The sequence below is a fragment of the Priestia sp. 3CA3 genome, from assembly GCF_056836725.1.
This window is the reverse complement of the sequence record NZ_JBXENJ010000018.1, coordinates 1-45,107: the sequence shown is the minus strand read 5'-3', so window position 1 is coordinate 45,107 and position 45,107 is coordinate 1. Positions and strand designations below refer to the sequence as shown.

Here is a 45,107-nt window from a genome sequence, read left to right as displayed (position 1 = left end):
TCAGCTTCGCGATGGCACGCTGACTAAGGAACAAGCTGAAGCCAAATTAAAAGAACTTGGCGTAGATCTTCCTGCTAAAAAGAAAGATTTTCTAAATGGTTTAGATGCTGAAACAAAAGCTAAGGCCGAAACCATTTTAGAAAATGCAAAAAAAGAAATTCAAAAACTCGGTGTCACAATGCCGTTTGAAAAGAACGAGCACAAAGCTCAATAACTAAAAAAAGCTACTTGGCTGTTGAGAGCCAAGTAGCTTTTTTATGATGCAGTTTTCCGTTTCACTAATGCCATGTATACACCTAATGCTAATAAATCACAGACCATAATCACAATGCCCATCGGCAGAGCATTTTGCCCTCCTCCAAGTCCCACAAGAGGAGCTACGGCTGCTCCGAGCAAGAACGGCAGCAATCCTAGAAGCGCTGAAGCACTCCCTGCATTAGAAGCTTGATTTTGCATAGCAAGTGAAAAAACGGTTGTGTTCACAATTCCTACGCTTGATACAACAAAGAAAAGCAAGATGCAGACCAAAATAACGGATGTGTGAGTAGCAATTACAGCCACTAAAAGCACGCTTCCAACGGCTGCTTGAAGCAATCCATACATGAGAAGAGTAGCTTCTTTTACTTTACCAGCTAAACGTCCTGTCACTTGAGTAGCTATAATGAGACCAAAACCGTTAATAGCAAAAACAAAACTGAACATCTGCGGAGACAGTCCATAAATGTCTTGAAGAACAAATGTAGAGCCTGAAATATAAGCAAACATAGCGCTCATAATAAAACCTTGCGCCAGCGCATATCCCACGAAGACACTATCTTTTAGCAATACGCTAAATGTACGCAGTACTTCTGTTAATCCACCTTCTTTACGGCGTTCAGCCGGCAGCGTTTCTTTCAAGCCAAATAAAACGGCAAAAAACATTAGTGCACCAATTACGGCTAACACACCAAATACTCCGCGCCACGACATAACCGTCAGCAGCTGTCCACCGGCAACCGGAGCCAAAATGGGAGCTAAACCATTTACGAGCATGAGCATGGAGAAAAACTTTGTTAAATCCGAACCTGAAAACAAGTCTCGCACGCTTGCTCTTGAAATAACCATTCCTGCTGCTCCCGCCATACCTTGAATAAATCGTAAAACGATAAAAATCCAAATAGAAGGCGCAAACACGCAGAACACAGAGGCAACTGCATAGGTGATTAATGCTGCTACAAGCGGCTTTTTCCTTCCCCGGATATCACTGAATGGCCCCATTACCACTTGCCCAAATGCCAAGCCTAATAAGCAAGCTGTCAGACTGACCTGGGCTAAAGAAGCTGACGTATGCAGTTCTTTAGCAAGCGTCGGCAGCGCTGGCAAATACATATCGATTGATAACGGTCCAAATGCGCTTAGTGAACCCAAAATTAAAATAAATAAAATGCGATTTCCTCGGCTTAAAGACATTCCTTGGGAAATACTTTGCTGATTCATCTATTGTTGTCTCTCCCTTCAGCAGTTTTACAATAGTCTCATCTTAAACCCTCCAGCAACTGGATAGTCAAGACGTAATTCGAATTTGAATTTCCGTCAGCCGCTCTTCTTCATGATGAGAAATAAATGAATCTACAATTCGCCGAATTAAAAAAGGCCCTTCTGCTTTGTATCCTTCGGCTTTAATAAAGTTCAGTAACGTATCGTAATAGACTCCTGTGGTATCTCTCTTTTCTCTCATATAAATAGATGCGTAATCGCCTTCAGGTATTAACGTAACGAGTTCATGCTTAAAAGAAACATCGCTTTCGACCAATAAAAAAATGCCATCGTAATCTGTAAATTGTTGTTTTTTTGTGTTTTCTACAGATAGTATAAACCCTACTTTCCCAATCATAATCGGGGTAATATGACTGATTTTCTTTTTTAAATCACGCAGAACACTTTCAGTTCCGTCTAACGTACCTACCTCTGCTTTTACTTGCACAACTTCACGAGAAGGAAGGTGTTTGATGAACGGGGCTCCTATTTGGTTAATATGTCTCGTCTGTTCTAATTCCTTCATTCGAGTTGTTAACTGCGCATTCACTCTTTGAAGGTGACGAATTTTTTCTTTTGTTACCTTCTGATATTCCGCTAAGGTTTCAATAAATTCGTCCAAGCTGCTGTGCTCCATTTTTCTTTTAATTTCTTTTAACGGAACCCCCATCAGCTTTAAATAGACAATGATATCTAATTTCTTAAATTGTTCTAACGTATAATAACGATATCCAGTTTGCGGATCAACTTCATAAGGCTCAAACAGGCCAATTTCATCATAATAGCGAAGTGTTTTAATTGGAATATCGTGCAGTCTGGCCATTTGCCCAATCGTAAATTTGTTTTGCACTATAAGTTCACCTTCTTTATGTAAAGCTGCTTGCACTTAAAGCAAGCAACACCGTAATTCTCATCATTCATTTAGTTCTTGTACAAGCTCTTCCACAATAAGATGTGCAGGCAGTTCTTTTGCCAGCGTAAATCCAGTTCCTGCCCACAAAGAAGTGTACTCTGGATTATTCATTTGTGTAGCTTTTGTTCGAATAGGCTTTGTCATGTAATGAATATGAGGGTAAGCGGATGGTGCTGATTTATCATAGGAAATAAAAAAAGCATTCACAAATCCTCTAGCACGTTTCCCTGTAAAAGCTCTTGTAACACCTGTTTCATTAAAACGCTTTTGAAGAATGCTTTCTTTATGAAGAGCACTCGCTCCGCTTTCTGGACAACAAATAAAAGCCGTACCTAACTGCGCAGCAGAAGCACCTTCCTGTAACACGCGTTTAATGTCAGACCCCGTCATCAAGCCTCCCGCAGCAATTAATGGCTTTTTAGTGATTAGACGGATTTCTTTTAGCAAATTTATAAGCGAAAAGTCCACCCAACTCTCTAAAAAAGTAGACCGATGGCCGCCGGCTTCAATTCCTTGCAAGCACAGCGCATCTGCTCCTGCTCTCAAAGCCACTTCGGCTTCTTGAGGTGTTGTAATCGTAACGAAAATATGACTTCCAATTCCCTTTAAGCTTGCTACAATCTCTCGATCCGGGCACCCAAATGTAAAGCTCACAGCAGGTACTCGATGTTTTTGAATGATGTCGAGCTTGGCACTCCATTCATCATCATCATTCTTTGGTATGCCAACTTGACACTCCAAATATCCAGCGGCTTTTGACAATTCTTTTTGATAACAATCAAGTGCATCAACTGCTACTTTTTCATTTGTCGGAACAAACAGATTTACTCCAAAAGGTTTTTTCGTAAGTGAGTGCATCTCTATAATTTCCTGCTCCAATTCACGCGCACTTTTATATCCCGCGGCTAAAAACCCTAGCCCTCCGCTATTAGATACAGCTGCAGCTAGTTTAGGCGTCGAAACTCCTCCTGCCATAGGAGCTTGTACAATTGGATACTCACATATATTTTCCACACTTATCACCTCAGCCCTTCATGCGTTCTCTCTTCATTCTACTACAACACCAGAAAAAAAAGCCCTCCAAAAGGGCTTTTCTTCCATATATAGATTATGCTCATTTCAAAAATTGGGATCATAAATGACGCTCAGGAATGCGCACTACCTGACTATTCCCTCAAAGGTTCACCTATGCGGATGGCACTAACCCCGAAAGGGGAGTGACAGCCGCTTAGGTCTAGAAGGCCAGACCTGATTGTTTTTGGATCAGGTCTGGCTTTCTACATCGATTACTTATAGTGGAGGAACTTTACGCATACAGCTTCTGGAACCGTAACGTTAGATTGAAGAAGCGTTAGCTTTCCATTTTCTTGGTCTCTTTCAAACAGCACCAAGTTTCCTGTCTCTTGATTAGACGCCACAATAAATTGTTCCGTTGGATCTAAAACAAAATCGCGCGGCCAGTCGCCTTCAGTGCCTGTCCATTCTACGAATGTTAACTGTCCAGAATCCTGGTCTACTTTGAATGTTGCAATCGAGTTATGTCCGCGATTTCCTGCATAGACAAAGCGGCCGTCTGAAGAAATGTGGATCGCACTCCCTTGATTATTTTCTGTAAAATCAGCCGGAATTGCTAAAGTAGCTTGTTGTTGAGTAAAGCTTCCTGTGCTTTCGTCATACGTTAAAAATAAAACTTCGGAGCTGAATTCTGTCATTGCATACGCATAGCGGCCATTTGGATGGAACGTTAAATGTCTAGGGCCCGAACCAACAGATGTAGAAAGGCTGTTGACTTCCTTCAATTTATTCTCTTCCACTTCATATGTCACAATTTCATCAATACCTAGGTCTACAACCGCCACGTGTTTTTCTCCAGGAGTAAAATCGGCATAGTGTACGTGTGGTTTTCCTTGTTGTCCTTTTTTAAGGTCTGAATGAGGATGTTCCACTACGGATGCTACATATTCAATTTCTCCTGTTTCTTCATTAACAGAATACGTCTCAACGCTCCCTTTATGAAAGTTAGCAGATAAAACAAGCGTATTATCTTCATTCACTGAAACGTAGCAAGGAGGCGCGCCGTCTAGCAGCTGTTTGTTTACAAACTTCAATTGCCCTGTGTTTGGATCAACCTTAAAAGCAGCTACTCCGCCTTTTTCTCCTTCTTTAATAACTGTATAAAGATGTTCGTTGTCTTTGCTTGCATTTAAGTATGTAGGATTTTCAATTTTAGCCACGGCTTTTACTTCTACAATTTTTTTAGCCTTCGTATCTAACGTAAATGTATAGACACCTTCACTGCCTGCTTTTGTATATGTACCTGCAAATCCAATAAATTTTCCATGTTCACTCATTTTCCTATACCCCTCCTAAAGAATTGTTTTGTTTCATTTATTTTACTATATCATACCGCATTTGTTATAGAGAATGCTCCAATTCAACGTTCATTTATCAGTTTTCCCTACATGCCTAGCGTCAAACCCTTCCTTTTTAAGCCTGCATCTTGCATTTTCCTACCATTGGGCGTTATGATTAAGGATGATTTTATATCGCCCAATAGCAGACGGTTCCTGTATTTCTTAGATTTTCAAGCAAAGAAGAATGGGCTGATGAATAGTCGACTTCCATCGCTATAACCGCTGCTCAACTTTTTTCGTAAAGTTACATCAAAAAAGGAGTGAACAACAATGATCACATTAAAAAGTGAACGCGAAATTAATTTAATGCACGAAGCAGGTAAATTATTAGCTTCTTGTCATAAAGAAATCGCTAAAATGATCAAACCAGGCATAACAACAATGCAAATTGATAAATTTGTTGAAGAGTACTTAGCAAAGCACGGAGCAACGCCGGAACAAAAAGGATACAAAGGATATCAATATGCAACGTGCGCTTCTTTAAATGATGAAATTTGCCACGGTTTTCCAACAACTAAACCGTTAAAAGACGGGGATATCGTAACCATTGATATGGTTGTAAATTTAAACGGAGGCTTAGCAGATTCTGCATGGACTCACACTGTTGGAGACATTTCAGACGAAGCACAGCGTCTAGTAGATGTTACATACGAAGCGCTTTTAAAAGGAATCGAGCAAGCACAGCCAGGAAACCGTACAGGTGACATCGGCCACGCTATTCAAAGCTATGTAGAAGGCGAAAAATTCTCTGTCGTACGCGACTTCACAGGACATGGAATTGGAAATACCATGCACGAAGCGCCTACAATTCTTCACTACGGAAAAGCTGGCAAAGGTACACGTTTAAAAGAAGGTATGGTTATTACAATTGAGCCAATGGTAAACGCTGGTACATGGCATTCTAAAATGGATAAAAACGGTTGGACTGCTCGTACAACCGACGGTAAATTATCCGCTCAATTTGAACATACGCTTGCGATTACGAAAAACGGTCCTCTTATTTTAACAGCACATTAAAAAACAGCCCTTTTGAGGCTGTTTTCTTAATGTAGAGGAAATTTAATAACAAAAACTGTGCCGCGGGAAGAAGTAGATAATAATTTAATCTGTCCTCCGTGGCTTTCTAGAATACGCTGAGCAATGGGCAGACCAAGACCTGTGCCACTATCTTTTGACGTGGAAAACGGCTGGTACAGCGACTGCTGCATATGAACTGGAATACCTTTTCCAGTATCTTCAATGTATAGACAGTAGCTATCTTCATGAACCTGCGAGTAGATTGTAATAACTCCCTCTCCATCCATGGCTTCCATACTGTTTCGAATTAAATTATGAAGAACTTGTTTGATTTGTTTTTCATCTACCTTTAATACATGCGGCTGCAATTTCACATCGAAAATAAGCTTATCTTTTTCTGTAAATTTGCTTGAGTGAGTAATCAAAGGCAATAACTCATTAATAATATCCTGCATGCTGACTTTTTTCATCACCGGAGTCCCAGGCTTTGATAACAACAGCATTTCTTCAATGATGTAATTAATCCTCTCTAGTTCTTTCATAAGCAGAGGCAGGTAAAAACGCTTTTTCTCCTCATCAGAAAGAGACTGATTCATAAGAGATATAAATCCATGAATCACGGCAAGAGGATTACGAATCTCATGAGCAGCTCCGGCTGCCACTTCTCCAACCAAGGCAAGTTTCTCAGACTGATGCATTCGCTTTTCTAATTCTTCGGTATCCGATATATCAATGAAATAAAAAATCCTTCCAATGCTTTCGTTCTTCTCATTAAACAGCTGCGTTTGAGAGGCTAAAAAGCAATAGCACGTCTCTTTCGTTCCAAATAATACTTTTTTATTTTCGTGAATTTCTCCCGAATTCAACATGCTCCAAAATTCAGTATTATATTCAGGACATTCCTTCATATACCGGCAAATATCCTTTTCATCGAGATCTAAAAACTGTTTTGCTGAGGTATTAGCAAATATACTATTTGTCTCATCTTCTATTGTGATAATTCCAACAGGCAGTGAATTTAAGATCTGCTGGCGATATGCTTTATCTTTAATGATTTTCCAAAATGAATCTTCTAAACTAACCGACATTTGATTGATAGAAGCCGAAAGCTGCTTCAGCTCGATTTGCTTTGTGTCTTGAAGAACAAGACCGTATTCTCCGTCTGCAATGTCATTCACTTTTTCAATCATTTGTTCAATTGGTTTCGTAAGGCTTGCACTCATACGATAAGAAACATAAAGAGAAGCCACAATAGCACTTACTGTTAAAATTAATAGTAAAATTAATGAATCTTTAATAATAACAGACAGTGTATCTGATAGTGTATCAAGTGAATCAACCGTCTCTTCTTTTGAACTATTAATATCTTTTTTTATCTGATGCAGATCCGGCAAATAATTTCTCTTAAGATACTCTTTTGCTCCCTCTATATCTCCGTACTTCAGCAGTCCCTGCACGTTATTAGAAATCTTGAAATCAAGCAGCTCAATTTTTTCCTTCAGTGGAATCAACGATTTTGGCACAGGCTGCTTATACTTTTCATTGTCTTCAATAACTCGTGTATCATATGATTGATATTCTTCTATCAAAGAGACAGTGGGGTTCTTTAGATTATTTTTCACAATGTATTCTTTTATGTTCAGCTGCTCTTCCCAATAAGAAAGCCACACCATTTGAGGAACATCTTCATCTTTAATTTCGTTGCTTACATGATTCATTTTATCAATGGCATGCACTAAAACTAAAGAGAACCCGCTTAACATGAATGTAATCAAAAGAAGAATCGTTAATATTTGGCTACGGAATGACATGTTGCGAAATAATTGATTCATAATCATCTCTTTCTTTTTCATAGTTACTTCGGCTGTGTAGACATTCTAACTTTCGAATATAATATTTGTTTTTCTTGTTTACTGTACATTGGTCCAAAAGGCGCAAGCTTATAAACACCATCCCGGGCATCAAGTTTGACTTCTCCAGATCGAAGGCCCTTTTTACTAAAATAGTCTTTCGTAATCGCGTTGTAAGCTTGAGGAACATCATTTATCACACTTGTTAAAATAACAGACCTCCCCATATACGCCTGATCATCTAAATATCCTATTACGTACATTTTTTGTTTTTTCGCTTCTTGAATCACTTCTTGATTATATGAATTTCCTTTAGCATAGACGATATCGACGCCTTCATCTTTTAACTCACGGAGCAGCTTTACTGCTTTTGCTCCATCGTCTCGGCTGTTTACCACTCGATAATAAAAAGCAATTGAGGAATCAGACGCTTTTAGGCCTTTTTCAAACCCTGGATTTTTTTCGCGTGCTTCAAATGCATCAATTAATCCAATTTTTTTCGTTCGTGTCTTCATGGCAGCTGCCGTGCCTGCCAGATACTCTATTTTTGTTTGATCAAATGTATATACAGTTTGGTTTTTATAACGTGAAGTACCGTGAATGGTGACGAAATGAACATGAGGATACTTAGGAGCGAGTTCTGTAAAAACGGTAGAAAATTCTCTTCCATGTCCAATTACGACTTTTGTTCCATTTTGAATAACTTTTTCAGCAGCTTCCTTCATTTTTTGGTTCGTATTTACTTCGCTAATAACTTGAGCCGAAACGGGGTACTTCTGCTCGATGTTGATTTTTCCTTTATAAGCTAGACTGCCCCAGCTTTGATCTGTCAGTACATCAGAGGTGAGAATTGCAACGCTTGTGTTTTCTACTTTTTTTGTCGTTTGCTGACTTATAATCCCTTGTGTTTTCGAAACAATAATAATTAAAAACGAAGCGACAACAATCAGGGCAAGCAATAAAATCAGCCTTAACTGTCTTGATCGTTGCATAGACCTTCTCCTTTTTGTTTAGCATACTTTCATTATATAAAAAAAGCATCTAAAAAGACTACATCTTTAACGAAATTCCAACTTTTTTCGACATTTCTTTCATATCTTACCTTTTTTAACACTTTCACTCCAAAAGAAAAAGCAGAAAACATCTGTTTTCTGCTTCGGCCTTCAATCTTCATCTTTTACGTCCATATCTTCAGGGATTGGCTCATTTAGGTATTCTTCAATTTGTTTTTTATACTTTTCCATTTGCTCTAAATGAGTGTTAAACTGCTCTTTATTTAATAAGTAGTTTTCACCATCAAATATAGCCCTTACTTTTCCTTCTTGAATCAATTTCTGTACATATTCTTCAGGAAAAGATAGATACTCTGCTGCTTCTTTTATCGTTAAATACATCCTGCTCCACCTTTTAGACGTTATAGTGTACTTCTTCTGTAGCTTTAACCATTAACTCATACTGACGCAAGCGAAGCTGGAATAATGTTAACGGATCATAGTAAGCTTCAGGATTGGCTTTCATATGACTTAATACGTCTTGATTTTCATTAATATGCGCCTGTGTTTCTTCAATCGTTTCTTTTAGAACCTCTTTTGGCTTTTCAAAGAATAGTTCAATATCAACTTCTAAATTTTTCTCAAATAAATTAAATTGCATAAAAAACTTTGCCAGCATAGATTCTGTGATATCTTGATAGTCTTGACTTTCAATGTACTTTTTATATTGATTATAAAGCAGCGTTTGATTTTGAAGAATGGAAGAAAACAGTTTCCCTGCTCCTTTTAACAAAAGCTGCGTTGGATTAACGCGAAGTAAAATATTTTCTTCATCCAGCTGAACCCGATTAGCCATACGATTAACGTCGCGGCGCCAGTCGTCCAGCACTTTAAAATCGCAGGCTAACGTTAATTTTTGCTCATTGTACATCTTATTTAATGACTCTGCTACTTCTTCAATATCTACTTGACTCGCAATCAGCTCTTCATTTGATGTAGCAATCCAGTCCTTTAAAGAAATACGGAACTTAGGTAGGACATCTTGCTGCAAGTGCTCTTCCACGCGCATATTCATTTGTTTATTCAGCTCAATATGAACCGTACTAAAATCACTGTCTTCCTTCACTAATTCTGAAGACTTTTTGAGTAAACGAGGAATTTTATTTTTTAGCTTTTTGCTGATATCCTCTTTGATGCCGTGATAAGCCGAAACAATACTACTTGCTTTTTCTTGTTCTAAGTCATCCACTCGATGCAAGAAGCCATTTAATCGCACAAGCATATCTTCGTTCCATTTAATACTTTCAATCAAATGATTTTCTGTGTGATTTCTCTTCTCCACTAAGCCCTTTAGCATGCTTTGAATAAAGAACAGCAGTCTGCGCGCACGCTCTTCTACTCCAACGTCGTTTGGATCGTAATAGAAATTAGCTTTAATAAACTGAGCCAAGTCTCCGTGGTGCTGACTCGATACGTAGTGAGGCGTATAGGCTAATACATGCGCCTGCGGGAAATCAGCGCCAATGCTTGCCTCAAATTCTTTTGTAATTCGCTCAATCGTTGCTTGATTATAAAGACTGTCCATATTGTTGATGACAAAATGAACTGGCGTATTTGGCGCATATTCTTTAATCTCCAGCAATAATTCTCTTTCTTCATCAAGCAGCGATTCTTTTGCATCAAGCACAAACAGTAAACCATCTGCTAAAGGAGCATATTTAAATGCATCCTGCTCACGCGCCTCTTGTTCTGTAAAGCTTGGCGTAACAATGCATGAACAATTATGCTTATCAAGGAACGCAAAAGGTTTTTTCACTTCTACAAGCGCCTGGTGAGAAGATTGCTCCGCTCCGTCAATCGTTTCCATCGGAATGATTTCTTGATCAGCGATTTGCTGGATAGATTCTTCTTCATCATGAATGAACACAAAGGTTGTTTCATGATTTTGCGGTACCTTTTCTTCTGTAATCGATCCCACAAATGAAGACGTTGCAGCATTTGTTCCTGTAATTAATAAGTGTGTCGTATGAGCATCTAATAAAAAGTCTACCCACCATTTAAAGGTGTGCCCCACTTCTAAACCATTTTCATTAGCCCATTTAATAATGCCATGGCAAAGTTTGTAGTGATATTCAAGACCATCAATGTCGTTACGCGCCTCAAAAATTAATCTGCCTGCATTTTCGATTGTAATGGTATCAATAGTTGACGGAAACTTTTCATTCCATGAAAGCACGGCCGCAGACGGAAATAACGCACGTGACTTATTAGTAATTTTAAGCCAGTTTGTTAATACGTTCGGAATGACTTCATGCAATTCCTTTACAGAATGATCACTTTCCATTAAGTCAGTGTACGTCTCTTGATAAAGAGTTGAAATCTCTTGCCAATAATCATAGAGACCCACTTCAATATTCAAGAAAATATCATTGATGGTTTTAATCCAAGCAAGATAAGGAGGCTGACTCTTATATTGTTTCCATAAAGCTGAGACAAGCTGTTTGAAATATACTTGGTCCACTTTGTAAAATGAAATCATCACTTGATAAAAATAGTTAGGGATAAAGTTTGCTGTATATCCTTTATCTACGTAAGTCTTTAATACCGCAAACCAATTCAGCGATTCTGTTCGAATACACTCATCTACTGCAAGCTCCACTGCGCTATTAAAATCTTCTTGCTCTTCATAAAATCTTCGCGCAATCGCCGTGACGTTTGGATAATCCGGCTGAGAAGCAACCAGCTCGTTAATAACTTCATAAGCTCGTTCAATATTGTTATGGTCCGTATAAAGCGAAAACAGCTTTAGCGCTATTTCAGCTTTTAATACTTTTGAATCCGTTTCGATGGATAGGTAAAGCTCTTCAGCGAGCGTAGACAACCCCAATTCATAATGTGCGTCGGCTGTATTTTTCTTCGCCCACAGCTTAAACTCGCCATTTACATTCTCCCACTTAAAAATCGCGGATTCAAAATCTTGATTGTGGAAGTACACTTCTCCCTGAGCTAAGCGAATGAGCGATAAGTCGTACCACTCTTTTTGCTGCTCTTCGTAATAAGCTTGTCCAAGGACTTTTACAGGCGGCTGATTTTCATTTTCTTGCATAAACGTTTCGTAATATTTCTTTTTCGTTAACTGATATTCTACCGTCATATAGTCTCTCCTTTTTGATGTCAATATTTTATGTACTCTATCAAATTCCCTTTTTTATACTTTTCATACACGATATTTTCTTACTCATATTTTACGCAAAAAAAGCCTCAAGAACTACTCTTAAGGCTTTTTTTATAACTTTTATACTATAAAAATGGCTATTTATCATAAATCGGCGCTGAAATAACAAATATATTAATAGGCATCCCGTCGAAACAGCCCCATTACTTCTACCGTTTCCGTAATATTTACGAAAGCTTCAGGATCCACAGATTGAATTAACTGCTTGAGGTTTGCAAGCTCATAGCGTGAAATCACCGTCATTAATATTTTACGGTCTTCTCTTGAATAAGCTCCTTCACCGTTCATTAACGTCACACCGCGCACCAAATTCGTAAGAAGCTGCTGCTTCATTTCTTCGCCTTTTCTCGTAATAATGGTTAACGTGAGCTTAATGTGGCGAGTATGAATCGCATCCACTACTTTTCCTGTGACGAAAATCGAAAGCATCGTATATAAAGCCGCGTCCCAATTCACAAAGAAACCTGAAACAAATACGACCACGGCATTCATCGCTGATAATATAGCGCCAAGCGGAAATTCTTTTTTATGCGTAAGAAGCATCGCAATAATATCAAATCCACCTGTTGAGGCTGACTGACGAAAAACAAACCCTACGCCAATTCCAGTTAAAACTCCTCCAAAAACAGCTGACAGAATAGGATCTGTACTAACAGCTCTCAAGGGAATCACGTATAAAGCAATTGATAAAGCCACAACGGACAGCAGCGTATGTAAAACAAACCGCTTTCCTAACTTCATAAAACCAATAATTAAAAGGGGTAAATTCAACAAAAAATTCATTGTTCCCGTGCTTGCAGGCGTTAAAATTCCTATAATCATAGCAATACCGCTAATGCCGCTGCTTAGCACTTTATGGGGGATTAAAAACCAATTGTATGCAAATCCAATTAACACAGAACCCGCTATAATAGCAATTGCTCTATACATGATGTCCCTTCACCTCTTACCACAAATATAATGTTTTCATTTATTGCTTCTTTATTATAATTCCTAAAATATTAAAAACCTTAAAAAAAGTATATTCAGAAATTTGCTGTGTTGGTGGGGTGGACAAACGGCAAAATAAAACGGACATACAAGCGGATAATGCTTTTATATCAAGCTTTTGCTGCTTTTGTTATAGAAATGCTACCTTTACCTTTTCCGTACTTATTTAACCTAAAAGAGGTTGAGACATCATAATGAAATGAATGTATTTTAAAGGCGAACAACTAGTATAGATGAGCTTGTATGGAACCGCAGTTGATTTCCGTGCAAGACTTCGCTTTCCGCGGGCGGCCGCTGAGCCTCCTCGTCGCTTGCGCTCCTGCGGGGTCTCACCTATTCCGCTTTTCCCGCAGGAGTCTTCGTCTTGCCCTCCAATCAACTGCTAAAAGGAACGAAACAGACGACACTTATTTGCCTTAACAAAAAAATAAACCACGAATCAAACATGTTAATTAATGGTTCGTTTTTTACTTGGGTTAAAATACTTTTGTCCCAGCCTCTTGGTGGAAAGTTATTTTAATTTTATTCTTCTTCATATAGACCATTAATAAATTCTTCAAATGAATGGGCGACGAAAAAAATACTGCTTTCAGGATTCTCATATGCTAGTTCATGATTTATAAAAACGATAATAGGCCGCTGAGAGTTAGAACGGTAGTCAAAACATACATGATTATCCGCTATGTCATCTCCAAATGGGTAAATACCATCAACTAGCTGGCATTTAAGATCATGGTACACGTTTAAAATGTAATCCTTTTTCTCCTGATTAAAACTTAGTAATTGATAAAAAGAACATTCTCTCTTTCCAACATTAAATCCATCAGCTGAAGGTTCTCCACCATGATACTTTGTTACACATTCCATAAAGTAAATTGGAAATAATACATCCCATGCTTTTTCTACATCTAAAATGGTTTCTAAACTTACCTCTTTTTCATCCGTTTCCCACGTAATCAATTTGCTTCATCCATTTTGCCTTATGTATATTTAGGAATCTTTTTACTCCCATTTATAATTGCTTTTATTTGTTTCTCTATAAATCTTTTAGTATATTCCGTACTGTATTAAAAATAAAAGCCAATATAAAATACCACTACCATTCCTAATGATAGTGGTGTTTTAAACAATTTTCTTATTTTAATGTAAGCACCGCCACATTCTCCACATGGGTCGTATGCGGGAACATATCAACAGGCTGAACTTCAACCGTCTCATAGCCGCCTTTTTCTAGAATAGCTAGATCACGCGCAAGAGTTGCTGGTCCGCATGAAACATAGACAACTTTTTTCGGCTTCATCTCGATGATGGTATTTAAAAGGGCTTCGTCGCATCCTTTTCGCGGCGGATCTACGACGATGACGTCCGCTTTGATGCCTTGTTTGTACCAGTTTGGAATAACAACCTCTGCTTCGCCTACTTCAAATTCTGCATTGTGAATACCGTTTAGCTCAGCGTTGCGCTTTGCATCTTCAATCGCTTCAGGCACGATTTCAACGCCATATACTTTTTTCGCTTTTTGAGCGAGAAATAACGAGATCGTTCCGATTCCGCAGTAAGCGTCAATGACCGTTTCTTCTCCTGTTAAATCTGCATACTCGAGCGCTTTGTCGTAAAGCACTTTCGTTTGCTCAGGGTTTACTTGGTAGAATGATTTTGCTGAAATGGCAAATTTAACGTCGCCGATATAGTCGTAAATATATTCTTCTCCCCAAAGTACGTTCGTTTGGTTCCCTAAAATGACGTTCGTGCGCTTGCTGTTGACGTTTTGAACAATTGATTTCACGTTCGGCACGGCTTCGATAATGTCTTCTATAATACGCTTTTTGTTTGGCAACTCAGCTGTACGAGTCACAATTACAACCATAATTTCACCCGTTACAAGTCCGTAGCGCGCCATGATATGACGAAGCGAGCCTTTATGCTTTTGTTCTTGGTAAGCAGAAACCCCATGCTTTTCACAGATTGATTTGACAGCTTGAACAACATCATCATTTGCCTGCTGCTGAATCAAACAGGCATCCATGTTAATGATATCGTGGCTTCGCTGCTGATAAAACCCAGCGACCAAACCGCCTTCTCGCTCTGCTACGGGAACTTGAGCTTTGTTTCGATAGCGCCAAGGATCGTTCATTCCTAGCGTCGAATGTACCGGAACGTCAGGTAAATGGCCAATTCGCGCCATGACGTCTTTTACTTGCTTTTGTTTAAATTGCAGCTGTCCTTCATAGCTTACATGCTGCAGCTGACAGCCTCCGCACTGCTTGTATACCGGACAGGGTGCTTCAACACGCTGCTCACTAATTCTATGGTGCTTGATAAGCTTGCCAAACGCATAGCCTTTTTTTACTTTAATGACTTTTACTTGGCCGCTTTCGCCGGGCAGCGCATTTTGAACGAAAATAGGAAATCCGTTCACTTTCGCTACACCCGCTCCGTCATGCGTTAAATCTTCAAACGCAACATCTATATATTCATTTTTTTCTACAGGTGGTTTTAATTTTTCCATTTATCGTTACATCCTTTTAGTCATTTGAAAATGCTGAACTGATTGTACCATAAGAGCGAAAGCCAAACAAAGGAAAGCATGAAAAAAGATCGCAATTAGGCGATCTCATTTTTTTCCATCAATTCAGCTGTTGCTTTTGGAACAAAGATTTCTACATGGCGATATAAGTTTACAAATTCCCCAGGCAATAACCCACCGTACTCGCCATCTAGATTTAGCTGCATTTTATCATTCGTATGAATTTTAACACGGTTCGCTTTTGTATAAATAATATGAGGATCATTGATATGTTCTCCTCGCAGCGCAAGTGTCGCAATTCGAATAAACTCAGCTAAATTTGCTTTCTTTAAAATAATTAAATCAAACATGCCGTCATCTAAAGAAGAGTCTGGTGCCAGCTTTTCAAAACCGCCGACTGAGTTCGTTAAGGAAACGAGGAAGAACATAATCTCGCCGCCAAAGAATTTTCCGTCATACTCAATTTCAACGGATGTTGGTTTAATAGAAGGAAGCATTTCCATGCCTTTTAAATAGTAAGCTAGCTGTCCAAGCATTGTTTTTAACTTGCTTGGCACTTCATACGTTAATTCAGTTAAACGGCCGCCTCCGGCGATATTTACAAAGTAATGCGTTTCTCCGTCGTTTGTTACACAGCCTAAATCAATTGGCTTCGTTACACCTTCTACAATAACATCAACAGCGCCTTCAATTGTACGCGGGACATTAATGGCACGAGCAAAGTCATTGGTTGTTCCAACAGGAATAATACCTAGCTGCGGACGATAGTCTTGTCCGGCAATACCGTTTACGACTTCATTGATGGTACCGTCTCCACCGGCTGCAATTACAACATCAAAGCGGCGCTCTACTGCTACTTTGGCAGCTTCTGTTGCATCGCCAGCGCAAGTTGTAGCATGACAAGATGTTTCATAGCCTGCTTGCTCTAGCTTTTGCAAAACTTCCGGTAAGTTTTTCTTAAAAATTTCACGGCCCGATGTCGGGTTATAAATAATTCTCGCTCTTTTCATATTCATCATCCTAATAATGATAATTTGTCACAAATCTTTGCCTACTTTTATCAGTGAAAGAATGCCCCCTCACATTACATCATCAACAAGAGGGGGCATGAACAAACATATTATAAAGAAATTAACCTTGATATACAATATTCACGTTTCGGTTTTTATTCATACCTTCAGCGCGATCGCCCTTACTCATAATAAATGTGAGATGGATACCCACCTCACATTTAGTTATCAAATTTAGCGTTTATTAATTTCTTCTAAAAGAATTTTATTAACCATCGGTGGGTTCGCTTGACCTTTTGAAGCTTTCATAATTTGACCAACTAAGAAGCCGATTGCACGATCCTTACCGTTTTTGAAATCTTCAATAGACTGAGGGTTTGCATCTAATGCATCTGTTACAAATTTACGTAAAGTTGCATCATCAGAAATTTGTACAAGACCTTTTTCTTTTACAATTTTCTTTGCATCTCCGCCATTTTCAATTAATTCTTTGAATACTTTTTTCGCAATTTTAGACGAAATTGTACCTTCTTGAATTAATTGAATCATACCAGCTAGACCTTCAGGTGTTAATGCTACATCTGAAAGTTCTTTTTGATTTGAGTTTAAGTAAGCAGAAACTTCACCCATTAACCAGTTAGAAGATAGCTTAGCATCTCCGCCTGCAGCAAGTGTTGCTTCAAAGAAATCAGACATTTCTTTTGTTAGCGTTAATACCATTGCATCATAAGCAGGTAAGCCAAGCTCTTCTACATAGCGCTTTTTACGAGCATCTGGAAGTTCAGGAATCGAAGCACGAACGCGTTCTTTCCACTCTTCGTCGATGTGTAATTCTAATAAGTCAGGCTCTGGGAAGTAGCGGTAGTCGTCAGATCCTTCTTTTACACGCATCAGAATTGTTTCACCCGTAGACTCATCAAAACGGCGTGTTTCCTGCTCGATTAGGCCACCAGACAATAACACTTTTTCTTGACGAATTTCTTCGTGTTCAAGACCGCGGCGCACGTAGTTAAATGAGTTTAAGTTCTTTAGCTCAGCTTTTGTACCAAACTCTTCTTGTCCAACTGGACGTAAAGAAATATTGGCATCACAGCGAAGTGAACCTTCTTCCATTTTACAGTCAGATACGCCTGTATATTGAATGATTGATTTTAGTTTTTCTAAATAAGCATATGCTTCTTCAGGAGAACGCATATCTGCTTCCGATACAATCTCAATTAGAGGTGTACCTTGACGGTTGAAGTCTACTAGTGAATAGCCATCGCCTGTATGCGTTAACTTACCAGCATCTTCTTCTAAATGAAGTCGGTTGATACGAATGCGCTTCGTTTCACCTTTAACTTCTACTTCAATCCAACCGTTCTCGCCAATTGGTTTATCAAATTGAGAGATTTGATAAGCTTTTGGGTTATCCGGATAGAAATAGTTTTTACGATCAAACTTTGTATCTGTTGCGATTTCACAGTTTAGCGCAAGCGCCGCTTTCATTGCAAAATCAACTGCTTCTTTGTTTAACACAGGTAGTACGCCAGGATAACCTAAGTCGATTACACTTGTGTTAGCATTTGGAGCCGCACCAAATGCGTTTGGACTTGCTGAGAAAATTTTAGATTTTGTCTTAAGCTCAACGTGTACTTCAAGACCAATAATCGTTTCAAAGTTCATCTTTATCTCACCCCTTACAGTGCTGGTTTCGCTTTATGATGCTCAGTTGCTTGTTCGAATGCATGAGCAACACGATAGATTGTGCTTTCGTCGAAATGCTTACCGATAATTTGTAACCCTAATGGCAATCCATTTGATAAGCCGCAAGGCACAGAAATACCAGGTACTCCAGCAAGGTTTACTGGGATTGTTAAAATATCGTTTGCATACATTGTTAATGGATCATCTGTTTTCTCACCAATTTTGAATGATGGAGTTGGTGTAGTTGGTCCAATGATAACGTCATAGTTTTCAAATACAGACTCAAAGTCTTGCTTAATTAACGTACGTACTTGCTGTGCTTTTTTGTAGTAAGCATCATAATAACCAGAGCTTAACGCAAATGTCCCAAGCATGATACGGCGTTTTACTTCGTTTCCAAAGCCTTCGCTTCGAGACTGCTTGTACATTTCGATTAAGTTCTCAGCATTATCTGTACGGTATCCGTAGCGAACGCCGTCAAAACGTGATAAGTTAGCAGACGCTTCAGAAGAAGATAATAGATAATACGTAGCTAATGCGTATTTAGAGTGTGGAAGCGATACTTCTTCCCAAGTTGCGCCTAGTCCTTCTAACACTTTTAGTGCATCTAAAACAGACTGGCGAGCTTCTTCGCCCACACCTTCGCCTAAGTATTCTTTTGGAACAGCAATTTTAAGGCCTTTTACGTCACCTGTTAAAGCAGATACATAATCCGGTACATCAACATTAGCAGAAGTAGAATCCATTGGGTCTACGCCTGAAATTGCTTGAAGTAAGTATGCATTATCTTCAACAGAATTTGTGATTGGTCCGATTTGATCTAAAGAAGATGCAAATGCCACTAATCCGTAACGAGATACGCGACCATACGTTGGTTTTAATCCAACAACACCGCAATAAGCAGCTGGCTGACGAATTGAACCACCTGTATCAGAACCTAAAGAGAACGGAACTTCTCCTGCTGCTACAGCTGCAGCTGAACCACCGCTAGATCCACCCGGTACGTAATCTAAATTCCATGGGTTGCGCGTTAACTGAAGACCTGAGTTTTCAGTTGAAGAACCCATTGCGAATTCATCCATATTTAATTTACCGATTGTTACTGCTTCAGCTGCCTGCAGTTTTTGAACAACTGTTGCATCATAAATCGGATCAAAGTTTGCTAGAATTTTACTAGAGCAAGTTGTACGTAAATCTTTTGTGACAATATTATCTTTTACACCGATCGGCATACCAAATAATAGGCCAAATTCATCTTTTGTTTGTAATGCTTCATCTAGCTCTTTTGCATAAGCACGAGCATTGTCTTCATTAAGCGCTAAGAACGCACCTACTTTATCATCTACTTCATTAATACGTTTGTATGATTCGTCTACTAAATCTTGTACACGTACTTCTTTCTTGTGTAAAAGGCTATGTAGTTCTGAAAGTTTACGATCGAATAAAGACATCGTAAAGCCTCCTTCCTTATTCTAAAATAGTTGGTACTCGAATGTAGCCATCCTTGTGGTCTGGCGCGTTTTTTACTACGTCTTCAATTGGTAAGCCTTTAGCTGGCTTATCTTCACGCATCACGTTTTTCATATCCAATACGTGAGAAGTTGGTTTTACATTTGTAGTATCTAGCTCATCTAATTGTTCTGCATATGTAATAATAGCATCTAATTGTTTTGTAAATAGTTCTGCTTCGTCATCCGTTACCGCAAGTCTCGCTAAGTTTGCAACGTGTTTTACTTGATCAACAGAAATTCTTGACATGTTCCTTCACCTCCGAATATTCGTCCCACTACAATATACTGATAATACCAAACTTCACTAGCAACAGGCAACATTTCTGAGACTAGTTCCTAAAATATTAAAAACCCCGCCAGACAAGACAGGGCTTACATTTATCACTTCTATTTTATACCAAATCTATTTCATTCAAACAACATTCCATACTTTTCCTTCGTCATAAAATATTTCTCTCTTGCATAGGTATAAAATAACCTTCTTTTTAGAAAAGATAGATAGAAAGAGAAACATGCTTTAGAAGAACACACCACCATGTTTTAATTTCACTAGTCTTTGGGAAAGTAAAGAAAACGAATAACTACTTTACCGTAAAAGAGGTGCTATAAAAATTGAATAAAATACTTATACAGTCAGTCATCCACCAGCGCCCTGTGTATCAGCAAAGCGGAAGATGGTTTGTATTAGATGAAGAATTCAAGTGGGATTTGTCCACCTTGCAAAAAGATGTTTTTGCTTGTTTAAATAAAGCCTTTCATATTCCTATCATTTTTTGTGATTCATGTGAAGCCAATAAAATTGTCTCCGCTCTTGGAGAAGAAGAAGCAGAATACCTGCAGTTTGCCTCAGGTGTTTACTGGCGAGAAGTCGGCATTATATTTATTTTTAAATTTGATGACTACCTTCCGCTTGTTGAAACCATCTTTCACGAGCTGCGTCACTATATTCAAGATCACATCCCTTATTATCAGAAAGAATTTGAGCTGGATAAAAAACGCCCGTATGAAGAGCGGACAACCGAACAAGATGCATTTGCATTTGCTGCTTATTATCTTGCTAAGTTTACGAGACAAAATTCTCACGCCATTTCTTCATAGGAGGCAATTTCATAGAATTAAAAAAAGACACTGCTTGAGCAGTGTCTTTTTTTGCTTACTCTTCGTAAATATGAACGAACGGCTTGTCTTCATCTGCTTTTCTAACAATAAGAGCTTCCGGTCCGCTTACTGAGTTAATAGAGATACTCGTTTCCATATATGAAGGGAAATGATCAAGCATTAAACCAGCAACGTACTGAGTAAATCCTACAATTTCACCTTTTCCATAAAATTGTACGGGAATATCAATCGTCATTTTTTGAAGCTGTCCATCTTTGTAATACCCTTTCCCTACTACGCTTGTAAAGTTTGGGAAGTAGTCTTCGATTTGCGCTTTAAACTCATCAAACTTCATCGCATCATCTCGGTGATCTTTTGTTGCATCTGATGATGGGAATAAATAATATTGCTCGTCTAAATTATCCCAGCTGCCAACGGCCGTATCATTTGAACCTGCATTTCCGACAGCTATAAAGTTACCCGGTGTTAAAGAGGACTTAGCACTTTGTTTGAATAATGCTACTCGAACTGGCACATTTTCTAAGCCTTTGATGTTGCGCATACGCTTAACAATTTCATCTGCCATTTGCTTTCCTTGCGCTTCAATCTCTTTATTTGTAAGCTTCACTTCACGTGCATAACCATTTTCTTCTGTATAATAATGAACAGAATTCATCGCTAAGCCGATTGTGACGCCTCCAAGTTTTACCTTGTCGTCTCCGTCTTGAATAAGGTAGTCTTGTTCAGTAATGTTCGCTAAGTACATTGGACTTGTTTCGTTACGAGTTTTCAAATCGCCTTTTTCTGTATCAATTGGGTTTAACCCATTGTTTTTAAGCTTCTTTTTCGCCGTATCATCTTTTGTTTTGCTTTGAAGATCTTTAAACTGTTTATCACTCAGCTTACGGCTTAACCATGAGCGAATAGTATCTTTTTCAAGGTACTGGCCTTCTTGATACACATATTTTTTCGGAGAATAGCTATCTGTCGATAAGCGCATTAAGCCTGTTTCAAATTCTTGCGCATCCAAGCGGTTATTTAAGTTTGCTGCTACTAAGCCTCTTGCCACTCCCGCTTTAAATGGAAGAATTGTTCGGTAATAATCGTCTGAAATACTATACTTCGGAATAACTGCTTTTTCTTTCTTGTTGTTGGTTTGTTGAACAGTCTCTTTATCGTCCGAAAGGTTCGGTGCACACGCTGAAGTTACAAGCATGACCGCAAGAGAAAGTAACAATATCTTTTTCAACTACACACACCTCTTATTTATTTAATTCCGTAAGTAGCCTTGCTTCATCCCATACTTCAATTTCAAGCTCGTTAGCTTTTGTCAGTTTGGAACCAGCCTCTTCCCCTGCCACAACAAGGTCTGTCTTTTTACTTACGCTTCCTGTGACTTTACCGCCAAGTGCTTCAATTTGTGCTTTTGCCTCATTGCGAGATAGCTGTTCAAGCTTACCTGTTAATACAACGGTTTTACCAGCAAAAACAGAATCTACATTTTCTACACTTACAAGCTTGGGTCCTTTGTATGTAAGGTTTACTCCATACTCTTTTAATTCATGTATAAGTTCTTGAACCTCTTCTTGTGTAAAGTAAGCGACAATAGCATCAGCCATTTTGGCACCAATTTCATTAATTGCCACTAATTCATCATACGTTGCTTTTGTTAACTTGTCTATGGTTTCAAAGTGCTGAGCTAACGTCTTTGCAGCTTTTGCTCCAACGTGGCGAATGCCCAAACCAAAAAGCAAACGCTCAAGTGAATTTTCTTTAGAAGCTTCGATGGCCGCAATCAAATTATCAGCAGATTTCTCACCCATGCGCTCAAGCTCGATTAACTGCTGTTTTGTCAGCGTATAAATATCTGCTACATCTTTAATTAACTGTTCACGAAATAATTGTGATATAACTTTTTCACCAAGTCCATCAATGTTCATCGCATTGCGGGACACGAAATGAATAAGTCCTTCACGAATTTGAGCAGGACAGCTTGGATTAATGCAGCGAAGCGCAACTTCTCCTTCTAAACGTACCAGTTCACTTTCACATTCAGGACAGTGAGTAGGCATCGTAAACTCTTGCTCTTCTCCCGTTCGCTTCTCTTCAATCACATTCACTACTTCAGGAATAATATCTCCTGCTTTTTTCACCACGACATAATCTCCGATGCGAATGTCCTTTTCACGAATCAAATCTTCATTGTGAAGAGACGCACGCTGTACCGTCGTACCTGCTACTTGAACCGGCTCCAAAATAGCTGTTGGCGTAATGACACCTGTCCGGCCTACCGTCAGCTCAATATTTACAAGCTTGGTTACAACTTCTTCAGCAGGAAACTTATAAGCAATAGCCCAGCGTGGACTCTTGGCCGTTGTTCCAAGCTCAGCCTGCTGATCAAATGAATCTACTTTTACAACAATGCCATCAATATCATAAGATAGTTCTGGACGTTTCGTTTGCCAGCTTTCGATATAAGCAATCACATCATCAATGGTTTCACACGTCTGTCTTTCTTTATTTGTTTTAAAGCCAAGATCATCGAGTAAATTCAAACTTTCGCTGTGAGAGTCGATTTCTAATTCTCCTGTATCAGTCATGGCATAGACAAAGATATCTAAATTACGTTTTGCCGCAATTTTAGGATCTAGCTGACGCAGTGAGCCAGCAGCTGCGTTACGGGGGTTAGCAAACGGAACTTCATCTCTTTCCATTTTTGCTTCATTAAGTGCTTCGAATGATTTCCTCGGCATAAATGCTTCTCCGCGAACTTCCATTGATAACGGTTCTTTAATTCGCAGTGGAATCGAGCGAATTGTTTTTAAGTTTTCAGTAATATTTTCACCAGTCGTACCATCTCCGCGCGTAGCACCCAGCACTAAGTATCCATCTTCATAGCGAAGAGATACAGCAAGGCCGTCAATTTTAAGTTCGCATACATAAGAAAACTCGTCTTCAACGGCTTGGCGCACTCGGCGATCAAAATCTCGAAGGTCTTCTTCATTAAATGCATTTCCTAAACTTAGCATAGACGTTTGATGCTGAACCTTCTCAAACGCATCGAGCACTTGGCCGCCGATGCGCTGAGTAGGTGAGTCAGCTGTTTTTAATTCTGGAAACGATTCTTCTATTTCAATTAACTCATTCATTAATTTATCGTATTCTGCATCTGGAACAGATGGCTGATCTAACACATAATATTCATAACCATATTGATTTAATAAGTCACGTAATTCTTGAACGCGTGATTTTGCTGTCTCAAACTCCATATTCTAGCTCCTTTTCACGATTACACTTTCGTAACCGGGGCAAATTTAGCAAGCAGTCTTTTTACACCTGTAGGACTAGGAAAAGCAATGTCTAATTCTTTTGAGTCTCCTTCTCCTTTTACACTTACAACTGTACCAATTCCCCATTTTTTATGCTCGGCCTTATCTCCAACGCTCCATCCAATCGATTCACTGCCCGTTGATACAAGCTTCGTTTTTGCCACGGCCGCTTGTCGGCGCGCTGCAAACGGCGAAGCTGAAGCCCCTGAACGACCAGCAGCAGGCTTGCGCATCGTTTCATTTAAAGATTCCACAAGCTCGCTTGGGATTTCTCCAATGAAGCGCGATTTTGGATTGACGTTTGTTTTACCAAATAGTGTACGCATTTGAGCATTTAATAAATACAATTCTTGTTCAGCACGTGTAATCCCTACGTAGGCTAAGCGTCGTTCTTCTTCCATTTCATTATCTTCGAATAACGATCGGCTATGAGGGAATACGCCTTCTTCCATACCCATTAGGAAAACAACCGGGAACTCTAGACCTTTTGCTGAGTGAAGCGTCATCAGAATCACTTGTTCGTTCTCTTCTTCTTCCTCGTCGTCAAGCTTATCGATATCAGCAACAAGCGCTAAATCGGTTAAAAATGCTACTAAGCTCTTATCTTCACTTGCTTCTTCAAACGTTTTTGTAACAGATAAAAACTCATCAATATTCTCTAAGCGACTTTGTGCTTCAATTGTTTTTTCTACTTTAAGCGCTTCACGGTACCCTGTTCTTTCTAATACTTGTTCCACAAGCTCTGTTACAGACATATAGTCTTGCATTTGAGCTAAGTTTGAAATCATGGATTGGAAATCACGAAGTGCTTTTGTTGCTTTACCCGTTAACCCCATCAATTCTACTTCATCAAGCGCTTTGAAAATAGAAATGTCATGAACGTTTCCGTAATTGGCTACTTTATCGACTGAAGTAGCTCCAACTCCGCGTTTTGGAACGTTCACAATACGAGCTAAGCTAATGTCATCATCTTGGTTGGCAATTAAGCGCAAGTACGCAAGCAAATCTTTAATCTCTTTGCGGTCGTAGAACTTAATCCCGCCGACAATTGTATAGTTAATATTGGATTTTAGCAGTACTTCCTCCATTACACGCGACTGTGCATTTGTACGATACAAAATGGCAAAATCGCTATATTTACGTTTGCCGCTGTCTACTGCTTCTTTGATTTTACGTGCTACAAACTGTGCCTCATCATGCTCACTCATTGCTTGGTAATGATAAAGCTTCTGGCCTTCATCGTTTTCCGTCCATAAGTTTTTCACTTTACGATTCATATTGTTTGCAATGACGCCGTTTGCCGCAGCCAAAATCGTTTTCGTTGAACGATAATTTTGTTCAAGCAAAATGGTTTTGGCTTTTGGGTAATCTTTTTCAAATGACAAGATATTTGTAATATCAGCCCCGCGCCAGCGGTAAATAGACTGATCTGAATCCCCTACTACGCATACATTTTCAAATCGTGCGGCTAGCAAGCGAACCAGCATATATTGTGCATGGTTTGTATCTTGATACTCGTCCACATGAATATATTGAAACTTGCGCTGATAGTACGTTAACACTTCAGGAACTCGTTTAAATAACTGAATCGTTGTCATAATCAAATCATCAAAATCGAGCGCTTGGTTTTTCTTTAAACGCTTTTCATACTCTTTATAGACTTTACTTACAACTTCTTCATATGGTCCTGCTGCTGTTTTATCAAATTCTTCCGCTACTTTCAGTTCATTTTTAGCTGAACTAATGCTTCCTAATAGCGAGCGCGGATCGAATTTTTTTGGGTCGATGTTTTGATCTTTTAAAATGTTTTTAATAACGGACAGCTGATCCGTTGAATCTAAAATCGTAAAGTTGCGATTAAAGCCAATACGATCAATATCTCTTCGTAAAATACGTACGCACATCGAGTGGAACGTTGAAATCCAGATATCTTCTGCCACTCCGCCAACGATACTTGCCACACGCTCTCTCATTTCACGAGCTGCTTTGTTTGTAAAGGTAATAGCTAAAATATTCCAAGGTGCAACTTCTTTTTCCGCCATTAAAAACGCAATTCGATGCGTTAATACGCGTGTTTTCCCACTTCCTGCACCGGCCATAAGTAATAATGGTCCGTCTGTTGTTTTAACTGCCTCTTGCTGCTGAGGGTTTAATCCTGTTAATAATTTTTCACTTAAAAAATTCACGTTTCCACCGCCTATATCGAACATATATTCTCTATTCTACTTTATTTATTTTTCACTGTGCAATATTCTTTTTTACCGCTTTTACCGTTTTTAATGCTTCCGATAAATTTGTATAAATAACATTTCCTACAATAACTGTATCAGCTAGCTCTCCCATCTCACTTGCTTGCTCTTTTGTCTCAATACCGCCGCCGTAAAATAACTTCGTCTCATTTAGCGAATTTTTCACTTCTGCCACTAATGCAGGGTCTCCATATGTTCCACTGTATTCTAGATAGAAAACGGGCAAATGAAACATGCGTTCAGCCATGCGAGCATACGCTACAACATCTTCTGCATCCAAATCGGTTTTCGCTTCCGTTAGCGCAGCTACTTTTGCTTCGGGGTTAAGTACGCAGTATCCTTCTACAAAAATTTCATCCCAGTCCATGATTTCACCGTATTCCTTCATCGCCGCATGATGTAAGTCAACAATCCACTTTGGATCCTTGCTGTTTAAAACGGTCGGAATGAAATAAGAATCAAAACCAGGCGTTACAGAGTCAATTGTTGATACTTCTAGCGCACACGGCACCGTGTAGCGGCGAATACGCATTAACAGCTGCAGCACATTGTCTAAAGTTACTCCGTCTGATCCTCCAACAAGAACCGCATCCGTGCCGGATTCGCAAATTTTTTCTAAATCTGCATCTGAAATTTCTTTATTAGGGTCTAATTTAAAGACATGTCTCCACTCTTTAATATCATACATATAGGTTCCTCCATTTCTTTACACTTAAAAGTTCGCGCTCGTCCATTTGTTCATTATAACAAAACTAAGAGGGTGAAATGAAAGGAAAACCGAACTTTTCATCACGTTTTTTGTTTTCAAAAAATATGGATAAAAGATATGGTTTTATCCTCAAATTCCGGAAGAAAACATCACAAAAAAAGCCCATTTTGCACAAGGTTATTGTTTCTCTGCATAGGATATGCTAATATATAGCTACTAAAATTCATATGATATACGCTGAAGGATCAATAGTACTTAAATCCTCTTCACAAAGCGAACTAGGGACGGTGGGAGCCTAGAGAATGGTTTAAGGAAAAGGCAATCTGGAGTATATACAGACGAAGGTGGATACATTTTGTATCAACCAGGGTGGAACCGCGGGAAAAACTCTCGTCCCTGGGCATATTGTTGATATGCCCAGGGACGAGAGTTTTTTTGTACCCGCTCTTTTTGTTTCGCTTGAATTACTACCATTTACAGGAGGAATTAGAATGTCAAAAACAATGGATCAAATCGTATCTCACGCCAAACATCGCGGCTTTGTATTTCAAGGTTCTGAAATTTACGGCGGTCTTGCAAATACATGGGATTACGGCCCGCTTGGCGTAGAATTAAAAAACAATATTAAAAAAGCATGGTGGAAAAAATTCATTCAAGAATCTCCATACAACGTTGGTTTAGACGCTGCGATTTTAATGAATCCAAAAACATGGGAAGCTTCTGGTCACTTAGGAAACTTTAATGACCCAATGATCGACTGTAAGGATTGTAAAGCTCGTCACCGTGCTGATAAATTAATTGAAGAAAAGCTTCAAGAAAAAGGCATTGAAATGATCGTAGACGGCCTTTCATTTGATGCAATGGCTGACTTAATTAAAGAACATGAAATTACATGTCCTGAGTGTGGTTCAGCTAACTTCACTGAAATTCGTCAATTTAACTTAATGTTCAAAACGCACCAAGGTGTAACTGAAACATCAACAAATGAAATTTACCTTCGTCCTGAAACAGCTCAAGGTATTTTCGTAAACTTTAAAAACGTTCAGCGCTCAATGCGTAAAAAGCTTCCATTCGGTATCGGCCAAGTGGGTAAAAGCTTCCGTAACGAAATTACACCTGGTAACTTCACATTCCGTACACGTGAATTTGAACAAATGGAGCTTGAATTCTTCTGTAAACCAGGCACTGAATTAGAATGGTTTAACTACTGGAAAGAAACATGTAACAAATGGCTTCTTTCTCTTGGCATGAAAGAAGAAAACGTTCGTCTTCGCGACCATGATGATGATGAACTTTCTCACTACAGTAATGCAACAACAGACTTTGAATACAAATTCCCATTCGGCTGGGGCGAACTATGGGGCGTAGCTTCTCGTACAGACTATGACTTAAAGCAGCATATGGAACACTCTGGAGAAGACTTCCAATACGTTGATCAAGAAACAAACGAACGCTATGTACCTTACTGCATCGAGCCTTCTTTAGGTGCTGACCGTGTAACATTGGCTTATATGATTGATGCATATGAAGAAGAAACGTTAGAAGACGGCTCATCTCGTACAGTAATGCAGCTTCACCCTGCTTTAGCACCATTTAAAGCTGCTGTATTGCCACTTTCTAAAAAGCTTTCTAACGAAGCGCGCGCTGTCTTTGAAGATTTAGCAAAACACTTTATGATTGACTACGATGATGCTGGTTCAATCGGTAAACGTTACCGTCGCCATGATGAAATCGGTACGCCTTTCTGTATTACATTCGACTTCGATTCATTAGAAGACAATCAAGTAACAATTCGTAACCGCGACACAATGGAACAAAAACGTGTAGCAATTAGCGACCTGAAAAATATCATTGAAGAAGCAACTCAATTTTAATTAAAAAAATAAGCGTATGGCTGCTTCAGCCATACGCTTTACTTTTGATTTGAATCTTCTTGAAGGCGTTCTAACACCATTTGATACGCATCGCTTCCATAATTCAAGCAGCGTTTAACACGGGAAATAGTCGCTGTGCTTGCTCCAGTTTCCGTCTCAATTTTATGGTACGTGTTGCCTTCTCTTAGCATTCTTGCTACTTCTAAGCGCTGTGCTAATGATTGAATTTCATTAACTGTACATAGGTCATCAAAAAATTGATAGCATTCTTCAATGTTTTCTAATGATAAAATCGCTTGAAATAGCTGATCTAATTCTTTTCCTCGTAGTTTGTTGATTTGCATCGTATTGAACTCCTTTATCATTGGCTTTCTTTACTAGTTGTTTCTATCTATAAAATACAGTTTCTATATTTATTTGCACATACATTCATTCTGTATGAAGACAGCCAATTTCATACAAATTTCAAATTCCTTTGATACTTTTATATTTTAACGCATTATAGACGGAAAAAGTACTTTTTTATTCATAACGTCATAAATTCCTACTGGCGTGATACGAATATAAGGCAAATGTGTAGACGAAAAGAACAGCAGTGAATAGACAGGATCATCGTGTTTGTATCCTCGCTCACCCAGCACTTTCTTGAGTTCCACCTCTCGTTTACTTAGCTCTTCCATCGGCAGATTCGACATGACTCCTTTTAACGGAAGATCCAGTTCATATACTACTTTCTCACCTTCTGTAATAACAATACCGCCGCCAATTTCTTTCATACGTTTGAATGCACACATCATATCTTTTTTCGATTTTCCAATTAAAATAAAATCACCTGTATTTGAAAACGAACTCGCCATTCCCGATACATTTGTCGCAAATCCTTTTAACAGCGTATTGATGCGCCACTTGCCTTCTCGGTCCACCAGCACTAAAAAGCTTTCATCATGATCAGAGGCTAATACATCTCCGCTCACATTTAAGTGAATTGAATACGGCTCCATAATAACAGCATTTTTCATTTTCACGCCTACTGGCATTGAAAATTGAAAATCGTCCATCGTTAAATCAAAGTCTAACTTTAACGGTGAAAAACCAAACTTTCCCCAAGGAAATTCTACCGAGGCTAATGCTTGTTCTTTGCCTTCTTTTTTCATCCACTTTCCTTTTGCTAAGACAGATACCGGAGTAGGCCGCATAGGATCTTCTAAAATATTAATATTAGCCACACAGCCTGTTGCTACATGCCCGTGCAAATGTTCCATGTTGTAATAGCGGGCAATATTTACAGACACCATATTATAAGCATCTAACACGGGAACTCCTTCTGAAATAGCTAATGTAATTAACATATCTGACACGCCGTTTTGGTAAAAAGAAGGCGGAGAACCGTCTGTATTCATCGTGATATGGTCAAAATAATCTACCTGCAGCTCTTTTAACTCCTGCAGCAGTTTTGGCAAATCTGGCCGAATGGAAGAGTGGCGCAAAGCAACGTCATAGCCTTGCGTTAACCGAGCAACAACATCTTCCCCTGTCATAGACTCATGATCGCTGTCTGCCCCGAGCAATTTCATTTTTGCTAAGGTAAATGCTGACGCCCCCGGGAAATGTCCTTCAATATGCTTCCTCATCCGCTTTGTCTCTTGAACCCAGTGAAGCATTAAATCATCTCCGTCTAAAAGCTTCGGCCAACTTGTCAGTTCGCCTCCTTGTAAGACAGCTTCATTTTGTAGCCAAGAAGTAATGTTTGTATGTGAGAAGATATCAGCCTCTTCATCAATTTCTGTCTGCGAATCAAATCTGCACCACCAATACAGTGACTGTGGTAACGTTTTCATTTCTTCAATCAATGAAAATGCCGTTTTTTGTTCAAGCTGTAAAGCGAGAATTAAATTATCATTAAATAAAGTGGTTGTTCCGTGCTTGGCTGCATATTGGGAAAAAGTCTGGGGATTATATAACTGAAACGGGTGAACATGCGGCTCAATATACCCAGGAACCACATATTTCTCACTGCAGTCTATAATCTCTGTAGAAGCGTCTGTGTGCTTAGGCATCTCTGAGCCAACGTATACAATACGATCTTGGTAAACCCAAATATGTGCTTTTTTCCACTGCTTCATTCGAGCGTTCAAATATGTTGCATCTTTTAAGACAATAGTTGGTGCTTTTTGACCGTTTAATACTAAAAGCTGCTGTCTAATATGTTTGCTTTTCCAGCGGTATCTCTGTTCCGGCATGCTAAATTCCCCCTAATTTACTATGTATTTTTATCGTAACACATCCGTGATGTAAACGCATTCAGAAACTGTTATTAATTTTATGAATAAAGGTGATAAAACATGAAACCAAATATCGGTATTGTTAACGCATTAATTCGACTTACACTGGGCTTTACCCTTCTTTCTTGGACAACATCTCGTTTATCTCGCAGACCGTACAAAGATTCATACATCTTCTTAGGGTTAATGGGAGCTTTAAAAGTTGCAGAAGGCATCACGCGTTTTTGCCCCCTTACGTACGCATATGATTCGTGTCAAAAACACGATGAACATGAACACCATCCAAATGGAAACGAAGAAACGTATAATCCTTCATAAGGTAAAAAGGAGAGCCGGAGCTCTCCTTTTTTATTTTAAAGCTGCTTTTGCTAATGCACGATGGCCGATGTCTTTGCGATAGAAAAAGCCTTTTTCTACATCGATATGAGCCATTTGTTTGTATACTTCTTGCTGCGCTTCTTGAAGAGTTGCTCCTTTGGCACCTACTAATAGAACGCGGCCGCCGTTCGAAACGTATGTGTCGTTTTCTAAAGCCGTACCAGCGTGGAAAACAAGCGCGTCTTCACTGATCGCATCCAATCCGTTAATTGGCGCACCCTTTTGATAATCTTCTGGGTAACCCGCTGCTGCTAATACAATTCCAATAGCTGCTTCGTTATCCCATTCAATTTCTACTTTTTCTTCTTTCAAAATGCGAAGAAGCACATCGACTAAATCGCTTTTCATACGGGGCAGTACAACCTGTGTTTCAGGATCTCCAAAACGCGCATTAAATTCAATCACTTTTGGTCCTTTTTGTGTTTGAATCAGACCAGCATATAGAATTCCCGTATACTCACAGCCTTCTTCAGCTAATCCTTTAGCCATTGGAAGTAAGATGTTTTCTACAGCCTCTTGTACTTCTGCATCACTAATTTGCGGAACAGGAGAGTAAGCTCCCATGCCTCCTGTGTTCGGACCTTGATCGCCGTCAAAAGCACGCTTATGATCTTGTGCAATTACCATTGGATACACATTTGTCCCGCGTACGAATGCCATTAATGAAAATTCTTCACCATCCAAAAATTCTTCTACAACTACTTTGGCACTTGCTTCTTTAAATTTTTGGTCAACTAGAAAATCACGTAATGTATCTACAGCTTCTTCTACTGTTAAAGCAACAGTTACACCTTTACCAGCTGCTAAGCCGTCTGCTTTAATAACAATTGGAGCGCCTTGCTTTTCCACATATGCTTTTGCTTCCTCGTAAGACGTAAATGTTTCATACGCTGCGGTTGGAATATCATACTTTTTCATGAGCTCTTTTGCAAAGCTTTTGCTTCCTTCAATCATCGCTGCTTGTTTGCGCGGTCCAAAGACCGGAAGACCTTCTTGTTCGAATCGATCAACAATGCCTTCAATTAGCGGATTTTCTGGTCCAACAATTGTTAATCCAATCTTATTTTCTTTTGCAAACTGTACAAGCTCTTCTTGGCTGCTTTCATCGATTGGTACAATCGTTGCCACATCTCTCATGCCTGGGTTTCCTGGTGCTACAAACACTTCGTTAACAAGTGGACTTTTTGAAGCTTTCCATGCAATTGTATGCTCTCTTCCGCCTTTTCCAATAACTAAAACATTCACGTTCTTCACCTCATTAATGTTTAAAATGTCTTACGCCTGTAAATACCATTGCAATGCCGTATTCATCTGCTTTTGCAATTGACTCTTCATCACGAATTGATCCGCCTGGCTGAATAATAGCTGTGATTCCTGCTTTAGCTGCTGCTTCTACTGTATCGCCCATTGGGAAGAAAGCATCTGAACCTAAAGCTGAACCTTGTGCTTTTTCACCAGCTTGTTCAATTGCAATTTTTGCAGCGCCCACGCGATTCATTTGACCAGCACCTACGCCAATTGTCATGTCATCTTTTGCAAGTACAATAGCATTAGACTTAACATTTTTAACAACTTTCCATGCTAATTTTAAATCTGCCCACTCTTTTTCTGTTGGCTCGCGTTTCGTTGGAACAGTAATCGTTGCATCATCAAATCCGAATACGTCTTCATCCTGAACAAGCACGCCGCCTTTTACAGACGTTAAGAAAGCTTCTTTTTCTGCTTTTTCATCAAGCTCTATCGTTAGTAAACGAAGGTTTTTCTTAGCTGTTAATACATCTAATGCTTCTTGATCGAACGCAGGAGCAATGATAATTTCTAAGAAAATTTCTTTTAACTGAATAGCCGTTTCACGGTCGATAGGACGGTTAGCTGCTACGATGCCGCCAAAGATAGATGTAGGATCCGCTTCATATGCTTTTTGATAAGCTTGAGCAATTGTTTCACCCACACCTACACCGCAAGGATTCATATGTTTGATCGCTACGATAGCCGGCTCTTTGAATTCTTTTACGATTTGAAGAGCTGCGTTTGCATCGTTGATATTATTGTATGATAACTCTTTTCCATGCAGCTGCGTAGCTGTTGCAATAGAACCTTTTTGTGTTAACGGCTTTTTATAAAAAGAAGCTTGTTGGTGAGGGTTTTCTCCGTATCGTAAGCCTTGAACGCGCTCATACGTTACTGTTAATTTCTCAGGAGTTGTTTCACCTGTAATGTTTGTTAAGTATTCAGCGATTAATGCATCATAAGCTGCCGTATGACGGAATACTTTTGCTGCTAATCGTTGGTTGGTTTCAAATGAAACATTGCCATCCGCTTTTAACTCTTCTACTACGGTTGCGTAATCGCTTGGATCTACTACAACTGAGACAGAACGATAGTTTTTCGCAGCTGAACGAAGCATTGTAGGTCCACCGATGTCAATATTCTCAATCGCTTCAGCAAGCGTTACATCCTCTTTTTCAATTGTCTTTTTAAATGGATATAAGTTTACAACTACAAAGTCGATTGGCGAGATATTATGCTCTTTCATTTGAGCTTGATGCTCTTCATTATCGCGTAACGCTAATAAAGCACCGTGAACGTTAGGATGCAATGTTTTTAAACGGCCGTCTAAAATTTCTGGGAAACCAGTTACTTCAGAGATTCCGATAACGTCAATGCCGTTTTCTTCTAGGGTACGCTTTGTACCGCCAGTTGAAATAATTTCTACTCCTAAGTCCTTTAATTCTTGTGCAAATGAAACAATACCTTCTTTATCAGATACGCTAATAAGCGCGCGTTTTGCTGTCATTTTGTAAACTCCTCCTGATCCGATCTCTCATTTAAAATCTTTCTTTCACTACTACTCTACCATAGTAAAGGATTAAAACTTTTTTGACAAGGTTACATCCTATTTATTTAACTGCGGCTTGTTCAAATAATTCATTCAGTACCGCGGGATAAAATTGATGTTCAATTTCATGAATACGGGCCTCAACTGTTTCTCTTGTATCGCCTTTTTCAATGCGAATAGCCTGCTGGTCAATAATTGGTCCTGTATCCATGCCTTCATCTACAAAATGCACGGTAATTCCAATCACTTTTACTCCTGCATCAAAAGCTTGACCAATAGCATCAATCCCAGGAAATGCAGGTAAAAGCGACGGATGAATATTAACAATACGATTTTTGTATGGCTTAAGCAACGTCGAGCCAACTAATCGCATATATCCTGCTAAAACAAGAAATTCTACTTTAGCTGATGTAAGCTCTGCAAGAATTGCTGCTTCATACGCTTCTTTATTTTCATAGTTTTTAGGCGAACAAACAAAGCATGGTATTCCACATGCTTTTGCTCGTTCAATTACGTATGCATCGGGTTTATTGCAAACAACAAGCGCAATATTTGCTTTTAATCGACCTGACTGAGTTGCTTCGTAGATGGATTGAAAGTTACTGCCGTTTCCAGAAGCAAACACTGCAATATTTATCATGCAAACGTCCCTCCAGCAAATTCAACACCTGTTCCTTCTTTTACACGTCCGATAACAAATGCTTTTTCGCCTTCGTTTTCAATTGCTTCAATGACTTTATTCATATCTTCAGGTTCAACAGCTAAAACAAATCCGATTCCCATGTTGAATACTTCGAACATTTCTTTACGATCTAGCTTGCCTTGCTCTTCAAGGAAATCAAACACGTATGGAATTGGCCAAGAACCGTAATCGATTTCTACACCTAAACCTTCAGGAAGCATACGAGGTATATTTTCAACAAACCCGCCTCCAGTAATATGAGCCATACCTGCAATCTTAGCTGCATGTAATGCTTTTAGGACCGGCTTCACGTATATTTTTGTTGGCGTTAATAACTCAACTCCAAGCTTTTCATTAAAACCAGCGTAAGTTTCTTGAAGATTTAATCCTTGATCATCAACGATTTTACGTACAAGAGAGTAGCCGTTGCTGTGAATACCGCTAGATGAAATACCGATCAACAGCTGTCCAGCTTTAATCTCATCTCCAGTAATAATTTCTGACTTTTCTACTGCTCCTACTGTAAACCCTGCAAGATCATATTCATCTTCTCCGTATAAACCTGGCATTTCAGCTGTTTCTCCGCCAATTAACGCACAGTTAGATTGTTCACAGCCGTCTGCAATTCCTTTTACAATCGATTCAATTTTTTCAGGAACTGCTTTCCCGCAAGCAATATAATCTAAGAAGTAGAGAGGCTCTGCTCCTTGTGCTAAAACGTCGTTTACACACATGGCCACTGCATCCACACCGATTGTGTCATGCTTATCCATTTGAAAAGCAAGTTTCAATTTTGTTCCTACTCCATCTGTACCAGAAACAAGAACAGGCTCTTTTAAATTCAATGTAGATAAATCAAACATTCCGCCAAAGCCGCCGACTGTTCCCATAATACCTGCACGAGCAGTGCGTTCTACGTGCTTTTTAATACGTGAAACAGCTTCATATCCTGCTTCTAAGTCAACTCCAGCTTGTTTATATGAATATGACATGTTGTCACTCCTTTTTTACGTTAAAACTAACAAGTTACCTTTTCATGAGGGTGTACAGTATCTGGATAAATTTCAGTTGGATACTTTCCAGTAAAACATGCCATACACTGTCCGCCGTTGCCTTCATACTGTCTGCCGATTGCGTCTACTAAACCTTCGTTGCTTAAGAAAACAAGTGAATCAGCTTCAATCAATTCACGAATTTCTTCAACAGAGCGCGTAGCAGCAATTAACTCAGAGGATGAAGATGTGTCAATTCCATAAAAACATGGATTTTTAATAGGAGGTGAACTGATGCGTACATGTACTTCAGTTGCTCCTGCTTCTCGAAGCATACGAACAATGCGACGGCTTGTTGTGCCGCGAACGATAGAATCATCTACCATGACAACACGTTTACCCTCTACAATTTTACGTACAGGAGACAGCTTCATTTTTACACCTTGTTCACGCAATTCTTGTGAAGGCTGAATGAATGTACGGCCTACGTATCGATTCTTAATTAAACCTAATTCGTATGGAATCCCTGACTGTTCTGCAAAACCAATCGCTGCTGAAATACTTGAATCCGGAACGCCTGTTACAACGTCTGCTTCAATCGGTGACTCAACTGCAAGTTGTTTCCCAAGGTTTTTACGAGCAGAGTGAACATTGATTCCATCAATATTACTATCTGGTCTTGAGAAATAAATATATTCCATACTGCAAATAGCACGGTTTACGTTTAGTGTGAATCGCTCTGATTGAATACCTTCATCATTAATAATAAGTAACTCACCAGGCTCTACATCACGCTCATGAACCGCTCCAACAATATCAAACGCACATGTTTCAGAAGCTACTACATAGGCATCACCTAATCGTCCAATTGATAATGGACGCAGTCCGTGAGGATCAAGTGCAACCATCATCGTATCTTCCGTTAAAATAACGAATGCGTATGCGCCTTTAACCATGGATAAAGCATTTTTCACTTTATCTTTCATATCTTCATAGCCGCTTCGTTTAATTAAATGAGCAAGTACTTCTGTATCAGATGTTGATTGGAAAATACTCCCTTGGTTTTCCAGCTGATGCTTTAATGCATTTGCATTAACCAAGTTTCCATTATGAGCTAACGCAAGGCTTCCGCTATGAGAGCGGAAGTGAAGGGGTTGAACATTTTCAAACCCTCCGCCTCCAGCTGTTGCATAACGAACGTGTCCAATTGCTGCTTTACCGTTTAGTTGCTCTAACTCTCCGTGGCCAAATACTTCGTTAACAAGACCGACGCCTTTCATCACTGTCACTTTTTCTCCGTCTGTTACAGCAATACCAGCGCCTTCTTGTCCGCGGTGTTGCAAGCTATGCAAACCGTAATAAGCAATCTGGCTTGCATTTTCATGTCCCCATACACCGAATACGCCACATTCTTCGTTTAAGCCTTTGATTTCAGCAAGCATGGAAGCGCTCCTTTCCAAGCAGTAGTTAATTCTTCAACTGATAATTGAACAAGAACATTTTCTTGATGTTTAACAGTTAATGTTGCGTCTTCTGTTACGCGTCCTACTAATGTTGTATCTTGTACAAGCATTTCGAATTTTTCTTTATTCTCTGGTGAAACCGTTACGACAAAGCGTGATTGTGTTTCACTGAATAGCTCTGCTGTTGCTTCACCGTCTACCGTTACGTTTACGCCTAACCCGCTGCCGTTCATCACTTTTTCAGCTAGGGCTACCGCGAATCCTCCTTCTGCAATATCGTGAGCAGATTGAACTGCACCTTCACGAATTGCTTGAAGAAGCTGATCTTGACGTGTTTTTTCAACCGCTAAATCTAATTTAGGTGACTGGCCGAATACCGTACCGTTTTCTAGTACTTTTTGAAGCTCAGTACCTGCGAATTCTGCTTCAGCTTTACCAATAACATAGATTAAGTCATCTTTTTGCTTCGCATATTGAGTTGTAATATGGTTGATATCGTCGATTAGACCAACCATTCCAATAACAGGAGTTGGGTAAATTGCTTCACCTTTTGTCTCATTGTACAGAGATACGTTACCGCCGATAACCGGAGTCGATAGCTCACGGCAAGCGTCGCTCATACCGTCTGTTGCTTTTTCAATTTGCCAGAAGATTTCTGGCTTTTCAGGGTTGCCGAAGTTTAAGCAGTCTGTAATCGCAAGAGGCTGTGCACCTGAACATACAAGGTTACGAGCAGCTTCTGCCACTGCGATACGGCCGCCTACTTCCGGGTCTAGGTATAAATAGCGAGAGTTACAGTCTGTTGTCATCGCTAATGCTTTATTTGTATCACGTACACGAACAACCGCCGCGTCAGATCCAGGAGATACAACTGTGTTTGTACGTACTTGGTAGTCATATTGGTTGTAAACCCACTCTTTGTTTGCAATCGTAGGCTGTTTTAAAAGCGTTACTAACATATCACTGTGATTTTCAACAGTAGGAGCGTATGCTGACTGCTCTTGGAACTCACGATAGTATGCTGGTTCTTGAGATGGTTTGTGGTATACCGGTGCGTCTTCTGCTAATGCATCTACAGGAACATCTGCTACTACTTCTCCGTTATGAGTTAAACGAAGGCGCTTATCGTCGGTTACGTGACCGACTGAAACAGCTTCTAATCCGTATTTTTCAACGATTTCGACGATTTCATTTTCACGGCCTTTTTCAACAACGATGAGCATGCGCTCTTGAGATTCTGAAAGCATCATTTCATATGGTGTCATACCCGTTTCACGCTGAGGTACAAGATCAAGGTTCATTTCAATACCAGAACCTGCTTTACTTGCCATCTCTGCCGAAGAACTTGTTAAGCCCGCAGCACCCATATCTTGAATACCTACTAAAGCGTCACACTTGATAAGCTCTAAGCAAGCTTCAAGAAGAAGTTTTTCCATAAATGGATCTCCTACTTGTACAGCAGGACGTTTTTCATCTGACTGATCAGATAGCTCTTCAGAAGCAAATGTAGCGCCGTGGATACCGTCGCGTCCCGTTTTTGCTCCTACGTACATAACCGTGTTGCCAACGCCTTTAGCTTGACCTTTTTGAATATCTTCGTGGTTAATTAAACCAACACACATAGCGTTAACAAGCGGATTTCCTTCATATGAAGCTTCAAACTGAATTTCTCCACCTACTGTTGGGATTCCTACACAGTTACCGTAACCTGCGATTCCCGCTACTACTTCCTCAAACAAATGACGAACCTTTGGAGATGTTAATTCACCAAAACGTAAAGAGTTTAAAAGTGCAATCGGTCTTGCTCCCATTGAAAAGACGTCACGAATGATGCCACCTACACCAGTTGCTGCTCCTTGATAAGGTTCAATCGCTGATGGATGGTTATGACTTTCGATTTTAAATACAACGGCTTGGTTATCACCAATATCAACGATACCAGCTCCTTCACCAGGACCTTGTAATACTTTTTCACCCGTGATAGGGAATTTTTTCAGTACAGGCTTAGAGTTTTTATAGCTACAGTGCTCTGACCACATAACAGAGAATAAGCCTGTTTCTGTATAGTTAGGAGTACGACCAAGCAGTTGCTCTACATTCGCAAACTCTTCGTCTGTTAATCCCATATCTCGATATAACTTTTGTTCTTTAATTTGCTCTACATTTGGTTCAAGAAGTAACGACATTTTGTTCCCTCCACTGCTTTACAATTGATTGAAATAATTTAAGTCCGTCCGCGCTTCCTAAAAGATCGCTTACCGCTCTTTCTGGGTGAGGCATCATTCCTAATACGTTGCCTGTTTCGTTCGTAATCCCTGCAATATCTTGAAGACTTCCGTTTGGATTATCACCTGCGTATTGGAAAAGAATCTGGTTGTTTTCAATCAATTTTTGTAACGTATGTTCATCACAATAGTAGTTGCCTTCACCGTGTGCCACTGGAATAGCAATTACTTCATCTTTGCCATAAGCATTTGTAAACATTGTTTCGTTATTAGCTACTTTCAAATTCACTGTTTTACAGATGAATTTTAAGTTTTCATTACGGCGCATAGCACCTGGCAGTAATCCTGCTTCTAATAAAATTTGGAATCCATTACATACACCTAGTACTGGCTTTCCTTGGCTTGCTGCTTTTTTTACAGCATCCATTACATTTGAGAAGCGAGCGATAGCACCTGAACGAAGGTAATCTCCATATGAGAAACCACCTGGAAGCAAGATACCATCATATTGATCTAATGATTCTGTATCGTGCCAAACGTAATCTACTTCTTCACCAAGCTCATCTTTGATAGCATGATACATATCTACGTCACAGTTTGATCCTGGAAAAACAATTACAGCAAATTTCACTGTACGACAACCTCCTCAACCTCGTAACGGTAATCTTCAATTACTGTATTAACTAAAAGCTTTTCACACATTTCTTTTACGCGTTCATCTAATGAATCTGTGCTGTCGATTGTTAGCTCTAAAAATTTACCGATGCGTACTTCTTGAACTTCTTCATAAGACATACGGTGCAATGAATTTTTAACGGCTACTCCTTGAGGGTCTAATACACTTTCTCTTAATGTGACAAATACTTTTACTTTATACATGGTTGGGTTATCCTCCGATTCGCTGTAAGATTTTTTCGTATGCTTCTGTTAAACCGCCTAAGTCTCTGCGGAATACATCTTTATCTAATTTTTCGTTCGTATGAACATCCCAGAAGCGGCAAGTGTCAGGTGAAATTTCATCCGCTAAAATAATGTCGCCTTGAGAAGTACGGCCGAATTCTAATTTAAAATCCACTAAGAAAATGTCTTTATCTTTGAAAAATTTCGATAATACTTCGTTGATTTGAAGTGCTTGTGCCTTTAAACTATCAATCTCTTCTTGAGTTGCAGCCTTAAGGAAAATCGCATGTTCTGCAAGAATTAATGGATCACCAAGCGCATCATCTTTGTAGTAAAGTTCAACGATTGGCTGTTCAAAACGAATACCTTCTTCTACGCCAATTCGCTTCGCAAGGCTTCCTGCTGTAGCATTTCGTACAACGACTTCAAGCGGAACAATTTCTACTTTCTTAACCGCCTGTTCATGATCTGAAAGCTGCTTCACAAAGTGAGTTGTAATCCCTTGCTCATGTAACATTGAAAATAGTAAACTACTAATTTGATTGTTCAGCTGTGCTTTTCCGCTAATCTCTGCTTTTTTCTGACCGTTGAATGCTGTAGCTTCATTTTTATAAGCAACCCACAGTACATCTTGCTCATCAGTAGCGTAAATTTTTTTCGCTTTTCCTTCATAAAGTAACTCTTGCTTTTCCATGCTGTCACCTCTACATACAGAATATTCAGATACACTTTCTTAGATAAAGGCAAGGACGTGCCTTGCCTTTTTTATTAAAGACCTAAACGTTCAAAAATCATATCTACATTTTTTAAATGGTGCTTATGATCGAAGCAATCTTCAATCTCTTCTGGCGATAAGTGGCGAGTAATGCGCTCTTCGCCTTCAATTAAAGAACGGAAAGGAACTTGCGTTTCCCATGCTTCCATTGCTTTTGGCTGTACTAAGTCGTATGCTTCTTCACGTACCATACCTTTGTTAATTAATGTTAAAAGTACACGCTGTGAGTAAATTAGCCCTAGTGTACGATCCATGTTGCGCTTCATGTTGTCAGGGAATACTGTTAAGTTTTTAACAATATTTGCAAAACGATTTAACATGTAATTCAAAGCAATCGTTGCATCAGGTAAGATGACACGCTCTGCCGATGAATGAGAGATGTCACGCTCATGCCAAAGCGGTACATTATCATAAGCTGTAACCATATAGCCGCGAATTAAGCGAGCAAGTCCCGTTACGTTCTCAGAACCGATTGGATTACGTTTATGAGGCATTGCAGATGAGCCTTTTTGACCTTTTGCAAAATATTCTTCAACCTCACGTGTTTCACTTTTTTGAAGACCGCGAACTTCTACTGCAAATTTCTCAATAGATGTCGCAATTAACGCTAGTACTGACATATAGTGTGCATGACGGTCACGCTGTAATGTTTGCGTAGAGATTGGTGCTGGTGAAATTCCTAACTTCTCACATACGTATTTTTCAACGAAAGGATCGATGTTAGCGAACGTTCCAACTGCTCCTGACATTTTACCGAATTCCACTTCAGCTGCAGCACGTTTTAAACGCTCTAGGTTACGCTTCATTTCTTCATACCATAATCCCATTTTCAAACCAAATGTCGTTGGCTCAGCGTGTACACCGTGCGTACGTCCCATCATAACCGTATATTTATGTTCTTGGGCTTTTTCCTTTAGTACTTCTACAAAGCGCTCTACGTCACTTAGCAAGATTTCATTAGCTTGCTTTAATAAATAAGATAGAGCTGTATCAACTACGTCAGTTGAAGTCAAACCGTAGTGTACCCACTTGCGCTCTTCACCAAGCGTTTCAGATACTGCACGAGTGAAAGCTACTACGTCATGACGCGTTTCTAGTTCAATTTCATTGATGCGGTTAATATCAAAAGATGCATTTTGACGAATTAACTTCACATCTTCTTTCGGAATATGTCCTAATTCTGACCATGCTTCGCAAGCTAGAATTTCAACTTCTAACCAAGCTTTAAATTTATTTTCTTCTGTCCAAATAGCTGCCATTTCTGGTCTTGTATAACGTTCAATCATGTTGTTACTTCCTCCGTTCTTTCCCAAATTCCTAGAGATTCGGCTTTTTCTATCGCCTCATCTATCTTATCAGCTAATACCGTGATATGTCCCATTTTTCTCTTCTCTTTTGCAACTTTTTTTCCGTACAAATGTAAGTGCATATCATCTAAACATTCGATTTTTGCCATTGTGTTCTCAATATGTTCCCCTAATAGGTTAACCATCACAGCAGGTTTTAATAAAGTCGGCTGTGCTAGGGTCCAGTTACAAATGGCTCTTACATGCTGCTGAAATTGAGAAAGATCACAAGCATTGATTGAATAATGACCTGAGTTATGAGGTCTAGGTGCCATTTCATTTATATAAAGCTGACCTTCTTCAGTTAGGAACATCTCAACTGCTAATGTACCAACTAAATCTAATCCTTTTGCTATTTCTTGCGCATATTGAAGAGCTTTCGCTTCTTGATCTGCTGTAATACGTGCCGGAACAATCGTTTGGTGCAAAATATGATGCTTATGAATGTTCTCAGCTACTGGTAAACATACCGTTTCGCCTTTTGCATTTCGGTGTACAATAACTGATACTTCTTTATCTAAGTTCATCCACTGTTCTACAATGCATTCCGACTGTGCTAATAGCTCAGCTGCTTCACGAATATTATGCTCATTTTTCACTAGAACTTGCCCTTTACCGTCATATCCGCCTCGGCAAGTTTTTACGACACATGGATAACCAATTGTTTCGACAGCTTTTAAAAGTTCTTCTTCAGTCGTAACGATTGCGTAATCAGGAACGTCTAGATTAAGCTTTGTAATCATTTCTTTTTCTAAACGACGATTTTGTGTAACGGCTAGTAAATGACTGCCTTGTGGTACGTAGCATTTTGTTTCTAGCCATTTCATCATCTCAACATCAACGTTTTCAAATTCATAGGTGATAACATCTGATACTTCAGCAAGCTGTTCAACCGCTTTTCTATCATCATAGTTGCCAATGACTTTAATATCTGCTACTTGACCGCAAGGAGAATCTTCTGTTGGTTCAAGCACTGCAATGTAATAACCCATTTCTTTAGCAGATAGTGCAATCATTCTTCCTAGCTGGCCACCGCCTACGATTCCAATTGTTTTACCAGGAGGTATAAGTAAATTAGACAAGTTGATCACTACTTTCTAACACAGATGATTTAATAGACTCTCTACGATTTTCAAGTTGATCACTTAACGTTGAATCCTGTGTTGCTAAGATTTGTGCTGCTAGCAGGCCAGCGTTCGTAGAACCAGCTTTCCCAATAGCTACTGTAGCTACCGGTACGCCGCCTGGCATTTGAACAATCGATAAAAGTGAATCTAAACCGTTTAGGTTACTTGATTTAACAGGTACTCCTATTACAGGTAAAATTGTTTTTGCAGCAATCATACCTGGTAAGTGCGCAGCGCCACCAGCGCCAGCAATAATCACTTTGATACCTCGTTCTTTAGCCGTTTCAGCATACTCAAACATATAATCCGGCGTTCGATGTGCTGATACAACTTTCTTTTCATATTGAATATTTAATTCATCTAAAATGTCACACGCATATTTCATAGTGCTCCAGTCTGACTGACTGCCCATTACAACAGCAACTTTTACATTCATGAATAAAAGCTCCTTTTTCACGTTATAAAAAAACCTAGGGTAAGTTATGGCTCACTAAAGGAAAGCCACAACTACCCTAGGTTTCATGTATCAACATTCCTTTTGAAAAGGAATCATGTTTACCTATTTAGTAATTGTACTCTCCTCATAGTCCAATGATTTACGGTCATCGGGTAGAAACTCGTGGGCCATATTCCCACTATTATATGAGGTTTCGGATATCTCAATTGACAACTTAATAATAACAGCCAAACTAGAAAAAAGTCAACCTAAAAATCGAATGTTTACTATTTTTATCATTAAAATGTTCGTATTTAGAGACTTTTCCCTTCGAAAACAATCTGTTGCTTTACCGGAACATAGTCCTTTTTACCATTTATTTCTTTTTCTTCAAAAATAGGCTTTTCCATTCGTCGAACAGGCATATACCCATCTTTTTTCATCCGATCTAAACAACTTGCGATTGTTTCATTTTCTTGTAATTCATACAGTACTTTTTTTGATTTCTTACCCAAAATGCAGCCTCCAGTTCGAAAAAAGTTTCTTACAGCGTCAAAAAGAGCTTTTATAACAAAAATTAAATGAATCCACTATAGTGTAACATAATTTAAAAGTTAAATTCATGCTGTAATTTTTAGAAACAAAAAAGACTAGTCATTGAATGACTAGTCTTTTTATTGGCCTGGCAACGTCCTACTCTCACAGGGACAAAGTCCCAACTACCATTGGCGCTAAAGAGCTTA

At 39.2% G+C, this 45,107-nt stretch carries 39 protein-coding genes, 1 pseudogene and 1 riboswitch; of the genes and pseudogenes, 5 read left to right on the top strand and 35 right to left on the bottom strand.

The genetic code is table 11. From position 1 onward, the window contains the following. A pseudogene (locus tag AC1VNJ_RS25245) lies at positions 1 to 214 on the top strand (hypothetical protein); the annotation flags it as partial. Positions 215 to 255: 41 nt separating this feature from the next. Here the strand turns inward: AC1VNJ_RS25245 and AC1VNJ_RS25240 are convergent. From AC1VNJ_RS25240 to AC1VNJ_RS25225, 4 genes are all read right to left on the bottom strand, one after another. Beyond that, positions 256 to 1,476 carry a multidrug effflux MFS transporter gene (locus tag AC1VNJ_RS25240; RefSeq protein WP_098627087.1) on the bottom strand — a complete coding sequence of 407 codons (1,221 nt, stop codon included), beginning with the start codon at positions 1,474 to 1,476 and terminating at the stop codon, positions 256 to 258. 67 nt (positions 1,477 to 1,543) lie between these two features. Continuing rightward, positions 1,544 to 2,365: a MerR family transcriptional regulator gene (locus tag AC1VNJ_RS25235; RefSeq protein WP_028412508.1), complete on the bottom strand. Its 822-nt coding sequence runs from the start codon at positions 2,363 to 2,365 to the stop codon at positions 1,544 to 1,546. 63 nt (positions 2,366 to 2,428) lie between these two features. After that, complete coding sequence (locus AC1VNJ_RS25230; protein WP_482641520.1) at positions 2,429 to 3,442, bottom strand: nitronate monooxygenase; 1,014 nt, start codon at positions 3,440 to 3,442, stop codon at positions 2,429 to 2,431. Between the two features lie 272 nt (positions 3,443 to 3,714). Beyond that, positions 3,715 to 4,779, bottom strand: coding sequence for a lactonase family protein (locus tag AC1VNJ_RS25225; RefSeq protein WP_098627085.1), 1,065 nt, complete (start codon positions 4,777 to 4,779; stop codon positions 3,715 to 3,717). A 333-nt stretch (positions 4,780 to 5,112) separates the two neighbouring features. Here AC1VNJ_RS25225 and map point away from each other — a divergent pair, with 333 nt between their 5' ends. After that, positions 5,113 to 5,859 carry a type I methionyl aminopeptidase gene (map, locus tag AC1VNJ_RS25220; RefSeq protein ID WP_025752900.1) on the top strand — a complete coding sequence of 249 codons (747 nt, stop codon included), beginning with the start codon at positions 5,113 to 5,115 and terminating at the stop codon, positions 5,857 to 5,859. Between the two features lie 26 nt (positions 5,860 to 5,885). Here the strand turns inward: map and AC1VNJ_RS25215 are convergent, their stop codons facing one another. The 12 genes from AC1VNJ_RS25215 to gatC form a co-directional block, all read right to left on the bottom strand. After that, a complete protein-coding gene (locus AC1VNJ_RS25215) occupies positions 5,886 to 7,691 on the bottom strand; it encodes an ATP-binding protein (RefSeq protein WP_028412511.1) in 1,806 nt (601 codons plus the stop codon). 23 nt (positions 7,692 to 7,714) lie between these two features. Further along, the gene (locus tag AC1VNJ_RS25210) at positions 7,715 to 8,701 is read right to left on the bottom strand and encodes a BMP family ABC transporter substrate-binding protein (RefSeq protein ID WP_482641519.1); all 987 of its coding nucleotides are present in this window, start codon (positions 8,699 to 8,701) and stop codon (positions 7,715 to 7,717) included. 171 nt (positions 8,702 to 8,872) lie between these two features. Next, positions 8,873 to 9,103, bottom strand: coding sequence for a helix-turn-helix domain-containing protein (locus AC1VNJ_RS25205; RefSeq protein WP_013055062.1), 231 nt, complete (start codon positions 9,101 to 9,103; stop codon positions 8,873 to 8,875). Between the two features lie 13 nt (positions 9,104 to 9,116). After that, positions 9,117 to 11,855 carry a GTPase domain-containing protein gene (locus AC1VNJ_RS25200; RefSeq protein ID WP_033580823.1) on the bottom strand — a complete coding sequence of 913 codons (2,739 nt, stop codon included), beginning with the start codon at positions 11,853 to 11,855 and terminating at the stop codon, positions 9,117 to 9,119. Between the two features lie 195 nt (positions 11,856 to 12,050). Continuing rightward, on the bottom strand, positions 12,051 to 12,866 hold the full coding sequence (locus tag AC1VNJ_RS25195; RefSeq protein ID WP_013055060.1) for a YitT family protein: 816 nt from the start codon (positions 12,864 to 12,866) through the stop codon (positions 12,051 to 12,053). Positions 12,867 to 13,092: 226 nt separating this feature from the next. Next, the gene (locus tag AC1VNJ_RS25190) at positions 13,093 to 13,305 is read right to left on the bottom strand and encodes a hypothetical protein (protein WP_080974221.1); all 213 of its coding nucleotides are present in this window, start codon (positions 13,303 to 13,305) and stop codon (positions 13,093 to 13,095) included. Between the two features lie 143 nt (positions 13,306 to 13,448). Further along, positions 13,449 to 13,886 (bottom strand): SMI1/KNR4 family protein, encoded by a 438-nt coding sequence (locus AC1VNJ_RS25185; protein WP_243495309.1) that lies wholly within the window; start codon positions 13,884 to 13,886, stop codon positions 13,449 to 13,451. A 175-nt stretch (positions 13,887 to 14,061) separates the two neighbouring features. After that, entirely contained in the window at positions 14,062 to 15,435 is a 1,374-nt protein-coding gene (gene rlmD / locus AC1VNJ_RS25180) for a 23S rRNA (uracil(1939)-C(5))-methyltransferase RlmD (RefSeq protein ID WP_098627084.1), read from the bottom strand. 95 nt (positions 15,436 to 15,530) lie between these two features. Continuing rightward, on the bottom strand, positions 15,531 to 16,463 hold the full coding sequence (locus AC1VNJ_RS25175; RefSeq protein WP_028410196.1) for a diacylglycerol kinase: 933 nt from the start codon (positions 16,461 to 16,463) through the stop codon (positions 15,531 to 15,533). A gap of 234 nt (positions 16,464 to 16,697) precedes the next feature. After that, positions 16,698 to 18,128, bottom strand: coding sequence for an Asp-tRNA(Asn)/Glu-tRNA(Gln) amidotransferase subunit GatB (gene gatB, locus AC1VNJ_RS25170; protein ID WP_013055057.1), 1,431 nt, complete (start codon positions 18,126 to 18,128; stop codon positions 16,698 to 16,700). 14 nt (positions 18,129 to 18,142) lie between these two features. Continuing rightward, positions 18,143 to 19,600 (bottom strand): Asp-tRNA(Asn)/Glu-tRNA(Gln) amidotransferase subunit GatA, encoded by a 1,458-nt coding sequence (gene gatA / locus AC1VNJ_RS25165; RefSeq protein ID WP_013055056.1) that lies wholly within the window; start codon positions 19,598 to 19,600, stop codon positions 18,143 to 18,145. Positions 19,601 to 19,616: 16 nt separating this feature from the next. Further along, positions 19,617 to 19,907, bottom strand: coding sequence for an Asp-tRNA(Asn)/Glu-tRNA(Gln) amidotransferase subunit GatC (gene gatC, locus AC1VNJ_RS25160; protein WP_013055055.1), 291 nt, complete (start codon positions 19,905 to 19,907; stop codon positions 19,617 to 19,619). A 365-nt stretch (positions 19,908 to 20,272) separates the two neighbouring features. Between gatC and AC1VNJ_RS25155 the strand changes: the two genes are divergently transcribed. After that, positions 20,273 to 20,758 carry a DUF3920 family protein gene (locus AC1VNJ_RS25155; RefSeq protein ID WP_047751762.1) on the top strand — a complete coding sequence of 162 codons (486 nt, stop codon included), beginning with the start codon at positions 20,273 to 20,275 and terminating at the stop codon, positions 20,756 to 20,758. A gap of 55 nt (positions 20,759 to 20,813) precedes the next feature. Here AC1VNJ_RS25155 and AC1VNJ_RS25150 read toward each other — a convergent pair whose 3' ends face one another. The 4 genes from AC1VNJ_RS25150 to pcrB are packed head-to-tail and all read right to left on the bottom strand — an operon-like array spanning position 20,814 to position 27,024. Continuing rightward, positions 20,814 to 22,007: a CamS family sex pheromone protein gene (locus tag AC1VNJ_RS25150; protein WP_482641518.1), complete on the bottom strand. Its 1,194-nt coding sequence runs from the start codon at positions 22,005 to 22,007 to the stop codon at positions 20,814 to 20,816. 13 nt (positions 22,008 to 22,020) lie between these two features. Continuing rightward, entirely contained in the window at positions 22,021 to 24,027 is a 2,007-nt protein-coding gene (gene ligA, locus AC1VNJ_RS25145) for an NAD-dependent DNA ligase LigA (RefSeq protein WP_028412523.1), read from the bottom strand. A gap of 20 nt (positions 24,028 to 24,047) precedes the next feature. Next, positions 24,048 to 26,273 carry a DNA helicase PcrA gene (gene pcrA, locus AC1VNJ_RS25140; RefSeq protein ID WP_048021539.1) on the bottom strand — a complete coding sequence of 742 codons (2,226 nt, stop codon included), beginning with the start codon at positions 26,271 to 26,273 and terminating at the stop codon, positions 24,048 to 24,050. A gap of 52 nt (positions 26,274 to 26,325) precedes the next feature. Then, positions 26,326 to 27,024: a heptaprenylglyceryl phosphate synthase gene (pcrB, locus tag AC1VNJ_RS25135; protein WP_033580830.1), complete on the bottom strand. Its 699-nt coding sequence runs from the start codon at positions 27,022 to 27,024 to the stop codon at positions 26,326 to 26,328. 512 nt (positions 27,025 to 27,536) lie between these two features. Here pcrB and AC1VNJ_RS25130 point away from each other — a divergent pair. After that, positions 27,537 to 28,919 (top strand): glycine--tRNA ligase, encoded by a 1,383-nt coding sequence (locus AC1VNJ_RS25130; protein WP_028412526.1) that lies wholly within the window; start codon positions 27,537 to 27,539, stop codon positions 28,917 to 28,919. Positions 28,920 to 28,957: 38 nt separating this feature from the next. Here AC1VNJ_RS25130 and AC1VNJ_RS25125 read toward each other — a convergent pair whose 3' ends face one another. Together AC1VNJ_RS25125 and AC1VNJ_RS25120 are read right to left on the bottom strand one after the other, a co-directional pair. After that, entirely contained in the window at positions 28,958 to 29,263 is a 306-nt protein-coding gene (locus AC1VNJ_RS25125; RefSeq protein WP_013055048.1) for a YerC/YecD family TrpR-related protein, read from the bottom strand. Between the two features lie 147 nt (positions 29,264 to 29,410). Continuing rightward, complete coding sequence (locus tag AC1VNJ_RS25120) at positions 29,411 to 31,159, bottom strand: adenine deaminase C-terminal domain-containing protein (RefSeq protein ID WP_034263936.1); 1,749 nt, start codon at positions 31,157 to 31,159, stop codon at positions 29,411 to 29,413. A 102-nt stretch (positions 31,160 to 31,261) separates the two neighbouring features. On the opposite strand from AC1VNJ_RS25120, the gene AC1VNJ_RS25115 reads away from it, so the two are divergent. Further along, positions 31,262 to 31,519 (top strand): YgaP family membrane protein, encoded by a 258-nt coding sequence (locus AC1VNJ_RS25115; protein WP_016762773.1) that lies wholly within the window; start codon positions 31,262 to 31,264, stop codon positions 31,517 to 31,519. A gap of 30 nt (positions 31,520 to 31,549) precedes the next feature. On the opposite strand, the gene purD is transcribed toward AC1VNJ_RS25115, so the two are convergent. From purD to AC1VNJ_RS25050, 13 genes are all read right to left on the bottom strand, one after another. After that, positions 31,550 to 32,824, bottom strand: a complete 1,275-nt coding sequence (gene purD / locus AC1VNJ_RS25110) for a phosphoribosylamine--glycine ligase (RefSeq protein WP_033580832.1) — start codon at positions 32,822 to 32,824, stop codon at positions 31,550 to 31,552. Positions 32,825 to 32,837: 13 nt separating this feature from the next. Next, entirely contained in the window at positions 32,838 to 34,376 is a 1,539-nt protein-coding gene (purH, locus tag AC1VNJ_RS25105; protein WP_025752921.1) for a bifunctional phosphoribosylaminoimidazolecarboxamide formyltransferase/IMP cyclohydrolase, read from the bottom strand. 103 nt (positions 34,377 to 34,479) lie between these two features. Further along, positions 34,480 to 35,058, bottom strand: a complete 579-nt coding sequence (gene purN, locus AC1VNJ_RS25100) for a phosphoribosylglycinamide formyltransferase (protein WP_014461934.1) — start codon at positions 35,056 to 35,058, stop codon at positions 34,480 to 34,482. Beyond that, the gene (gene purM / locus AC1VNJ_RS25095; protein WP_482641517.1) at positions 35,055 to 36,092 is read right to left on the bottom strand and encodes a phosphoribosylformylglycinamidine cyclo-ligase; all 1,038 of its coding nucleotides are present in this window, start codon (positions 36,090 to 36,092) and stop codon (positions 35,055 to 35,057) included. The genes purN and purM overlap by 4 nt, the downstream gene beginning before the upstream one ends. 26 nt (positions 36,093 to 36,118) lie before the next feature. Next, entirely contained in the window at positions 36,119 to 37,534 is a 1,416-nt protein-coding gene (gene purF / locus AC1VNJ_RS25090) for an amidophosphoribosyltransferase (protein ID WP_013055041.1), read from the bottom strand. Then, on the bottom strand, positions 37,510 to 39,741 hold the full coding sequence (gene purL / locus AC1VNJ_RS25085) for a phosphoribosylformylglycinamidine synthase subunit PurL (protein WP_328173947.1): 2,232 nt from the start codon (positions 39,739 to 39,741) through the stop codon (positions 37,510 to 37,512). The genes purF and purL overlap by 25 nt, the downstream gene beginning before the upstream one ends. Then, entirely contained in the window at positions 39,725 to 40,411 is a 687-nt protein-coding gene (purQ, locus tag AC1VNJ_RS25080) for a phosphoribosylformylglycinamidine synthase subunit PurQ (protein ID WP_013055039.1), read from the bottom strand. Before purQ ends, purL begins: the two co-directional genes overlap by 17 nt. Next, positions 40,408 to 40,659 carry a phosphoribosylformylglycinamidine synthase subunit PurS gene (gene purS / locus AC1VNJ_RS25075; RefSeq protein ID WP_014461938.1) on the bottom strand — a complete coding sequence of 84 codons (252 nt, stop codon included), beginning with the start codon at positions 40,657 to 40,659 and terminating at the stop codon, positions 40,408 to 40,410. The genes purQ and purS overlap by 4 nt, the downstream gene beginning before the upstream one ends. A 7-nt stretch (positions 40,660 to 40,666) precedes the next feature. Then, entirely contained in the window at positions 40,667 to 41,374 is a 708-nt protein-coding gene (gene purC / locus AC1VNJ_RS25070) for a phosphoribosylaminoimidazolesuccinocarboxamide synthase (RefSeq protein WP_028412531.1), read from the bottom strand. 74 nt (positions 41,375 to 41,448) lie between these two features. Further along, complete coding sequence (purB, locus tag AC1VNJ_RS25065; RefSeq protein ID WP_013055036.1) at positions 41,449 to 42,741, bottom strand: adenylosuccinate lyase; 1,293 nt, start codon at positions 42,739 to 42,741, stop codon at positions 41,449 to 41,451. Continuing rightward, positions 42,738 to 43,883, bottom strand: a complete 1,146-nt coding sequence (gene purK / locus AC1VNJ_RS25060; protein ID WP_154992339.1) for a 5-(carboxyamino)imidazole ribonucleotide synthase — start codon at positions 43,881 to 43,883, stop codon at positions 42,738 to 42,740. Before purK ends, purB begins: the two co-directional genes overlap by 4 nt. Next, on the bottom strand, positions 43,876 to 44,364 hold the full coding sequence (gene purE, locus AC1VNJ_RS25055) for a 5-(carboxyamino)imidazole ribonucleotide mutase (RefSeq protein WP_154992341.1): 489 nt from the start codon (positions 44,362 to 44,364) through the stop codon (positions 43,876 to 43,878). The genes purK and purE overlap by 8 nt, the downstream gene beginning before the upstream one ends. A gap of 128 nt (positions 44,365 to 44,492) precedes the next feature. Beyond that, positions 44,493 to 44,594, bottom strand: a riboswitch (purine riboswitch). A gap of 84 nt (positions 44,595 to 44,678) precedes the next feature. Next, on the bottom strand, positions 44,679 to 44,879 hold the full coding sequence (locus AC1VNJ_RS25050; protein ID WP_016762769.1) for an NETI motif-containing protein: 201 nt from the start codon (positions 44,877 to 44,879) through the stop codon (positions 44,679 to 44,681). Positions 44,880 to 45,107: the final 228 nt, after the last annotated feature.

Bases quoted from the DNA above. Each gene is read 5' to 3' on its own strand.
- AC1VNJ_RS25240 (WP_098627087.1), bottom strand. From the start codon at position 1,476: ATGAATCAGCAAAGTATTTCCCAAGGAATGTCTTTAAGCCGAGGAAAT.
- AC1VNJ_RS25225 (WP_098627085.1), bottom strand. From the start codon at position 4,779: ATGAGTGAACATGGAAAATTTATTGGATTTGCAGGTACATATACAAAA.
- map (WP_025752900.1), top strand. From the start codon at position 5,113: ATGATCACATTAAAAAGTGAACGCGAAATTAATTTAATGCACGAAGCA.
- AC1VNJ_RS25215 (WP_028412511.1), bottom strand. From the start codon at position 7,691: ATGAATCAATTATTTCGCAACATGTCATTCCGTAGCCAAATATTAACG.
- AC1VNJ_RS25210 (WP_482641519.1), bottom strand. From the start codon at position 8,701: ATGCAACGATCAAGACAGTTAAGGCTGATTTTATTGCTTGCCCTGATT.
- AC1VNJ_RS25205 (WP_013055062.1), bottom strand. From the start codon at position 9,103: ATGTATTTAACGATAAAAGAAGCAGCAGAGTATCTATCTTTTCCTGAA.
- AC1VNJ_RS25200 (WP_033580823.1), bottom strand. From the start codon at position 11,855: ATGACGGTAGAATATCAGTTAACGAAAAAGAAATATTACGAAACGTTT.
- AC1VNJ_RS25195 (WP_013055060.1), bottom strand. From the start codon at position 12,866: ATGTATAGAGCAATTGCTATTATAGCGGGTTCTGTGTTAATTGGATTT.
- rlmD (WP_098627084.1), bottom strand. From the start codon at position 15,435: ATGGAAAAATTAAAACCACCTGTAGAAAAAAATGAATATATAGATGTT.
- AC1VNJ_RS25175 (WP_028410196.1), bottom strand. From the start codon at position 16,463: ATGAAAAGAGCGAGAATTATTTATAACCCGACATCGGGCCGTGAAATT.
- gatB (WP_013055057.1), bottom strand. From the start codon at position 18,128: ATGAACTTTGAAACGATTATTGGTCTTGAAGTACACGTTGAGCTTAAG.
- gatA (WP_013055056.1), bottom strand. From the start codon at position 19,600: ATGTCTTTATTCGATCGTAAACTTTCAGAACTACATAGCCTTTTACAC.
- gatC (WP_013055055.1), bottom strand. From the start codon at position 19,907: ATGTCAAGAATTTCTGTTGATCAAGTAAAACACGTTGCAAACTTAGCG.
- ligA (WP_028412523.1), bottom strand. From the start codon at position 24,027: ATGGAGTTTGAGACAGCAAAATCACGCGTTCAAGAATTACGTGACTTA.
- pcrB (WP_033580830.1), bottom strand. From the start codon at position 27,024: ATGTATGATATTAAAGAGTGGAGACATGTCTTTAAATTAGACCCTAAT.
- AC1VNJ_RS25130 (WP_028412526.1), top strand. From the start codon at position 27,537: ATGTCAAAAACAATGGATCAAATCGTATCTCACGCCAAACATCGCGGC.
- AC1VNJ_RS25125 (WP_013055048.1), bottom strand. From the start codon at position 29,263: ATGCAAATCAACAAACTACGAGGAAAAGAATTAGATCAGCTATTTCAA.
- AC1VNJ_RS25120 (WP_034263936.1), bottom strand. From the start codon at position 31,159: ATGCCGGAACAGAGATACCGCTGGAAAAGCAAACATATTAGACAGCAG.
- AC1VNJ_RS25115 (WP_016762773.1), top strand. From the start codon at position 31,262: ATGAAACCAAATATCGGTATTGTTAACGCATTAATTCGACTTACACTG.
- purH (WP_025752921.1), bottom strand. From the start codon at position 34,376: ATGACAGCAAAACGCGCGCTTATTAGCGTATCTGATAAAGAAGGTATT.
- purN (WP_014461934.1), bottom strand. From the start codon at position 35,058: ATGATAAATATTGCAGTGTTTGCTTCTGGAAACGGCAGTAACTTTCAA.
- purM (WP_482641517.1), bottom strand. From the start codon at position 36,092: ATGTCATATTCATATAAACAAGCTGGAGTTGACTTAGAAGCAGGATAT.
- purF (WP_013055041.1), bottom strand. From the start codon at position 37,534: ATGCTTGCTGAAATCAAAGGCTTAAACGAAGAATGTGGCGTATTCGGT.
- purL (WP_328173947.1), bottom strand. From the start codon at position 39,741: ATGTCGTTACTTCTTGAACCAAATGTAGAGCAAATTAAAGAACAAAAG.
- purS (WP_014461938.1), bottom strand. From the start codon at position 40,659: ATGTATAAAGTAAAAGTATTTGTCACATTAAGAGAAAGTGTATTAGAC.
- purC (WP_028412531.1), bottom strand. From the start codon at position 41,374: ATGGAAAAGCAAGAGTTACTTTATGAAGGAAAAGCGAAAAAAATTTAC.
- purB (WP_013055036.1), bottom strand. From the start codon at position 42,741: ATGATTGAACGTTATACAAGACCAGAAATGGCAGCTATTTGGACAGAA.
- purE (WP_154992341.1), bottom strand. From the start codon at position 44,364: ATGAATGTAAAAGTTGCTGTTGTAATGGGCAGTCAGTCAGACTGGAGC.